This is a genomic window from Exiguobacterium abrahamii, assembly GCF_015645365.1.
GTDB classification, from domain to species: Bacteria; Bacillota; Bacilli; order Exiguobacteriales; family Exiguobacteriaceae; genus Exiguobacterium_A; species Exiguobacterium_A abrahamii.
In genome coordinates, this window is sequence record NZ_JADOYC010000001.1 from 1,311,630 (window position 1) to 1,367,227 (window position 55,598).

Below are 55,598 nucleotides of genomic sequence, written 5' to 3' on the forward strand. Positions count from 1 at the left end.
CCGCCCGGACTTGTGTTGGTACGGTCTCGCCAGAAGCGAGTAAGACGGTCGCTGCGCCGACACCGAGTCCGTGATAGACGATCCGTGTATCGTCTTCGTTTTCAGCAAGCAGGCGCTTCGTCCATTCCAAGACATCCAGTCGATCGAGCCAACCGTAATTCCGGACGCCACCGCTTCGATCCTGTCCACGCCGTTCGATGAGTAAGACATTGAAATCAGCTTCATGGTAATAGCGGGCAAGCGCATAAACACCGGTCTGTGAAAACATCATTTCATCCGGGACGAGGAGGACCGTCTGTTTACTACCGTCAACCGGTAGATAACGCCCGAAGCGGACGATCCCGTCTTTCGACCATTGCTGCGTCTCGCTCGTTTGTTTGAACCATGTCTCGTCTTTCGACACCTGTCCGTCCGTTCTTGTCGTCTTCAGAATCGGAGAAGCATCCGACTGACCAATCAATGTTTCTTGCATCCGGTATCCATCATAGATGATGAACAGTAGCAGACACGTGACGAGCAACACGATGCCGATTCCCCATTTGCGCATGTGCTTCGCTTCCTTTCCGACAGTGAGTCTTTCCTTATTCGTCGTCGGTTTTCACTTCCCCTGCTAACGGGGTCGAAAGGAATGATTGTTTATACCAGCGCTGTAAGGTATCGATATCCGTTCGTTCAAAATAGAGCGCGTTAAAGGCAGTATTGCCCCGTAATTGAATCTCGATCCGGGCAATCTCCTTTGCTTCGAGCCAGCGGGAGACGGACCAGGTCAATTCCTCAATCTTCAGACGTGGTGTATAGACGGTCTCTTTTTGGACCCATTGTTTGCGTAACATCAAGAGATCGTGTCCGGTGCCGAAACGTGTTTTTCGATAGCCGCTGCGTACAGCGAGATAATAGAACGGTAACCAAATGAACAGAAGTAAGATCAAGAAGCGCCAGGAAGAATCAAGGACGATGATGACGACACTGCTTAGTGCCGTAAACAACAGCGCATAACCGAGTAACGGCCAACGAACCCGGTAGCGAAAGCCGATCGGTGCGACTTCATGCTGCGGGTGGAACTGACGAAAGCGCGGCAGATACGTCGCTAGGAACGGATCAATCTCGTTCGTCCGGATGAACGGATGGAGCAACAGTCGTTCTTTCTCACCAGTCGCCGAGATGATGTGCAAGGACAGGCTCGCCCGTCCGATCAACCGCTGAATCCAGCTTTCCTGAATGACGAGGGCTTGAATCTTGTCGGCATGAAACGCGACCTCGGTCCGGTTCAACATTCCGTACCCGATCAACAATCGGTTGTGTTGCAAGACGGCACGGTAGGAACCGTATTTCAAGATATAGACGATGATCGAGCCGATGTAGATGACGAGTAAGACGAGGACACCAAGCCCCGTCAAGACGAACAACGATAAATGCGCGAGCTCCGAGAACAGTCGATCGACATACCGTTCAATGAACTGATCGATGAATTGATAGGCGGTCCCGATCCCGACGAGCGCCAGTCCGACGCGTCCTGACAAGGCACCGGCTAATGCCAAATCACGGACCGGGATCGTATAGGCGACTTCCTCCTGTTGTTCTTCGACGACGAGTTGCCCCTCATTTTTGATCGACGATTTCAGTTCTTTCGCAAAATCAAGACGGATCCCTTTTAGTTCGACTTCTGGTGTTCCGCTCTCGGACGATGTCTCAACGGTCAACGTCGCAAGACGCAACAGTCGTTCGATGACATTTTGCTGGATGCCGATCGACTCGATCCGTTTACGTTGCGTCGTCCGTTCACTTTTTTGGAAAATCCCTTTGCGGACCCGGATCGTCTCGGCATCAATCGTGAACGTATAAAAATACCAGGAGGCGATCCCGTATAAGAGGACGAACACAATCCCAACACTGATCCCGATCCACGTATAGGTGTTGATCTCGCCTTTGCGGATTGCATTAAAAATCAAGGCGGCGAATGGAATCAGGAGCGAGCGGATGATCGAGATACTCGACATCACGATGAACAGCGGGTGAACACGCCGGGTCATAACGATTCCTCCTCCCGCTCCTCGAGTTTCGCGAAGCGTTCGACTTGTGTGCGTAGCGCGTCTCCTTGCGCACGATCGAGTCGTGACAACGTGACGAAGCCGGATGCCGTTCGAATATCCAGTGTGATCAAATCATAGCGACGCAGGATCGGTCCCGTTTGGCTATCGATCAATTGCACCTTGACGAGCGGCACGGTGACTTCGCGGCGGAAAAAGATCCCGTTGCGGACGACGAGAAATTCCTCATCAATGCGATAACGCATATACTTCAAGCGAAGAACGGGTATGTAGACGATACGGGGAATGAAATAGATCAGCCAAAGCAGACCGACGATACCCATCCACCAGGGTGTCAGGTCGAGCCACATGACTTGGGTGATTGTCGTTCCGATTAAAATGACGGCGATCAAGCCGTGTAACGGCAACAATCCGAGCCGTTCTGCTCGAATCGATCGTTCTGGCAATGTATGCCATTGTACAGTAGACATCAAAAAACACTTCCTTTCGTTTCCATTTACGGTTAAAAACGTTGCTTGGTTTCAGACAGCGGTTGACATTTTGTTTGATTTCATCGCATATATAGAAGTGAAGAACTGTAACACCAAGGAGGAACCATGTTAACTTTTGAAGAAAAACTACGAATTATCGAGACCTTCCCACAGCTCGTCCGCAAAGATGTCTCGCTAAAGCGCGTCAATTTCCAATTCCCGGACAGTCAGTATGAGAAGAAGAATCTCGTCTATCATTTGCATCCGAACGGAAATGGCTTCGTCTATGCCGCTGGTCTACCAGGTTATGAAACGGACGAAAAAGGATTCGTCAACATCCGTGAATTCTCAGAGCCTGCTTTAATTCTCTTATTAGAAGATGCAATCAAAGCACTCTCGACGGTCCAATCGGTCGAAACACTCGAAGAAACATGGGTCAACGATAATCAGTTTGAATTGACGTTGCTCAATGAAGATATCGACACGTGGCTCGTCTATGCTGGTGATCTTTTAGACGGTGCATTCAACTCGTATAAGGAAGCAGCGAACTATCTTGAAGAAGAAGGTTTCCGCCGTAAATAAGACAATGAGCGATCCGGTTAATCCGGGTCGCTCATTTTCATGACGAGACGATTCAGTGCCGCTTTGATGACGCGTAAATCTTCTTCGTCAACGTCGAGTGTTTGGACGAGATCAAGCGGAACGGTCTCTGCTTGTTTCCGTAACGCACGACCAGAATCTGTCAAAAAGATCTGAATGTGCCGTTCGTCTTCCGGCTTACGGACGCGTCGCAACAGATCTGCCGCTTCGAGTTTCTTCAGTAACGGCGTCAACGTTCCCGAATCAAGATGGAGCCGTTCACCGATGGCTTTCAGCGATTGTCCCTCCTCCTCCCAGACGACGAGCATGACGAGGTATTGCGGATACGTCAGACCAAGTGGTTCAAGTAACGGACGGTAACGACGCGTGATCTCACGCGAAATCGCATAAAACGGAAAACAGAGTTGTTCATCTAAAGCTAATGGGTTCATAAAAAAATTCCTCCTATCGTGAGCAAACGAGTTGCATTTCGATTTAAATTGTATACAATCTAATTGTAAGCTACTTATTTGAATCTAACAACGAAAGGGAGTTACACACATGAAACCAATGTTCACATCATCTGCAACAGCTGTCGGAGGTCGCGACGGACGCGTCGTATCGGAGGACGGTATTCTTGACGTCGCCCTCGCAATGCCGGTACCAGGATCGAAAAAACAAGCAACGAACCCAGAACAACTCTTTGCTGCAGGATATTCTGCTTGCTTCGACTCTGCATTAAATCTTGTTGCTCGTAAACAAGGCATCAAACATGATGGCAGTGAAGTCACAGCACACGTGACACTAAACGAAGCAGCTGACGGATTCACACTTTCCGTCGAACTCGATGTTCTCGTCCGCGGAATCTCGGAAGAAGCGGCAGCTGAACTTGCGAAAGTCGCACATACGGTCTGCCCTTACTCGCGTGCAACTGCTGGAAACATCCAAGTCGACGTCTATACACGTACGACTGACGCAGAATAAGTGTAGCATTTCTAGCCAGCCTGAGGTTTACTCTCGGCTGGTTTTTATTTTTTATAATTATTTCGGTAGTTGAAATAATTATATTCTAGATGATGAACGGTTGCTCTCACGAAAAGAACAACCGCTCTTTTTTCATAGTTGATGGACCGATAAGATAACGAGTTCCCCGGATACGGTGACATAATAGGCATCCTCGAACCGATAGCGTTCATTGTGTTCTGCGTCATAGACCGTGACCATTGGTTCCGCGTCGTCTCCGATCGCTTCGTGTAGATAAAAGCGTCCACGTAAGACACGTTCGAACGGCTCTTTATCGAGGAATCGGGCACCGTTGCGTAAGTTGATCACTTCATGATGGTGCTCGGACCGGTCATTGACGATGAAGATCGTCGACTCGACGTCATCGTACGTAAAGTCGAGCGGTTCATAGTCACTCCACTGAATCCGGGCAACCTCTTCGACACTCGCTTCCGTATCAATCCGGTAAAAGATTTCTTCGTTTAGACGGTCGGTATAGGCACTGAAGATCAGATGCCCTTCCTGTTCCCCGAGATACTGGACGGTATCCCCTTCCCCTTCTAACTTCAATAAGGTTGCGAACGATAAGTGCTCAACACCACGTTCGATTTCTTCAATCAAGGTCGGCAGTGGAGCGATCAACAGACTTTCTGAGTGATCGATCGGATCTTCCGGTGAGATGACACCACTCTCAAGGGCGTCATAGAACGAGAACTCATCGAGCCGAGCGTTACAGACGATGTACTCCTTGTCTTCGAGCGTGACGAGAAAGAAATAGAGTTCCCGGTAATTCTCCGTCATCCCGTAGAGCCGCGGATCGCGAATCGTCTGCCGCGATTCGTCCTTGACGTCATATAAAAACGCGGACGTCGTATCCGTCGTCTGTAAAAATACGAGATAGTTCTCATTGAGCACCCAGTAGAGCGTCAAATCCCCTTCGACATAAAACGACGCAATCTGCTCCCGTTTACCGGACAAGAGATCGATGACGAGCACTTCCGTCTCCCCGCCCTGCTCTTGCGTATGTTCATTTAAACAATAGACTCTTCCGTGCCGCACGAACGGCCGGGTTGGTCCGTGATCCGTCAAGGCTTCTGGCGTTAGATCGACCTGTTCTTGATCTTCAAGATCATATCGGCTGATGTGGTAACGGGCGTCATCGAGACGACGTCGAAAATAGATCGACGATGGTGTGACATGCAAGACATCCATATGATCGGCGGGTAAAGCACGGGCATCTACTATTTCCATGATTAATCTCCTCCCGGACACGTACTACTTGTCTTTTTCCCACGAATCGTACTGCTTCAAACAGGGTCTTGCTGTGCGTTTAACGAAGCAGAGTGCTACAATATGGCTAGATGACTACAGGATGAGGAAGGTGCGAAACGGTGCAATCACAAGATTTAAATACGATGATGCTCGAATATGTCAACGATAAGGAAGAATATGATGCCTACGCCGACAAGTTGAAGATGCTCTTGTCCGAGTTGCTCGACGCGGCAGGCATCAAATACCACTCGATCGTCGCCCGGACGAAGGACTCCGAGAGTCTGTATCAAAAAGTCTTACGGCAACCGAACAAATACCGTTCACTCAAGGACGTCCATGACTTGACCGGGATCCGGATCGTCACTTATTTCCATGACGACGTCCGGGAAGCGGCACGCATCATCGAGAATGAGTTCGCGATCGATCGTGATCAATCGGTCGATAAGTCGACGTTACTCGATACGACGGAATTCGGTTATCTCTCGGTCCACTTCGTCGCTTCACTGAGCGATCAGCGGCTTGCTCTGAGCGAGTATGGACGTTTTAAGGACTACACGGCTGAGATCCAGATTCGCTCGATCCTGCAACATGCGTGGGCGGAGATCGAACATGATCTCGGATATAAAAATCCGAACAGTGTCCCAGCAGAAGTCCGGCGCAGCTTCAGTCGGGTCGCAGGATTACTCGAGATCGCCGATCAGGAGTTCGTCAACATCAAGAAACAGTTGAAACAATTTGAAGACGAGACCGTCCAACAAATCTTGTCTGACCCCCATCAAGTCCGGATCACGGCAGATAACTTAAACTACTTCATCGATCACTCCCCGGTCATCAACGAGCTCGATAAACGACTTGTTACATCGCAAATGATGCTCGATTCCGATCAACAGTTGATCAACGAACTGATCCGGATGTTCCATTATGTCGATATCCGGACGTACGGAGAATTGATTGAAGCCGTGACGACGCACAGTCCGCTCGCCTTACGCTGTGCGAAGGTCATGCCGAATCCGTTCCTGCCCCGTCAAGGTATCGGCATCGCTTATATCTGTATGGCGCTGACGATCGCTGGCGAAGATACACACCGAATCGACTACTTCTTCCGCCGCTTCTACCCAGAACTGCGCAACGTCGAAGAAATCGTCGCCCAAGTCGCCCGCGTCGTCGAAACAGATGATTCAAGAGAAAAATATTGATTAAACTAAAATTTTTCACTATACTAAATCACGAGTGAAAGAAACTACGGTATAGAAAGAGTGAACGATACATGGCAACTACACTAGAAGTAGCACAACGCGATCAGTTGATCGTTGATACAGAAAAAGGATTACGGATGAACTACCGCGCGATCAAGAAGGACGTGCGTAGCATGTTCACGACGTACTTGACACGCAATGAGTTCTTCATCTTGAAGTCCCTTTGTGCGAACAGTCCGCAAATCGCCTCTGCCCTCTCGCAAGAGTTCCAATTCTCAGCGAGCATGATCACGGCATTAGCAGACGAATTGACGAAAAAAGAGTTGATCTCGCGCGAGCGAAGCGAACTCGATCGTCGTGTCGTCGAACTCCGCGCCACTCCAAAAGGCATCGAGCTCTATGAAAAACTCGAATCGATGAAGATGGATTACCTCGCAGACGTCTTCGAGGATTTCTCGGATCAGGAACTCGAACTGTTCCGGACGCTCTTGACGAAGCTTGAAAAAACAATCTAAACTGTTCAATCGAACGGATCCGGTCAGGACGACCGGGTCCGTTTTTTAATTTATTCAGGAGGAGGAAACACGATGTTTGATTTCGAATCGGTGCAACAGTTGCGACAGACGGGGCAATATGAAGCAGCGAAGGCTGTCGTTCTTCAATATGTCGAGACGGCACCTAACGACCCGACCGTTCTCTATCAGATGGCGTGGTGTCATGATAGTCTCGGTGAGGAGCAGGCTGCAGTTCCTTATTATGAACAAGCACTAGCCCTCGGTCTTACAGGTGAGGACCGCTTGCAGGCATATATCGGACTCGGCAGTACCTACCGCGTCATCGGTCAGTTCGAAGTTGCGTCAGACGTGTTCCATCGTGCGCTCCGTGAATTCCCGGACGCCCATGCCCTGCAAGCCTTCCTCGCGATGACGGAGTACAATCTCGGTCAAGCCGATCAGGCAGTCGGTCGGTTGCTGAAAAGTCTTGCTACGACGTCGTCGGACGCCTCGATCCAGACATTTAACCGAGCAATCCGTTATTATGCCGATCATTTGGACGAGATCGTCAAAGAATGAACGGCAACGGTTGACGAGTGCTCGTTTTGCACAGCATAATGTAACAGCCAAGCGGACTCGCTTTTGGCAGGAAAGGAAGTTAAGGATGTCATCAAAAAAAGTATGGACAGTAGAAGGTTACGAAGAACAAGGGCAAGAAAAACACGGCAAGGCAAACAAGTCAGAGACCTATACGAATGAAGCCGATGCTAAGAAAGCTGCTAAAAAGATGGCGGATCAGAATGATCATCTCGACGTCTACGTCATTTATACGAGTACGGTAAACGGTAAAACAGAAGAACGATTCTTCAATTCGAACGGCAAGTATAGTGAAGAAGGCTTCGAGTGGTAATCTCTATTTTCAGCTTAAGATTCACCGATAAAAACAACGGGTTCGTCTCTTCTTAAAAAGAAACGAACCCGTTGTTTTTTAGTCATCACGTTGCCCTTCATACCAAAGCGGGATATCCCGCTGAAAGCCAGCATGATCCTGAATGATTCGCTGGACACGTCGTTGCATCGCTTGCATTCCATCTGCATCGAACCGCTTCGCCCAGACGAGTGCTGAAAAGACGACCATCGCCATGTAAAGACTATACATTCGCCAAAAGTCGGACGGTACTTCGTTCTCGAAATACCCATCAATCATGTGACGGGCAAATAGCGGACTCGTCTCGACCTGAAACAGACCACATTTGACGAAGTCATGCCACGGATCGCCATAATCATGGTTCCCGTAATCAAGGAAGGCGGAAAGATGCCCATCCTCGACAAGGAGATTATCGAGATGAACGTCATCATGTTGCAACCGGTTGGGACGTGTCTGAAGTAATGGAATCCGCTCGCTAATGAATCGATCAAGACGCTCGATCCACGTCGGATCAAGCAACCCATCAATCGCTGCGCGGTAGCGGTCATGTTTCGCCTGGCAACGTTCGCTCCAAGACGTCATTTCGCTCGGTGCAGTGACGTCATGAATGCGTCTCAACGCTTGCCCTGTCTCCTGACCGAGTCGGGGTGCTAATTCCGGTGACTCCTCGAGTACGCTTCGAACAGTTTGTCCGGGTAGGTACGGATAGATGCCGTAAGCGGTCGTTGCGGTCCGTCCGGTCGCTAGCGGTAAGGCATGAGACAATCCCGCTTGTTTTGGAATCGCTAAAGCGGCTTCTCGTTCAAACTGACGACTAGACGGATCCGTCACGACCTTGACGATGTAGTGCGCTGTTGCCGTCTTGACGGACCAGACGGCTTGGCGCGATCGACCAGATAACTGTCTTTCACTCACAACGTGCGTGAGTAAGGGATGCAAAGGTAGCATGAAGACTCCTTTCTGACATCAAAAAGAGGACGCATCTTGCGTCCTCTTCGTCATGCCTGTGGAATGTAGCCAGCAATGATCTCAAGCAGATCAGCATACGCTGTCTCAAAATCGATGTTTTCAATCATATAATCATAATGATCGCGGTCTTTCCACGCTTCCTCGTAATCGACGAGTCGCGCTTCAAACTCCGGTGTATCCCCGCGCATCAACAGTCGTTCCTTCATCAAGTCGGGTGGAACCGAGACGAAAATCGTGATCACCTGGTCGCCAAACAAACGCTTGAAGTTCGCCGCCCCTTTCGGATCAATGTCCTTAATGACGATTTGATCCTGTTCGAGGACATCGACATACGCTTGACGCGGTGTTCCGTACCACGCCCGGTGGACGTGGGCGTATTCGATGAAGCCGTCGTCTTGGATCAATTGTTGGAACGTCTTGACGTCGACGAAATGATAGCTTGCTCCATCAATCTCCGTCGGTCGTTTCGGTCGGGTCGTCACCGACGGGATGAACCGGACGTGCGCGTATTCCGTCCGCAGACGTTTGATCAGGGAGGACTTTCCGCTGCCCGATCCACCAATCAAGAGAATGATTTTACCTGACATCGTTTTCCCCCTGTTGTTGTGTCGTGAAGTAACCTGTAAAGCGAAGAGCGAACTGTTCGAGTTCACTATCGACGACTGTTCCGTAAATCGGTCGGATGACGATTAAATAGCGTTCGTACGAGATGATCCGGGATGTTTCGTTTCGTGTCATCTGGACTTGTTCTTCCGGATAACTCTCGACATAATACCAATCGACCGCAATTCGTTCATCGGATGGGGTCTCATAAATCCAGGTCACCGTCGTTCCATCCGCAGGAAGGGTGCTTTTCAAGGTGAAGCGCTGAATCTGCTTCAGTTCCCGTTTCGCTGACGCAAGTCCTGCCTGATAATCGGCAGGGCGCATTGGTGTCGTCGTCACTTGCTTCGGTTTTGGTTCCGGCAAGCGGGCAAAGCCAAGCTGAAGTCCGACGAATAAAGCGACGAGCGACAAACTGATGACGAATACGTATTCCTTGCGCATCCCTTCCTCCTCCTCATCCTTCGAGTGTATCGCGCATCCCTTTTGGGTCATTGACGATGACGGCGTCGACGCCGATTGCTTGCATCTGCCGGACATCCTCGACCGTCTTCGGAGTATAGACCCGGACCGTGACGTCTTGCGCGTGAGCGAACGCGACGTCCGCTTCCGTCACCCGTCGGTAATCGGGATGAATCCCGGTCGCACCGATCCGGAGAGCTTGTTCTTCCGGATGATAGATTGGATACGGATAGAGAATCGCCGTCTCGACGCTTGGGTCGAGCTTCCGGATCAAGGCAACCGAATAATGGTTGAACGAACTGAATAACAGCCGGTCAGTCGCGATGCCGTGCGCAGCGCAACGTTCAAGGACATACGCTTCAAGCCCGTCATAGCGGATCGTATCCGTCTTCAGCTCGATGTTGAGCCGGAGCGTCGCTGGTGCGAGGATTGCAAGGACTTCGTCAAGCGTCGGAATCTTCGTCTTGATCGGTTCCCCTTTGAATCGTGCTCCAGCATCCAGCGCCTGCAATTCGGCTACCGTCATGTCGATGACGCGCCCCTTCCCGTTCGTCGTCCGGTTGACGGTCTCATCGTGAATGATGACACCGACGCCGTCCTTTGAGAAATGGACATCGAATTCGACCCCATCGATGTCGTTTTCGATCGCAGCAGCAATCGCTTCAAGCGTATTCTCTGGAAAACGGTCACTGACACCACGGTGTGCGAACCATAACATCAGAGTGCCTCGACGACACGTGTGTATTTCTTCGTCAAGTAGTTGACGAGTGGTGCAACCGAGATCGATTGCCCCGTTGCTGCTTCGATCAGTTCAGCCGGTGTCTTCGATTTCCCGTGACGGTGGATATTTTCTTTCAGCCAGCCTTTGATTGGGGCGAGTGTTCCCGCTGCGATCAGACCATCGACGTTATCGACGTCACGACGAAGCGCTTCGTTCAGCTGTGCCGCATAGACGAGACCGAGCGCGTAACTTGGGAAGTAACCGAACGAGCCACCTGACCAATGGACGTCCTGTAAGACGCCTTTTGCGTCACTCGGCACATCCACACCGAGATACTCTTTATAAAGACGGTTCCATTCTTGCGGGAGATCCTTGACTTCGAGCTCTTTCGTCATCAAGCGTTTTTCGAGCTCATAGCGGATGATGATGTGAAGCGCATACGTCAATTCATCGGCTTCGATCCGAATCAGTGACGGTTTGACTTCATTGACCGCGGCATAGAAACGTTCGAACGGGACGTCAGCCAGTGATGGGATCGCTTGTTGTAAGCCATGATAGCGTGCTTCAAGGAAGCCTTGGTTACGTCCGATGAAGTTCTCAAAGAACAGCGATTGTGATTCGTGAATCCCCATCGAAGCGCCGTCCCCGAGACCGAGTGAATCGAGTTCCGGTTCGATGCCTTGCTCATACGTCGCGTGTCCGGCTTCATGCATCGTGCCGAAGACAGAGTTCCGGTAGTCGTTCTCATCGTATTTCGTCGTGATGCGTGCGTCCTTCCGGTTGATTGTCGTCTGGAACGGATGGACCGTCTCATCCAAGCGTCCAGACGTGAAGTCATAGCCGATATCGCGGAGCCACTCTTGGTTCAAGGCGATCTGTGTCTCGCGGTCCGCTGACCAATCAAGTGTCGGGAAGTCTTTTCCTTCGAGCTGACCGAGCAAACCGATGATCGCTTGACGGAGTTCAGCGAACAACGGATCAAGTGTCGCGACCGTCATCCCCGGCTCATAATCATGGAGCAGTGCGTCATATGGGTGCGCGTCATAGCCCCAATACTCGACGAACTGGCGCTCCATCGCGACGATTTTCTCGAGGTATGGTTCGAACATCGACCAATCGTTTGCGTCCTTCGCCTTTTCCCAGACGCTTTCTGCCTCAGAGATCAACGTGATGAACGTTTGGTACTCGGCTTCAGGAATCTTCGAGTCGCGATCGAATGCTTCTTTTGCTTTTGCGAACGAGATCGCTTCGATACCCGTCAGCGTCTCTTGCTCCATCGCTGCCAGTAATTGTTGGTATGTTTCGCCTGTCCGACGACGGAAGCTCTCCGTCGAGAGGAATCCGATCGACGCAGAACGGTTCGCTGCGCCTTGATCCGGCATGTATGTCCGCATATCCCAGTAAAGTAATGCGACGGCTTCTTCGTATGCGCGAAGACCATCGAAATGGTCGCGCCATTGTTGTGTCGTTGACATGATTAAAAACCCCCTTAAAGTATGTAACAGTGTAGCATTTTTAGCATATCACATAATGTTCAAAACTTTCACACACAAGCGATTTTTGAAACTTTTCCTGTCAGATGAGCGTATAATGGGTATAAGAAATGAAGGAGGAAAGGAAGTGACACCATTGAAAACTGACGCTGAGTTAGCGCAATTGATCCAATTGAAAGAAACAGGCTTCGTTTGTACGATCGAGCATCTTCCGAGTGAACTTGACTTAATCGGGACAGGACGAAGTGCGTTCGTCTTTCGTATCCGCGGCACGGATCGCGTCATCAAGAAATTTTACCCGTCGTTTCGATCGCTCGCTGATCTCGAAGGGAGCATCTACGCACAGCTGACTGATTTTCCGACGTATGCGCAAGTCTATGAATATGGTGCCGATTATATCGTGCTTGAATACATTGAAGGTCAAACGTTATTTGAATGTCTCGTCAGCGGGACGTTCATCCCGGAATCCGTCTTAACGACAGTCGATACGGCTTTAGCACAAGCGCGGTCCGTCGGTTTGAACCCGTCAGACATCCATTTACGCAATATCCTTTTGACCGCTAACGGAACACGGATCATCGACGTCGCTCGGTTCCGTCAAACGGAACCGTGTACACAATGGGATGATTTGAAGAAGGCGTATCATTATGTATATGCAAAACCGTTCTTCCCGAAAAAGTTGAGCGAGACGTTCCTTAATACGATTGCTGACGTTTATAAAGGGCGATTGTTCGAATCGATCCGCAAGACCGGTTAACGTAAAACGCGATGTGCCTCTTCGTGAGGAAACATCGCGTTTTACATTGGTTATTGAACGATCCGTGAGACAGCCTCCGCAAAACGAAACGTATTTTTACCAGCTCCTTTTGCGGCATATAGCGCATGATCTGCCTGTTGAATGATTGTGTTGAGCTCATCGGTTTCATCATCGAACATCACGATCCCGATACTGGTTGAGACAGCATATGGTGTCTGCCATGTTCCAAGTTTTCGAAGGATCTGCTGCGCAATCCCTTCGTACTCCCATCGTGTTATCTGTTGAGTGAAGCGAATCAAGAATTCGTCTCCTCCGATCCGGACAGAAAACGCGTCATCATGAGCGTGTGTACAGTCTTGTAACCGTTTTGCGACATCGAACAAGACTTTGTCGCCGGTCTCATGTCCATAGACGTCATTCACTTGCTTGAATCCATCGAGATCAAGATAAAATAGCGCACCGAAATGTTGCCGTTCTGTATCCCACTGTCTCGTCAAATAACGTCGATTATACAACTGTGTTAGCGTGTCCTTCCAAGCAAACTGTTCGAGCTCTAGGTAATACGAGAACAGTTTTGCGATCCGTTGAAGAAGTTGAATGCTCTTCTCCTCGAATTGACTTGCTTCATCATGGACAGCGCACAACGTACCAAAGGTTTGACCATTCGTTAAGCTGATCGGAATCCCGAGCTAGGACTCGATCTGTAACACTTTTAATGTGTCCTGCATATCTTCTAAGCGTTCGTCATCGCTGACGGACTCATACCAGATGGGCTCGTTCTGTTCAAAATTGATGTGACGACATAGTGTCTGTTCCATCTCGAACACCTGTCCTGCCCGAATCTCGATTCGTCGATGATTGTTCGAGAGCCGTAAAATCATTAGTTGGTCTTCTTCGATTGTCGTTAAATACAACAATTGATCAGGTAGAATCCCTTTTGCTAATTCCAATACATCATCTGCCAGTTCGTCAAAATTTCGATACAATGTCATTTCTTGCAACGTATCACACCTCATTTGTTATGTAAGTCATATGTTTCACGAAGCAACCCATAGATCGCACAATCCTTATACTCTCCTGCCGCGTTGCGAATCATCGCTCGTACCGTTCCTTCTTGTATCATGCCAACCTTCTGCATGATCCGTCCGGAAGCTGGATTGTCGATATTATGGGCGGCAGAAATCTTATGGATCTGCATCTCTTGAAAACCGAAGGCAAGGACAGCAGCTAACGCCTCACTACCGTATCCGTTGTTCCACCAGTCGAATCCGATGCAATAGCCGACCTCACAGTGATCCGTTGCCGCATCGAAAGCGAATAGATCGATGACACCGATCAACGTTCCACTGCGCTTCTCTTCCATTCCCCAGTAGCAAAAGGTGTCCTCTTCGTAAGAAGCGAGGATTTCCGTTACGCGTGCCTTCGTTTGCGCCATCGTCTCGTGTGGTCCCTTGATTAAATGGCGCATGACACGATCGTCCGATAACCAGTTCTGAAACATAGCTTCCGTGTCAGCCAGTTGGATCTTCCGTAATCGTAGTCGTTCAGTATGTAATACTGGACTTCCTTGAAATTGAATCATAATAGCTCCTTTTTGAATTAGGTATTTGAAATAAAATCATTTCGAATAAACAAGTCGAAAGACGATCATACTGGCGACGGCTAAGAGACGTTCATTCGTGTCACAGTCAAAGACGAGTTGTGCCCCGTGCCGTGACCCCGTCGCGATGCAGTCCCCATTTTGATAGACGTTAATCGTTCTCTTGACCGTCGAGGACCGAATCTGATACTCCTGATCGGCATACGAGACGAGTAACACTTCTTGCAGTCGTAATTGTTGTCGCAGTGCCGCATCGGTGCGAATCGTTCCGACATCGCGTCCATCTTTGCGAATCACAAAATGTGTCGTATTGCGAAGCCACTCCGTCTTCGTCTCTTTAATTTGTAGTTGTTCCCCGTCTCCTTCGAACGTCACGTCGAGAAAAAATGATTCGAACTTTTCGAAGCGCACAAGGATTGCCTGCCACCATGTGGCGTAACGACGTGAGAACGTTAGCCATCGTTCATGCGCGAGAAAGACCGTATTCGTCTTTCGGCTCGCCCGGTCCGCTAAGCGAACGGACACTCCTTCATCCAGTCCGCGATAGTGTAAATCACGCCGGATTTGCCACCATTCGACTCCACCAATCACGAAAGCGACGCCCGTTAAACCGAGTAATCCGTACAACTCACGTGGAGCGAGTTCACCTGTCATCAAATAATGTCCAATCAATGCGAAAAAACATAAAACAATCAGTAGTAGACTCTGAACCATAAACCATTCACACCTCCACTTTCATTTTTCCATAAAACGACAAAAAAATCCTCCTTTCCCGTAGAAAGGAGGGATCACTTATAAGGTTGCTGCGACTTCTTGTAAGTCATCCGCCGTCTCAGCAATCGCTTCTGCAATCTTACGCATGCCTTCGATCGTTCCGGCGACATCCTTCGTATCGGTCGATAGTTCATGAATTTGCCGCGAGACCGCATCCGTCTGTTCCGAAATCCGTGAGAAGGCACGGACGACTTGTTGCATCTCCGTCGTCGTTCGGACAACCGCCGTCTCCGTCGTTCCCATCCGCTCTGAGACGACGAGCATCTTTTGTGTGATTTCTTGGGCAATCCGTGACGTCTCGGCTGCCGACTGTTTACTCTCTTCAGCGAGTTTCCGAATTTCTTGCGCCACGACGGTAAACCCGCGGCCCATCTCCCCGGCACGCGCCGCTTCGATCGAGGCGTTCAAACTGAGCAGGTTCGTCTGATCAGAAATCGTCGTCACCATCCCGGCGATTCGCTCGATTTCCTGCGACAGACGAGACAGTTCAGCGACTTGTTCGGTCGTTCGTGATAAATCTGCGACAACCTCCTGGAAGCGTCGTGTCTCCTCTTCGACAAGGACGACACCTGCTTCTGCTTCACCGACCGCTTCTGTCAACTGAATTGAAATCGCGTCTGTCGTCGTCGAGACATGTTTGGCGTGCCGTTCGATTTCTTGAAAGTTCGCTGACGACTCCTCACTCATCGCAGCAAGTTCTTCCGTTGATTTTTGAACGCCATCTCCGACGTGACGTTTGGCTGTCGCAATCGCTTGACGCTCCTCATCGATTTGATCCTCATACATCGTCATGACGATCTGTTGCTCGAGGTTGAAGAGTTTCCCCGCTGCCCGCATGATCCGGACACGTTCGACTCCCGGCCAGTCACTGCCGTCAATCTGTTCACTGAGGACGTTCCAGACTTTTTGGAAGGCGGCGATATACCATTTATTATGCAGCCCGATTTGAACATGTCGTTCGGCGATCCGGCGCCGGGCTTCGATGTAGTCCATCGTCACCTGACCATCGAACATTTGTAAGATGTGCCGAGCGAGAGTGCCTTTCAATCGTTCGAGCGTCGAATGCTGTTCAATCAAATGTCGGAGAGATGGAACACGAACCAGCTCCTCGTAGAACGCGTCGACCATGCTCGGCATCCAACGGGATACATCTTCGCGGATGACCCGGACAATCTGTAAATCGACTGCTTCTAGACCGATTAAACGTAATTGTTCATGTAAGGATGTCGGAACATTCAACACGACATGAGCGCGTTCGCCTTCGATGCGCGCATCGAAGGACGGTGATGTTGATTTCGCGAACCATTTCATATGCTTCTCTCCCTCATTCATAGATGGACTTCATTCTCTTTATCGTCATCTATAAATGACATTTGAATGGCTATCATTCGAAAATCCAACAATTTCATGTGGAACATCCCGTCATGATTGGTACTTTAAATGTGCGACACTCGCCCATTTCCTCAAGCATTCTAGGTAAGCACCCTTCAAAAAATGGAAAATTTGACCGATACCTATATAACACTTCTCGCTTTTTAACTTAAGGAGGTCCGTTCAACTCATGTGGCGTTACTTCTCTTTCATCGTCTTTCCTGTATTCCTCGTTTTCTATGGTTGGATTCGTTTTGGACCTGCTGAAGAATGGGCACACCTGATCGGAATCAACGTCTTTCATATGATGGCGGGTCTGATTGCCGCCTATTGGATGATTCGCGCACGCATTGAACAGCGCAATCCACACCTCCGTTTTCTAAGTTTTTTGTTCGCGGGTCTTTTATTACACGTTCTCGGGAGTGGTCTATGGCTGTTCCTTCAATTGACAGACGGACGGGTCGATGCACCGATTGCCTCGACCATTCTTTGGTGTTTGTCTTATTTCAGCTATGTCTTAGCGCTAATCACAAAGATGCGTAGCATCGGATTGAACTTTTCGAATAAGAACTACATCTTCAATTTAGTCGTGTTCATGACGACGGCTTTCGTCATGAGCGACTATTATTTATTGCAACCCTATTTTGAGATCCTGAATCCCTCGCTCGAGCGAACGATCTCCACCTTCGGATTTCTCATTGCTGATGTGTTACTCCTCTTTTTCAGTGCGATTTTGTATTACCATGTTCGTCATAATCAAGGAAAACCGCATCACCGTTTTCTCGTCGTTGGTTTTTTGTTTCAAGTGTGCGGCGATATCATACTTACCGTCTTTACGTTTAACAATAGTCCGTTTCTTGAACATCTCGTCGATGTTTTCTGGATCATTGCGCTTCTGTCCATCGGGTGGAGTGGTCATCTAGAAGGAAGACAGCATCCGCAACAAGAACGACTCTTTCGTTCTCAACGAACGGTAACGGAACGCGATTTCATCTTGCCTTATGTCAGCATCGGTTTACTGACAGGGTTCGTCTTATCGACTTATGACTGGTACCTCAATATTCTATCGAGCGGTTGGCTGCTCTTGTTCTCTCTTGTTCTTGGTCGGCAAATCTTTACATTAAGGAACAACAACCGCTTGCTAAACGAAGTCTCATTCATCGCTTACCATGATTCACTGACACAGCTTCCGAATCGGCAACTCTTCATCGAACGGCTAACGAACGACTTACCGCGTTCTTTTGCGGCCGTCTCGCTGGATTTACATCGTTTGACGATCGTCAATGATACGATGGGGCATGCGACGGGTGACCGTGTCTTGATTGAGACGGCGAATCGACTTCGGCTGTTGCGTCACGATGACCTGGAGATCTACCGGATCGGTGGGGATGAGTTCGCGCTCATCCTTCCATACGCGACAAATGATTCGTTGACCGCTCTTGAAAAGGCTGTATTACACCAGTTCGAGCGTCCATTCCGAATTCGTGGTTATTCGATTCCAGTCACCATCCATGCTGGTAGTTGTCTCGTCGAAGACACTTCCTTGCACCAGAACATTCTTCCTTGTCTTGATACGGCACTTCTTCAAGCGAAACAACAAGGACCGATGCACTGCGTCCGGTATGATGAACGACTCCATCAATGGTTCAATCGGAAGATCCAGCTAGAAATGGATTTGCCCGCAGCGATCGAGAACGATCAATTCCAACTAGTCTATCAGCCAAAAGTCGATCTGATGACAAACCGTCCGATCGGTATGGAAGCACTCGTTCGCTGGCATCATCCAGTCTTTGGTTTGATTTCTCCCGTCGAATTCATCTCGATCGCTGAAGAGAGCGGTCACATCATCGCTCTTGGACGCTGGATTCTAAAGACGGCATGCCGCAGGACATTTGCCTGGCATGAGCAAGGCTATCCGCTCATCGTCGCCGTCAACATTTCCGTTCCCCAGTTCAAGGATCAACATTTCCTGAACATGATTGAAGAGACCTTGTCTGAGACGAACTTATCTCCAGCTTATCTGGAACTCGAAATTACCGAGAGCATCTTACAAGACGTCACAGATAGCAGCAAGATGTTACATTCGTTGCGCGATCAGGGAATTCACTGTGCCATCGATGACTTCGGAACCGGTTTTTCTTCTTTATCCATCCTGCATCAACTGCCAGTTCATGCACTGAAGATTGATAAATCATTCGTCGACGATTGTCCGGAAACAACGGGTGGAGCTGCTTTACTCCCACATATCATCGCAATGGGACAAACGATTGGTCTGACGATGATTGCAGAAGGTGTCGAAAACGAGGCGCAGCACTCGTATCTTAAATCCGTCGGCTGTCACATCGGTCAGGGGTATTACTATGCGCGTCCTTTATCGGAAGAAGCTTTTTCTCTGTATTTGAAGGAACGGTTACCGTTAACCGAATCCAATCTCCCTTCCGCGCAATAAAGAAGACCCGTCTGCTTAGTAGATTGAACTACTAAGCAAAACGGGTCTTTCTGTTAGCTTGACGGCAAGGTCAACTTGACATCCTGAATCTGATATTGGGCAGAACGCAAGATTTCAAGCGTAAACGCCTCATCTGTGACGATCGTTCCCTCTTCAAAAGCAGCCGTCCGTGATTGGATATACCCACCGATCGTGTCGACCGCCTCTGCTTCAGTGAACCGAAGACCAAATCGTTCTTCGATCTCAACTAATAGGACAGTACCCGCTAAGCGGTACGAGCCGTCCGGTAACTGTTCGATTTCGGCTTGCTCCGCTTCATCGAATTCATCGCGGATATCACCGACGATTTCCTCCAAAATATCCTCCATCGTGATCAAACCGGACGTCCCACCATACTCGTCGATGACGAGAGCGATGTGTGACCGTGTCTGCTTCATCTTCAAGAGTGTTTCTTGCAGCGGTGTCAATTCCGAGACGACCGGTAACGGTTTAAGGAACGATGCAAGTTCTTGTTCGTCTTGTACCGCGTGATGGGCGAGCACTTCCTTGACGTTGATATAACCACTAATCCGGTCCTTATCCGTTCCTTCACTGACCGGGTAACGCGTATACGGATTGTCAGACATCGTCTGTAAAAGATTTTCCCAACTCATCTCGTCCGAAATGACCATCATATTCATCCGTGGCACCATGATGTCGCGCGTGACACGCTCATCAAACGCAAAGACGTTTTGCATCAAGGCGAGTTCCGATTGATTGATCTCACCACTTTGAAAACTTTGTGCCATGATGATCTTCAACTCTTCTTCGGAATGGGCTTGTTCGTGACCGGCTGGTTTCACACCGAACGTCCGTAAGAGGACACGGGCCGAACCGTTCATGATCCAGATGAACGGATACATGATTTTTCCGAATATATAGAGTGAAGGAGCTAGCAGTAACGTCATCCGTTCCGCATACTGGATCGCAAGCGTCTTCGGTGCGAGCTCTCCGATGACGACGTGGAGAAACGTCACGAAGATGAAAGCGATACTGTATGAGAGAATTGTTGACAGCGCAACGGCGACACCGAGTTCATCAAAGACTGGTGTCAACAATTTCTCGACGGTCGGTTTCCCGAGTGCACCCAGACCAAGTGCAGTGATCGTGATACCGAGCTGACAGGCCGACAAATAATAATCGAGATCTCCTGCGACCTTCTTCGCAAGTACTGCTCCCTTTTTTCCTTCTTGCACCATCTGGTCGAGACGTGACATCCGGACTTTGACGACAGCAAATTCCGAACCGACGAAAAACGCGGTCAAACCAATCAATACGACGAGCAACAACAAATTTAGTGTTAAGACGATGTCCAACTTGTATCCCCCTAAAAGCGGGGGATCACCTCCTTTTGATTTTAAACTGTACAGTATAACGTGACACTTGATAAGAGTGTACGATTCTTTTTCTTCAAACGCAACCAATATCACTTCGTTGAAGTTCAGACGACCATTAATCATGTACCTGTAATACTAGGTTTCTCTTATTTAGTTACCGGTTATATAAGAGCTATGCGCGTAAGAAACTTGAGATGAAGCTTTTACATTCATGAACATCTCGAACTTGAAAGACCAATTCGGGGAGAGGTAGTGCTTATTATGGAAAAGACAAACAGAGGCTTTTCGTCGCATTTCCGAGCGGAAGCGGACGGAGCAGGTCGTAACATCTCATGGAGCTCGATTTTTGCAGGTATGGTATCATTTCTATCTTTATTGATCTTATTTAGTTTAATCGGTTCAGCGATCGGACTCGGCGTCACGGACGTCACGTCGAATAACCCATTCGATGGTGTTGGAACGGGCTTAATCATCTGGGCAATCCTTTCATTGCTCATCTCGCTGTTCGTTGCCGGATTCGTCTCCGGTGTGACGTCGGCACGTGCCGGTCTCGTCCACGGTTTCTTGACATGGTCGACGAGCGTCATCTTACTGTTCGCTCTCTTGACGTTCACGACGGTCAATACGTTACAATCGGTCGGCTCACTACTCGGTACGGTCGGTGGTGCGGCTGGTAACGGTATCGGATCTGTTGCTTCGACGGCGCAAGACGCTGCGACGAAAGGATTCGATTCGATTACGAAAAACGTGTCCCAAGTTGATACGAAAGAACTTGAAGGGAACGTCGACGAAATCTTAAAAGATACGGACATCAAAGAGTTGCAACCAGGTTACTTGCAGAACGAACTTGACGCTGTTCAAGAAGACGTCACGGCTGCTGGTAAGGAAGCAATCACGAAACCAGAGAACTTCGATACGATCGTCCAGGATCTTGGTGATTCGTTGACAGCACGAGCTGAAAAAATCGAGAAATCAGTCGATGAAGATAAAATCGCTGATGCTGTTGCGAAAAACACCGATTTGACAGGTGCTGAAGCGGAAGAAGCGACGCAAAACATCGTTGATGGTCTTAACACGGCAACAAAAGAAACGACGCAACAAATTGAGACTGCTAAACAAACGCTTGATGAGACATCCGCTGACCTCAAGAAAACAGTCCAAGATGTCCGCGAGCAAACAGAACAAGCGACACAAACGGCGTCAAAAGTTTCAATCTGGGCGTTCGTCGGACTGCTTCTGACTCTTATCTTTACGTCATTCGCAGGAATCGTCGGCTCACGCGTTGCAACACGCGGTCGTGTCATGAATAAATAATGATTCTTCCTTAACTGATTCCGCCATCACGGAGTCAGTTTTTTTGTGCGGTAAGACAATCTGATTGACTACATTTGAAATTTGCTGTTACAGTGTTACCTAACGACCGTTAGGAAGGTGATTTATCTGAAAGCCCAACAATTGTTACAGACGAGCATCCATCATTTTGCTGCGCACGGCTATGAAGGGGCATCGTTGCAAGAGATCGCGACAGAGGTTGGCATAAAAAAGCCATCGATCTATGCGCACTATAAAGGGAAGGACGACCTGTTCCTGCAAGCGACGACGTACGCCTTGCAAGAACAAAAGCGCCGCTTTGCGACGTATTTCACGAGTACGCGGCAGCAGCCGCTCGAGCAATCGCTGCACGGCTTCTTCGATTGGTTCATTTCGGAACAGCAAGACGATATCCTGATGCGATTCATCCTTCGGGCTGCCTATTTTCCACCGGAGAAGCTCGAACAAGAAATGACGGACCGCTTCAATCCGTTTTTCGATTCACTGCACGATCTATTGACGCGATTACTACGCGAACGAGACCGAACGGAACAGATTCTCTATTCGACGGATTACAAAAGTGCCGCTCTCGCCTATCTGACAGTTGCTGAAGGCACGTTAACAGAACTCGTCTACAACGGTGTCAACGCGTTTCATGCTCGACAGCAAGCCGTCTGGCCGATCGTTTGGCGTGGTATGTCAAAAACGATTTAATTCTATTGAGGTGAACTATGCAAAACAATACATTGATTTTAAGTACACTCCTGCTCAACTTATTCATCGCCTTTTTAGGCATCGGACTCGTCATTCCCGTCACACCGACGATCATGAACGAGTTGAACATCTCCGGGGCTACAGTCGGATACATGGTTTCCACCTTCGCCTTTGCACAATTGATTCTTTCACCACTCGCGGGACGTGCCGTCGACAAGTACGGACGTAAACCGATGATCATCATTGGTTTGTTCATCTTCAGTATGTCCGAGCTCTTATTCGGTCTCGGTCAAAGCGTCGAAGTCCTGTTCGCGTCACGGATTCTCGGTGGTGTCAGTGCGGCTTTCATCATGCCAGCCGTCACGGCATTCATCGCTGACATCACGACGAACGAGACTCGTCCGAAAGCGCTCGGATATATGTCTGCTGCCATCTCGACCGGTTTCATCATCGGACCGGGTATCGGTGGGTTCCTCGCTGACCTCGGCTCGCGGACGCCGTTCTTCTTTGCTGCTGCGTTCGGTTTGACAGCGATGGTGTTATCCGTCTTTACACTTAAGGAACCGGAACGTCACTACGAGACAACGACGGTCAAACAACAGACCGGTTTCCGGAAAGTCTTCAGTCCGCTCTATTTCATCGCTTTTCTTGTCCTGTTGATTTCGTCGTTCGGTCTCGCCTCGTTCGAGTCGTTATTCGCCTTGTTCGTCGACCGGAAGTTCGGCTTCACAGCGAAGGACATTGCGCTTGCAATTTCTCTCGGTGCGATCGTCGGCGTCATCGTCCAAGTCGGACTGTTCGATCGTTTGACACGCTGGTTCGGCGAGATTCGCTTGATTCGGTACAGCTTGATCGGTTCGACACTGCTCGTCGTCTTGATGACGTTCGTGACGAACTATCTCTCGATCATTCTCGTGACGATGGTCGTCTTCGTCGGGTTCGACTTGATGCGACCTGCTGTCACGACTTATCTTTCGAAGATTGCCGGAGATGAACAGGGGTTCGTCGGCGGAATGAACTCGATGTTTACGAGCATCGGCAACATCCTTGGACCGATCGTTGGTGGACTACTCTTTGACGTCAATTTGAACTATCCGTTCTATTTCGCGACAGTCATGCTCGCAGTCGGCATTTTACTGACGTATTTCTGGCGTGCACCACGCGCTCAAGCCACCGAAGCAGATCGATTGTCTTCTTAAAAAACAGCCCCGTTTCCATCACTGGAAGCGGGGCTGTTTTTATGTCAGTAACAATTCCTTTAATCGACCGGGCGACGTTACGGTATACGTCGCAACGGTCTGACTCGTATGTTCGCTTATCAAACACGTCTTGATACCGGCACGATGTCCGGCTAAGACATCGAGTTCCCGGTCTCCAATCATGATCGTCTCGTCTCGTGCCATCTGGTGCCGATTGATCAAGTACGTGACAGCTTCCGGATCCGGTTTTCGGGCGAATCCATCCGGTGCCGTCAACACGTCTTGAAAATGATGCGTCAACCCATGTTTTGCAAGCAACGCATGAATCGATGTTCCGCGATGGGTGACGATATGATGCGTCGCACCTCTCGTCGATAACGCCTCTAGCAGTTCACGGATTCCGAGAAACGGTTCAGACTGTTCTTGTTCGATGATCATCTTTTGTTGCTTGTAGTTCAGGATGAACGCTTCGGACACACCAAACGCCTCATACGTCGTTTTTGCCGAGATCGCCATCAGTTCTGCTACTTGCTCGCGTTCAACCGTTCGCCCCTCACGCTCGAGTAATTCCACGAACACATCGACTAACACCGGATATGTATCAAACAAGGTGCCATCAAAATCCCAAATGAAGTGTTTCAACATCTGTCTCTTCCTCTCCCGCTCTCTTGACGCCGACAAAGACGGCTTGCCCGTCCATCTCGACTTTCCATTTGCTGTGATCAAGACCTTCGCCAGAAATACGGATTCCGACCTGACCGGGTCGACCCATCTCGTGTCCTTGTTCGACGATGATCGCAGTTTCCGTTTCAAGTGGCTGGATGAATTTTCGGTAATAGACGCCCATCACACCACTCGCCGTTCCCGTAACCGGATCTTCGATGCTTCCTGCTCCCGTTGCTGAGAAGTGACGTCCGTGCATCGTCGCTTGTCGGTCATATGTATCGAAACAAATCGGATGAATCGAGGCTTGTGGGAAGTCGGTCAACACGGTGGCAAAGCGTTGGTTATCCGGCACCATCCGGTGAAAGTCCTCAAGTCGACGAATCGGGAGGAGCAGTGTCAAGTTCCCAGTACTGCCATATACGATTGGCCATCGGTCATCGAGATGTGTCAATTCGAGACCGATCGCGGCTAGAACGTGCTTTATGTCACCGTCAAACTGATGTAATTGTGGTTGTCCTTGTTGCAAGCGAAACATGCCGTTCGCTAAACGCATCACAGGCAAGATGCCTGACTTTGTCTCGATTTGAGATGTTGGAGATAAACGGATCTTTGAATCGAGTGCTGTCAATGCGGCAATCGTGCCATGGCCGCATAAATCCATTTCCCGTTCCGGTGCAAAGTAGCGCATGCGGTAGTCCGCTTGCTCGGATGACAAGACAAACGTCGTCTCGGTAAAGCCGTTCAACCGAGCGATTCGTTGCATTTCCGGCTCAGTCAATTGATTGGCGTCTAAGACGACCCCAGCTGGATTACCGCTTCCTGGCGTCGATGTAAACACATCATAATGTAGCGTCTCGATCATTTTTCTCTTCCTCTCTTTTCTAAATAACGTTCAACGGATCGTAATGCGCCTTCTAAGTGTCCACCATGACTCGGATCGGTCTCTGTCCCAATCAGTGAAATCGCTGCATGCTCCACTCCGAGATTGATGGTATGATACGCCGGGAAATCCACGAGAGGTGCTGCATCAGCTCGTGTTGCTGTCCAACTATCCGTCGACCAGTCTTTATACGCCCAACCAATCGACTGACGCGCTTGTTCACCGAACAGACGAACCAGCTGCGCGAGTACCGTTTCCTTGATTTCCGCCTCGGTCAATAACTGTCGTTCACGTGCCGGCGTCCGGAAAAAACCGAACAGCGCTCCCGGTCCATCTTGTGGGGAAGCGTCATGAATCTCCTGCACCATCCCAGTCCAGCTGATTGCCTGACCGGACCAGCCCGAATCACGCCAAAACGGTCTCTCGTAAAGAACAAGACATTTTGCTTGCTGCGCCATCCAAGTCGGTAATGCTTCAAGTTCATCCAGGACTGCTTCAGGTAAAGCTGGCACATACGATAATGTTGCCGCTAGACGTGGTGGTAGTGCGAGAACGATCTCATCGAACGGTTGACTTTTCCTTCCTGAACTGACGAGAATCCGGTTCGTGACATCAATCTGACTGATCGGAGACTTGAGTCGAATCGTTCCCGGTGTGAGTCGTGCAGCAAGTGCCGTAGCAACAGAGCGGATTCCGTCACGAAGGCGAAGCGCCGTCGGTTGATTCGCAACCAAATGCGACTCGACTCCGTCAGCTCGTTCGAGTCGAAGCGCTCCCGTCGCATATTGTTCGAGTGTCGGTAAGTCTAATCGATGGATCAAATCGACCATCAGTGGTTCGCTGTCCGGCCAAAACCAAGTCGGTCCAAGATCAAACGCATATGATTGTCCTGCTAGGTTGAAATCGATCGTCTCGATTCTCCCGCCGATTCGGTCACGTGCTTCATAGATCGTCACGTCGTGTCCAAGCTTCTGCATACGCGTCGCGAGATACAAACCACTGATTCCTGCTCCAATGATGGCAACGTTCATTTCACTTCATCCTCTCGATTTGAGATGCTTGTTTTAGTATACCGGAACACGCAAAAAAACAAGGACGTGACGTCCTTGCCTTAGGATGATTGCATTTGCTGCCAGTCGTCTTCTTCACCAATTGATTGAACCCATTCGATCGGAACATACAAGGATCGGGCAATCGCTTCGTCCGTCTTACCCAGTTTTCGCAACAGATGTACGATCCGAATCCTTCGTTCGAGCTCCCGGTCATCCGGTATCAGTTCAGGCATCATCTTCTCTTCTCCTCTCCACTGAATCGGCGATGGCGTTTTCAACAGAATACCCGATAATTATCTGAATATTCCGATTGATGTGCAGAAGCAAGGATTTTTGATAAAGTTCAGGGATAGATAACAGAAAGGAATCCCTCGCTTTTTGTAGAAACATATTGAATAGGCGCAACAGTAGGATTTCTTGCGTCAACCAAACAGAATAGGAGTATGCATATGATTAAACGTCAAGCACTATTTCGTCTGTCGATCGGCTTGCTGCTGATGGGTGTCTTTGGCGGTATCCTGTTAGATGCCATCGGCTTATTTCCGCACGCGACAGCTTACTTATTAAGCATCCCGATTGCTTCGAATAGCACGGAGTTTTGGCTAGGATGGATCTTATCCGGTATGACGATCACTGGGCTGATCACGCTTTTCTTATCCTTACGTCATCATCAGAGATTGGCGACATTCGCTTGTCTCACGGCTGTCATTTTGACACCTTACGTATTTTAATGTTCACGTGGGCTTCAGATGACTGATCCCAAAAAATGACGAGTCTTTTCACGCCCTTTCCTCAGGCGAGACACAAGCCAGTTTTCCCGCTCCGTTCGAGCAGGAAAACGGGTCTTGTTTGTCTCTGACAGCGCAAAATCGCGCTTTTTCCTGTAGGAGTGGCGTGTAATGCGTCATTTTTTTATATCCGGAAGAAGGATCAGAGAAGCGTTTTGTTCACTCCATATCGCTTCCTAGGGAAAAACAAGCAAGAGCGAACCTGCAGCGACGCGATGCTTGCCCTAGTAAAACGATTCGAGATGAACAAAAAAGCGCTATCCTTTTCGTTAATAAAAATTTACGCTTTGTCTTCAGTCTGAGGAGTTGACTTTTGAGTCAGCTCCATTTTTTACATACATGACGTAAAGTCTACTTTACAAAATGTAAAACCGGCTTTACAATGTAAACAACTGGAAAGGAGGTCGTCAGATGAAACTGACGAACCATGTCCGCCTCTATCGTCAACAGCACAAGTGGACACAAGAGCAGTTCGCGGAACGAATTGGTGTGACACGACAAACTGTCATCTCACTTGAAAAAGGGAGCTATACGCCGTCGCTCTTACTCGCGATGCAGATTGCCCGCGTCTTTGATTGCCCGATCGAGGAACTATTTCAATTAGAGGAGGAATCCTGATGAAACGTGTCGTCACTCAATCTTTACTTAATTGTTGTCTCTACTTTTTAGCTGCTTATCTCATTAGTGCCATTCATGCGAATCTGCAGTTATTTCAAGATGATCCTGTATCCGGTACGGGATTGTCGCTGAAATTAGATGTAATGGGTGTCCTTCCAGTGCTAGTGATTGCGATTGTCCTGTCGATCGTCAGCTATTTCTTACGAGAAGACCGTTCGCGTTCGTTTGCGACAGCAGAATTTTCCGACTCCGACGAACGTGAGGCACTGATCACCGGTAAAGCGACTCGAGCAGCGTACGTTGCTTTTATGATCAGCCTTCCCGTTCTAATGATTGCCTTTTTGTTTGAGCAACCATTACTCCAACTGTATCCAGCGTTTCCGTTTTATGCGATTGCCCTTGTCTTATCGATCGGAACACTGACGTACATGTCGGCTTGGATCGTGCACGTCCGGCGTTAACATCATTTGTTAAACACATCATGAAGGGTGATTCATAAATTATTCTCTACAAAGATAAGGGTGGCAGAATAATCATCTGTCACTCTTATCTTTGTAAAAAATGGCGCGTCACACGAAACTTCGATAGAAAAAATGCAAAAAGACGAATCATTCTTTTTTGAGTTATTCCTTCGTATTGTTCTGACCCTAATTGATTTCATTTCTTCTCTCCTTAAATTTACAAATGATACCATTCCTGCCATAATGATAGCATATTCCATCTAGAACGGAGGATTACATATGCAGACGATGCACCACTCGTTCGATACACAACGGTACCAGATTCGACCGGCTCGACTCAGTGACGCTGAAGCCCTCGCTGAACTCCGCCAAACACTTGATTCGGAAACGGAATACTTCGACCGGATGCCTGGTGAGGACGTGATGACCGCGACGGATTTCGCAGATCAGTTACACGATTCCTCGGTTCCGGATCGTATCCTCGTCGTCGAGCGCGAGGGACGCCTCATCGCCTACGCCCGATGTCGTGGTTTTCATTTAAAACGTTTCGCGCACAAGGCATCATTTGGACTCGGTGTACTTCAATCCGACTGGGGGCAAGGAATCGGTACCCAACTGCTGGAACGAATGATTGCTTGGGCAAAAGCGCAATCCCTGCAAAAAATTCAGCTAGAAGTCGTCGAGACGAACCTCGGCGCCATTCGCCTCTATCAGCGACATGGATTTCAAGAAGAAGGACGACTGCGTCATGACCGGTTACTATCGGACGGTTGCTTTTACGATACGGTGTTGATGGGCTTACAGCTATGAGTCTTTCATTGTCAATTGCGACATATAACATCTGGCATCACCCGCACAAACGACAAGAACGGTTCGAGGCGTTATGCGCGGAGATCAAGCAACACCAACCGGACATTCTCCTCCTGCAAGAAGTCATGTCGACGTTTCATCCGGATGAACCTTTCATTTCGATCGCCGAGCACCTCGCAGAGGCGACCGGTTATCCGTATATGATGATGGATCCTTATATGGATTCACCAGATGAAGGACTTGCCATTCTGACGAAATTGCCGTTTGAACGAACGGATTCGAGTGCCGCTGCGACAGCAAACATCAACCACCACTGTGCAATTCGGATCCCGTTTTCGATTGACGGTATTCGTTTTGCCGTGACGAACATTCATTTCAATTGGCGTGCTTCAGACATTCGACTCGATCAACTTCGATTCGTCAACGAATGGATTGCCTCACAGACGGATGACACGACGATTGAGTTCTTAGGCGGCGACTTTAATGATGGTCCACACTCTGCGTTGCATCACGCTGCGCTTAAGGAGTGGGTCGATCTTGCTGGCAGTTTTGCCGCTCGTACAGGACAAATCGCCGCCGCGACGCTTGATTCCGTGACGAATCCGTACGCAAGGAAGAATGACGGCATTACAAGCCCCGTTCGATATGATTGGTTACTCTGTCAGCGTTCGCTTTCGCAGGTGACCTTACAGCACGTCCAACTGATCGGAAATCATCGACTGCCGCATCACCTTGTACCGAGCGATCATTACGGTGTCCTCGCTCATGTAACGCTACACTAAGACAACAGGTCTACACCTCATACGGGCGCAGACCTGTTGTTTATTTTTTATATTCTTTTTCGGTTCCGTCTGAGAATTCGATTTCAACCTCTAAGCGGGAAGCATCTTGAATCGCAAACACACGCTCAACCTCACTGATGACCTCTTTTTCAGATGTATCCGCATCAATCTTTAAGTTCTTGAACTTCGCGTCGAGTTCCGTCATCGCGTCGTCTCCTTGCTTTTGCTCCCCTTTATAGCGATATTCCGCTTCCGTTCCGTCATTATCCCGATCATAACTAATATCAATGGCATCGTTATCCCCTTCAACGTCCGCTTCAATCGACAGACTGTTGAAGCCATAATCCGTGTCGGCATTTTTCGTTACCGTATCCTTGTCTTGCATCGTATCGTCGGTCGTGTTCGAATTCGTTGATCCTTCTTCGACCTTGTCCGTCGACGCTTCGTCATTTCCGCAACCCGCAAGCATTAAACTCATCGCGAACAACGTTGCGACACCGTATCCTGTTAAACGTTGTTTTTTCATTCCATCACATTCCCTTCTGCTGGAATCGGATGCTCCTTTAACATCTTGGCAAAATGATATAGGTTGGCAGCTAAAAACTGTGCGTGTCGCTTCGTAAAGTCGTTGTTCCGTCCTGCTTCGATGTACGATGGTCCTGGTCCCGCTTCACCGACCCAGTAAGCATCGACGTTCGGCGGAATCGTAAAGCCGATATGCGACAGACCGTACAAGATGGAGGCAGACGCATGTTTAGCTCCATCTTCATTCCCCGTGACGATGACGCCACCGACTTTGTTGTAGTAGATCGCTTGTCCAAGATCGTTCGTCAGGCCGCTCCCTCCGTACAATCGTTCAATGACTTGCGTCGCAACACTACTTTTTTCACCCAGCCAGAGCGGTGTTCCGATGACAACGATGTCCGCCCGTTTCACCTTTTCGAAAATCACGGGCCATTCATCCCCGTTGCCTTCGTCTTCCGTGACGCCGAACGCCACTTGGTGATCGACGATGCGGACAATTTCTGAAGTGACGTCCTCTTGTTTCCAATATGCGATCACGTCACGGATTAGCGCCTCCGTATTCGATGGTTCACGTGATGCTTTTAAGGTGCAGTTCAAGAATAAGGCGTGCAACATCCATCCATCCTCCTCCGTCATTTTAAGTAACATCATTCGTCTTTAGTACTTTCCTTCTTCCATCGACGGATAAACTAAAAAAACCTCGCTTCAGCGAAGGCAGGTCATGACGGAATGTCTGAATTTATTTAGTTAAGCCCTATGACATTGAAGCTGATAGTGTGTCATCGATTGTTCCTCTCCAAGTGTGTCGAAATGTTGTCAAACCGTTGATAGACCGCACATCAAGAGCGTTTCGACGTGGTGTCTGAAGACTGTATCGTCAGTAAAATAAAAGTATGAAAGGTCGTGTCCACTTACGAAAAGGAGTCGAAATAACATGGAAGACGTCAACCTTCTCGTTCTTGCGACCCAGTATATGTTCTGGGTCGGATTCGTCGGAATGGCCGCCGGTACGCTCTATTTTCTCGTCGAACGAAATTCCCTCGCCCCGGAATACCGCTCGACCGCAACAGTCGCTGCACTCGTCACGTTCGTCGCTGCGATTCATTATTATTTCATGAAGCAAGCTGTCGGGGAATCCGGTTTGTTGTCAGAGATCGATGGCTTTCCGACCGAAATCCGCTACATCGACTGGCTTGTGACGACGCCTCTCTTACTGATCAAGTTTCCGCTGTTGCTCGGTTTAAAAGGTGGGAAAGGACGTTCCCTTCTAACGAAACTCGTCATCGCCGACATCATCATGATCATCGGTGGATACATCGGCGAGTCGTCCATCAATCTGGCGGGTGGCTTCACACAACTCGGTCTTTGGGCATACGTCGTCGGTTGTATCGCATGGTTTTATATCATTTATCTCTTGTTCACGAACGTCACGAAAGCTGCTGAAGATAAGCCTGCACCGATTCGTAAAGCCTTGTTGCAAATGCGCTTGTTCATCTTGATTGGATGGGCGATCTATCCGGTCGGTTACGCCGTCACCTTGTTCGCACCCGGCATCGAGGTGCAACTCGTCCGCGAATTGATCTATAACTTTGCGGACCTGATCAACAAGGTCGGATTCGGTCTGATTGCCTTCTTCGCTGTCAAGACGATGTCCGCAACACAAAAATTGAAATCCACTTAATCAAAAGACCGGATGTTTTGAGCATCCGGTCTTTATTTGAACTGATGTTGTTGTTCATAGGAGATATCTTCATTTTTAATGACATAACCCGCTAACTCAATATCATTTTCACGGAATTTCAACATATAGATCATGTTTGGTTCATTCGCGAATTCGACTTCAATCATATACGGATTTGCTGACGATTCGTATGAAAACTTCTGTGGTCTTATCGTGTATGCTTCTCCTGGAAACTGGCGTGCTAGCTCTACTTTAGCGAGCTTAGTATTCTCAGCAATCTGTTGATTGACGAGCGTCGGTCGGATGTACCAAAAGGAACTGCACCCGATTGCCACCAAACCAAGTAAAATCAAGCCATACCGCTTCCATCGCTGCGGCAGGAATATCACGCCGCAACCGATTACGAGTAGTGTAAAAACGATCGTCATCCCTTCGATTATGAAATTTGGTACCATCTCATTCACTCCTTTCGTTCTATCCTCGACTAGAAAACCGTGGTATGATCAATTCCTATGACAAAAAATAGGAGGTAGTGTATGCGAAAGATCATCTTGATTGGTTCCGGTGGGTCCGGTAAATCGACGCTTGCCCGCGAGATGGGCAAAAAACTCAGCTATCCTGTTGATCACCTCGACAGCTTATTATGGCGTCCGAACTGGGAAGCGGTTTCGCGTGAGGAACAACGTCAGATTCAACAAACACTCATATCGCGTGACACATGGATCATCGACGGCAACTACGGTGGAACGCTTGACTTACGAATCAATGCCGCCGATACGATCATCTTCCTTGATCTACCGCGGACACTCTGTCTGTACCGGGCATTAAAACGGACGTGGCGCTACCGCAAGACCGGTCGACCGGATATGGCGGCAGGCTGTCCCGAGAAACTATCGTTCGATTTTTTGAAATGGATTTGGCGTTTCCCAATCGATAAACGACCGAATATCCTCTCAACGCTTACAGCGACGTCCGATAAACAAGTCATCCATCTGACGTCCCGTCGTGCTGTCAAACAATTTCTTCAATCACTTTCATAACATCTATCTGCTGCTTTATATCATTCTTACTTAACCTGTACATACGACGCCACACGCTTACTCCCCTGCTTGTTTTCCATTCATTACCACAAATAAAAAAACGACCATGATGAATTACCTCATGGTCGTCGTTCAATATCTTACACGGTGAATCTGCCTGTGACTTGTTTTAAATCATCCGCCATCGTCGCGAGTGATTGGGACGCGGATGAGATTTCTTCCATCGACGCCATCTGCTCCTCGGTCGACGCGGAGATGTTTTGTGTTCCGGCAGCAGTCCCTTCCGTCACTGCTTGAATCGTTCGCATGACGGAGGCAATCTGCTCACTCGCTGCCGCCATTTCCTGTACGGCACCGGACACTTCTTCGACGTGCCCTGTCACGTCGGTGATCGCTGTCTCGATTTCTGAGAAGGAGGCACCTGCTTGATCGACGACGGCAATCCCGTTCGTCATCTCGGTCGAAACCTTCTCCATCGAGGCGACCGATGCTTCCGTCTCTTGTTGAATGACCCGAATCAACGACTCAATCTGTTTTGCCGAGACCGCCGACTGCTCCGCGAGCGTCTTGACTTCCGCAGCGACGACGGCGAATCCGCGCCCTTGTTCACCGGCGCGAGCTGCCTCGATTGCTGCGTTTAATGCGAGCAAGTTCGTCTGTGCCGCGACACCTTTGATCGAATCCGTGATTTGTCCAATTTCCTGCGATCGGTTACCAAGACCGTCAATGACGTGGCTCAGTCGAGAAACGTCTTCTTGAATCCGTCCCATTTGGGTACCGAGTGTTCCGACGACTTGACCACCGAGAGCGACTTTTTCCATCGCATCCGCAGTGCGTTCCGTCATTTGTTGGGCATTACCGGCGACGTAACGGACCGACGTCGTCAATTCTTCGATCGTCCGTGAGGCATCCGATACTTGATGCAACTGTTGACTAGCACCACTTGCCATCTCTTCCATCGTCACGGCGACCATTTCCGTCGCTTTCGTCGTCGATTCCGCATTGACGCTAAGTTCATCCGACGCAACAGCGACGCGGTCAGCTGTACCGGTTAGTTCAAGCACGACTTGTTGCTGTGACGCAATCATTTCATTGAAGGACGTCGTCAACTGTCCAAGCTCGTCTTTTGAGTCGTATGTTCCACGGACGGTCAAGTCCCCGTTCCCTGATTGATCCATCCATCCCTGCAATTGACGAATCGGACGCGTGATGAGACGTGTAATGTACATGGCAAGTCCTGCAAACAAGAGAACCGCGAGTAAAAAGATGCCGAGCATTAAGTAAAAGGCCGTTTGTTTTTCTGCTTGATTCTGAGCGTCTAGCGTCTTTGCTTGTTTTGTCATCGAAGCCATCAACGACTTCGCAGAATCCGCAACATTATCCCGGACTTGTTCCAGGCCTTGCGTGTATGCCGTATAGGCTTCTTCGGTTTCGTTGCGCGTCGCCGCATCCTGGACGATCGTCATCGAATTATCATAGGCGAGGACATTATCCTTTAATTCTTCGAGCTGTTTCTTCTCTTGCGCATTAAAGTGTCCTGCTTTTTCGATTTTCGTGACTGATGCGCGAATCTGTTCCTGACGCGTATCGATGTCAGCTTGCAGTTCCGTGACCCGTGCCTCGTCCTTCGTTAACATCATCTCGACTAAAAAAGAATCAAGCGCGCGTGTATCAATCCGGATTTGAGCCACTTCCTGGATCGGTATTAAGTTTTCTTGATACATCGCTCGGGAAGCATTCGACATCTGATTCAAGAAATAGAGTCCTGCTCCCGCAATCAAAAGCATCGCAACGACGGCTGTTGCGATCAAAGCTTGTATCTTCCGTCTAACTGACATGTGTTTCATTCCATCCCCTCCCGTTTTGTTATCGGTTTAAGAATGAAAAAGTTGACTATTTTTTCAATATTCCCATACTTTAGATATGCTTAAGTAAAGACTTGCCATACGACATTCTCCCTCGCGTTCGATATAATCAGCATACAGCAGTTGAAGAAAGGATGAATCGTATGCAACGTGTAGCCAATGAGATCACACAATTCCGCGGCAGTCATTATGAGTTCGGTCGCGAACAAGGGCGTTACGTCAAACGAAACCAGTTGCTCCATAACCGGGAGGACAACTGGAAGATCCGTGTTCCGCGCTTTCAAGTCGATCCGGTCGAGACGAAGGAGATGTTTCTCCGCTACGCCCCGCATATTTGGGACGAGCTACTCGGACTTCAGGACGAACTTGAACTTTCACTGCCGGATACGTTACTGCATTTTGGGCACTACCGGGTCGAAGGACCGAAAAGTGGTTGTTCGATCATGACCGGTAATAATTTCCTCGTCCGCAATTACGACTATCATCCGATGACATACGATGGTCGATTTTCCGTCTTTCAACCGAATGATGGCGGATCAGCAATTATCGGCCCCGCTTCACGGGTAACAGGTCGGATGGACGGGATGAATGAACATGGGCTTGCGATGGGCTATAACTTCATCAACCGTCGCCGTCCGGGCGACGGGTTCGTCAGTTTCATGATCGGGCGGATCATCCTCGAGATGTGTACGTCGGTCGACGATGCGATCTCACTCGTCAAGGAGATTCCGCATCGCGGATCGTTCACGTACGTCGTCCATGATAAATCGGCGCGTTCGTTCGTCATCGAGGCGACGGCACGCGACGTCCAAGTGCGGGAATCGAACATGTGCACCAATCACTTCGATTTGTTGCAACACGAAAACCGCTATCATCTGGACGACTCGAAACGTCGGATGATGGAGCTAAAGACGCATCAACACATGATTCAAGATGCGGAATCCGCTTTCCGACTACTGAACGATACCGATAAAGGTGTCTTTGCAGATTTATACGCCCAGTGGGCGGGAACGATCCATACGTCTGCCTACTTCCCGGAAGAATTGAAGGTCTGGTTCGCGCTCGGTGGTGATCAGGAACCGGTCACGTTCGACTTTGCCGACTGGCTCGCTGGCAATGACTTCACAGCAAGCGAGATCACAGGAGAACTGGAGACAAACATTCAGTTCGCGAATACCTTACAGACGTGGCGTTAAACGAAAAAGCTTCCTCCTGCTTGCGCAAGAGGAAGTTTTTTAATGGCTGTCATCGAGACGTTTCGACATATGATAATCCGTCTTCTCGTACCCAAGCGATTCATACACATGAATCGCTCGTTCGTTATGCGCGAAGACGTGTAAGGAAATCTTCTTGACGTTCATCCGCTTCAACATCACTTCCAGTAATCGGAGCGCTTCCTTGCCGTATCCTTGGTTTTGCTTTTCAGACGTAATCTTGACGTCGAAGATGAAAGCGCAACGTCCGCGTGATTCTTCTGTCACATGGACCCAGACCATTCCAAGATCGTTCCCTGTCTCGTCACGAAACGTAAATAAGTAGTGATCCTTCGTCTTCAGACCTTCTGGCAACAATGTTGCGAACTCTGCTGTTGCCTTCTCGAGCGACTCGTTCTCCGACCACGTACCGGCGCGACACTTCTCTGCCGCATACTCCTCGATTGCGACCGGTAAGTAAGCGTCATACGTCGCTTGACTCATTTGCTCGATGCGCATGCTGCCACCTCCTGCGTTTTCGTCCAGTCCCGTCGTAACATCGCATAGACCTGCAGGTCGTGATACGTCCCGTACAATTTTTCAGCGTCCCGTAAGACGCCTTCTTCCGTGAAGCCGAGTCGTTCCGGAATTCGTCTGCTTCGGACGTTTTCAGTCGCACACTCGATGACGACCCGGTTCATGCCGAGCGTCTCGAAACAATAGTTCGTGACGAACCGGACGACGTCCGTCATGATGCCTTTTCGAAGGCCCTTTTCTCCTAGATAATAGCCGATCGACGTTTGCCCGAGATGCCGATTAATCTCATGTAAACTGATCGTTCCGACGAGCTCGTCCTGAAGATAGATGCCACACGTAAAGCCGTTGCCATCGGCGAACTGTTGCAGCCATGCTGGAATGACGATCTCCTGATATGTACTTGCCTCTGTTGCACCATCGACCCAACCAAGCCATTCGCGAAGATGGTTGCGATTGGCATCGACGAGGGCGAATAATTCTTCCGCATGGTGCCGTTCAAACAATTGAAGCGCTACGTGATCGGATACTTGTAACCTGAACATGACCTCTCCCCTTTCTAGTATCTGTTGTTTGACGTTACGTCGTCGTTTCCCTGCTTGACGTCACGTTCCATTCCATTCGTCTCGAGCGGACAGCCATTCCAAGTGTCTCGTAAAAGGCAATCGCTTCCTGGTTGGCGTCATCGACACCGAGTTCGATTTTGTCACAACCAATCGTTTCCGCGTGCGCGTAAGCGGCTTGCATCAATCGTCTCCCGACGCCTTGTTTTTGATACGTATCCGCAACGACGAGACTGATGACGCGTAAGTAATGCTTATCGAAGACGAAGCCGCTTCCTTCGACGATGTCTTCCTTTAGGACGATCACACCGGCAAGTCCGTCGTGTTCTGCAACGAGTAATGCATAATCCGGATTTTCGAGTTGCGACAAAAATAAGTCTTCCGGAACCGGCATCTCGTGCGGACGGTAATGATCAGGTCGTAAGGCGACGTGTTGATCGTGGATTTGCTGGAACAATGGAATCAATGCCTGAAAATCGTCAGGACGGGCAGTACGGATATTCATTAGAAGTTCGCTCCCTATTCGTTTTGTAGTATATTAACATATTATTCCACTTATCATAATCTTTTTTTCATCCTAACTAAAAAGTCGAACCCTCTCATTAAGAAGTTTCGACTTTGATATGTGCGATTAAATGATTTTCGTGAATTCGTGTGCCGTTTCTGTCAAATGGGTCGCTGATCCTTGAACACCATGGAAACGTTCGACCGTCTCAGAGACGATATTCATACTCGCTTGAGTATCTGTATTCGCCTGTGTCATCGCGCTTGCGATACGATCCAACTCATCGTTCATTCGCAGTGTCGTTTGACGCACATCAACTACTGCCTTTTCAACAAGCTTCGAAAGATTTCTCACTTCGGTTGCTACGACATCAAAACCTTTCCCATGTTCACCAGCTCGTGCTGCTTCAATTGATGCGTTCAACGATAACATATTCGTTTGTGACGCGATAGCTTTGATCGTTTCTGTGATCCGTGAAATATTGGCTGCTTGTTGTTGTAAACGTTCGACTGTTTGATGATTTTCATGCGTCGTCATTGCCAAATGAGTAATCGTTTCGCGTAAGCTTTCGCTTCCCTGCTCCCCTTGTTTTGAACGTTCCCCTAGCTCGTGAGCGATTACATCAAATGATGTTGCATATTCTTGAATCATTAGCTGCCGACTTGTAATATCCGCTGCAATTTTTAAGACCCCGACGACTTCTTGTCCGTCGTAAATCGGCATATATGTCGCCTCTAGCCAGATGGACTGTCCGTGAGCATCAATCCGTTCGATTTTATCTGCCGCACTGAATCCACTGAACAGCTTTTGCCAAAATGCCTGATATCGATCACTCATCGCAAATTCTGTCGTACAAAACAAATGATGTTGCATCCCGATCATCTCTTCTTTCTTGTACTTCATCGTCTTCGCGAACAGATCATTGACATCGACAACACGACGTTGCCGATCAAATCGAATCATCGCAACGTTGTTACGCAAAGCAGATAATACACCATCGGAGCCAAGATCGACATTCACAGGGGTTGTCATGGTAGTTACTCCTTTCGCCACTCACATCTGCCTTACACCATGTGCAACATCTCTAGTTCAGACTGTATGAAATCAAGATTCTTGATAATTCTTTTATTATGGTTAGATAGCCATTCGTATGGAAATCGAAACCTAAAATTCTTAAATATTCCAAGTATAGACCTCTTTTTCAAACTTGTTTTCTTCCCTGAATCTGCTATACTCGAATCGATACTTATTAAAATGATTTAATAAGTGGTATGAATAGGAGGCGCTTCCTTGACTGAACTCACTTCACGTACACGTCACGCTTTTTTAGTCGAGCAATTGGATACGATCCCTGCGATTCGTCACGTTTTGGATGTCAGTTTTCCGACTGCGAGCAAACAGATCGATCAGATGATCGCTGCACAGGAAATTGAAGAGACACCACTTGAATTGGTTCGCGGAGGGCGTCCGGCAAAACGGTATCGCTATCGCACGGATCACTTCCACGGACTTGCTCTTTATCTCGAACGCACGTATCTGCAGTATCGCATCCACGACGTCGGTGGACATCTGATCGCAACGGGTCGCCTGAACTTCGATTCGTCGGATCATGGATCTATTTTATTGAAAACGCTGACAACATTACTCGACGATCATCCATCTATTCAAACGCTTGCGATTGGTGTTGCTGGTGCCGTTGATACAACCGGCACAATCCTGTTCGCCCCGGATTATCCGACGCTAGACGATCGCCCTTTGCAACAAGAACTGACGGAACGGTTCGGGCGACCCGTCATCGTCGAAAATGATATGAACGCGGCGGTTCGTGCCCAAGCTTCTGATAACGAGACGACCGTCTACGTGTATCTCGGGACGAACGGACCGGGCGCCGGCGTCGCCGTTTCCGGTCATGTCATCCGCGGAGCACATCACTTCGCTGGAGAGATCTCGTTCATCCCGTTTGACGACAAGCGAAATGTCGGTCAAGTCCTCGCAACGACTGCATCACACTCTGACGACTGGTATGAAGCGTTATGTCGAATCATTCTCTCGTTTAGCGTCACTTTGAATCCAGATGTCATCTTGTTTACAGCGTCCGATGTCTCGGATGACGGATTAGCACGGTTGACAGAACGATGCGCCAAGCGCTTTCCGCTCGACAAATTACCTCAATTGAGGCAAGGCGACTGGGAAACTGATTATTTAGATGGTCTGATGCAACTGAGCATCCAGTCATTCATTGAACAAATTCCGTTAGGAGGTCTCGCCTGATGACCCGTTTACTATTACCTTTGATTTATCTCGCTTTCATCAGTCTTGGTCTGCCGGATGCATTACTCGGTACAGCGTGGCCTGTGATGCGGCTCGATCTCGACGCACCGCTCGACATGGCAGGTTGGCTCTTCATGACGATCGCTGCCGGAACGATCGTTTCGAGTCTGTTTAGCGGTCGCTTGATCGAACGTTATTCAACGGGTCCGATCACGGCAGCTTCTGCTGGTTTGACGGCACTGGCATTGATCGGTTTTTTCGTTGCTCCGTCCTTGATTTGGCTCTTCGTCCTTGCAATCCCGCTTGGACTCGGTGCTGGAGTCGTCGACGCGGCGTTAAACCACTTCGTTGCCACCCATTATCAAGCACATCATATGAACTGGCTCCATTGCTTCTGGGGCATCGGTGCGACGGCTGGTCCGCTCATCATGGCTGGTGTATTGCTCGATTCCGGCTGGCGTTTAGGTTACCTCGTCGTCGGCGCATTGCAACTCGTCTTGATGATTGTCTTAATCGTCAGCTTACCCCTCTGGAAGCGGGCTCCGAAACAGGTGTCTGAACAGGTTCAGACCGTGAATACGTCTTCTGGAAAACCACGCGGATTGGTCGCCGCTCTCGCAGCGTTTTGCTTTTATTGCGGCGCCGAGGCGGTCGTCGGGCTGTGGGGCAGTAGTTATCTTGTCCAAGTCCGGTCCTTTTCCGTAACATCAGCAGCGACGTGGATTTCCGTCTACTATGGAAGCATCACTGCGGGGCGCTTCATCAGTGGTTTTCTATCGCTACGCTGGTCGAATCGTCGTTTGATTCGTGTCGGTCAATGGACGGCATTCGTCGGAGCCGCCTGTTTCATCCTCGCACCCGCTGCCTGGATGCCGCTTGGTTTCGTACTTGTCGGGCTTGGTCTCGCACCGATTTACCCGGCAATGCTCCATGAGACGCCGGTTCGCTTCGGAGAAGCTGCGGCGCAACGGCTGATGGGGGTACAAATGGCATTCGCTTATACCGGTAGTACCTTCATGCCGCCATTATTCGGCTGGCTGGCGACGTCCTACTCCTTATCATTGTTCCATTGGTTTACGATCAGTCTCATCTTCTTGATGCTGGTCGCTACGGAAGGGTTGAACCGGATGTTATTCAGACAGCGATTGGCAAAAGCGTCTTGAAAAAAGGAGGAGTGGAGATGAAGATTGAACATATCGCCCTCTGGGTGGCAGACTTGGAAGGAATGCGTCAATTCTACGAAACACATTTTGATGCTACGGCAGGCGAGCGGTATCATAATCCGACGAAAGGGTTCACGTCGTATTTCCTGACGTTCTCGAGTGGTGCGCGTCTTGAGTTGATGCAACGGACGGATATCACGGAACGGACGATGAATGCGCTCGGGTATGCCCACTTCGCCTTTTCGCTCGGCAGCAAACAAGCGGTCGACGAATGGACAGCTCGGTTACAAGACGCAGGTGTACAACATCTTGATGGTCCCCGGACGACGGGTGACGGGTATTATGAAAGTACGATCGCGGACCCGGAAGGTAATGTGATCGAGTTGACAATCTAAGGATGAAACGAAACAATCCCTCATTCTGATTAGAGTGAGGGATTGTTTGTCGGTCGATGACTGTTCAATTGTTTTCTGCTTGTTGGTATGTCTCTTGACGAGCAGACTTTCGACGATTGATCAATCGTTCAAATACGAGAAGAGACCCTACTGGGTAGAACAATAAGAAGATTACTTTCAATAGAATCTCCGTATCCATCCACGCTGAAAATGGTGGCAAGATGCCAAATAGAAGAAGAATTACTAACGTCAGAACTCCTCCTAACAGCAGATGGAGAACGATTGACCATCTACGCTTATGTTTTTGCTGACTCACGATATATTCAATCCCTAATGATAACGGTGTCCCGATCCCTAAAAAAATCAAACTCGTAAAAAAGACCGTTACGACATAGACCTCGATCAGAACGAAGATCGTCATGAACAGATTTTCTTCAACACTCCCAAGGTTTACTGGATTCATCAGTAAATAGATGAACCCAAAATGAAGACTCATCAACAGAATTGCCTTCATTTTCTGCAATACTCGCTTTTTCATAGGTGTTTACCCCTTTCGAAAAATAGTAAAAGACAGTAAACGCCTCTATGAACTGAGGTTTCTACTGTCTTTATCGTTCGATTCACCTATCTTAACATAACGTATAGTTCTGTAAAACATTGACACCACTTCAATTAACAGATCATATAATGCACCAGTTGATTTGAAATAAAGGGGTATTTCGTTAAACCTCTGCATGATAAGAATTTAATGTGTCCTATATTCAAGCGTCTATTGAAAACTCTTTATATCCCAACATTTGTAATGATATGATTAAAACAATCCAAATTATGGCTATATATTCTGCTTATCAAAGGAGACTCATACATGCGAAAGCACCTGGGATGGATTTCGATCGGCATCGTCGTTTTCATCTTCCTTACTGTCAAGCTCTTACCGTTCAATGGTTTTTGGGGTACGAATTATATGATAGCTGGACTATTGCTTGCGCTAGTGTGCGCCATCATAAGTCTTAGAAATACAGGAAAAATCCTCGCGTTAACATTGCTCACCTCTCTATTGGTACTTTTTATTTTTTCAGTGATTGGTTTCTTGGCACTAGCTTGAGTATTTCTAAATGCGATTAAATTCGATTAGCTGATATCATGACGATATTTCTTCTTGAACATGTCATACGTTGCTAAATCACCGAACAAAAGGAAACAACCGCGATCATCATAGATATTCAAAACGATATTTCGATCCACGTTCACGAAAAAGACTTCCGGATAGTATGTATACGTTTGACGAAATCTTGGTTGCAGCGTCGGGAAATCCTGATGGCAGATTGCTTTGATTAAACGCTTATAATCTAATGCGTTTTTGTTCGGTAATAACACGGCATATTCAGATATCTGCTCTTCTTCATCTATCATTTTCTCTACGAACTTTATGTTGTATTGATCTTCTCTTCTTTTTAAGTGACGGAATACTTTCGTCGCTGACTTTTGATATTTACCGCGCTCCCTTCTCACATGCACGACGAAATAAAGAGGCTCCTCTTCTCGGAATAGATCCTCAAACAATTCGTTTGATTTTTGGTATGCCTGTTTGAAGTATTCCTCGTTGATTTCATCTGAATCTTTCTTTAACTGATACAGGTCCTTCACTAAGTCTACGTGAATTACGAAATCCTTCTCGACAAAGGAACGATCAAATAAGTTCACCTTCCCAAAATGTTGTTGCAAGTATTGTTCGAAGTTCATTCCAAAGCTCCTTTATTCTGATGAGGACAGATGTATTGTTTTGAGTAACTATTGCAGGACGGATTAATTTAATGATCGATACAACAATTGTAGAAAGGAGGATGAGAAGATGATCATTGATACATTATCGAATCATCCTGAACAATTAAAAGTGGTTACCACAATGATTCATACCGAATTCGTTCAAAAGAAAAAAGGGGCGACACGCTATGAACAAATAAAAGCCTTTTTAGACAAAAAGCCAAGTGTACCGTATCCTGTGACATTCGTTGCCTTAGATGATGTCACGTGTATCGGAACCGTCTCCCTCTTTGAAAATGACTTGAACGAACGACCAGCCTATACGCCTTGGCTCGCTTCTTTATTCGTTGAAAAAGTCTATCGGAATCAAGGAATCGCGCAACAACTCATCAATCAATTAATCGTCTACGCCAAATCACGGCAGATCACAACAATCTATTTAAAAACAGAAAACGCTTCAGCATATTATAAAAAATTAGGATGGACATTGGTCGAGACGATCGAGACGACGGAGTTACCCATACACATTTTTTCATACACGATTGATGAGGGTTGATATCTTCATATAAACGACGAAAGTCATTTGATGTTAATCGTCTTAAAGGATTTCTCATTATGGTTTAAATGATGGAGGTCTTGTTGACGTGAACAAAATTATCTCTTTTTCTTGAATCGGTCATTCGTGTTCGAATAGACGACTGCGAATACAATAAGAATGAATAGTAACATGACGCCTAAACTAAACAAAGATTGATATTCAAACAGCTCGCTCCCAGCAATCAACAGGATGCTAAAACAAACGCCGTACATGATCTTACCCATGAATTGACATAGGGCGACTTCGTCATAATCTTGTTTCTTACTTTCAGACAACGTATTATATCCTGCAAGCAATGATGCGCCTTTTCCTTTCGATAGAACGATAGCAAACACCAGCAGAGGGATAAGAATTACAAAATAAACAATGGATTCGCTCACGACCATCCGCTTTTTTCTCCCGTTTTAAAGTATGACGTGTGTTAATTCATTAACGCTTTTACATTCCTTCAAGTTTCATAATTTTTTTGAATTACCCTCTTGATAATATGTTTGTCCCTTTTACTATCATTCTTAAGTTGAATGATTGACTCATTTTTCTGATTTTTCTGTTTTTTGTAGCTCACTTTCTTAATCTTCAATTATAATTAGGTAATGATTGGATTTTTTACTTACATATAGAATAAAAAATGTTCTTTCAAAGGAGGATTCATCCATGACTGAATCGGTACACATCCATAGCTACACGTCACCTCAATTGATAGTTAATGCAAGGTCCATCATAAGACAGTACATCTTACTCCAGGAGGGGTTTGCCGATGCTTAAGTTCATCTGGAATTCCTGGTGGCGCAACAAAGAGCGATTCATCCTGCTACTTGTCGGTGTTCTGATCGTCAGTACTGGACTGAGCTATTTGATCGGAACGACGCAAGCCAATAACGGAACCGTCGTCGATGAGCTACAAAAACGTTGGGGCTCCTCTTACGATATCGTCGTCCGACCAGAAGGCAGCCGGAGCGTGACGGAAGACTTGAAGTTACTCGAGCCAAACTACATGAGCGGTCTCGATGGCGGCATCACGCGCAAACAATACGAGACGATCAAAAATATGACTGACGTCGAGGTCGCTGCCCCCATCGCGATGATTGGGTATAATCAAACAGTTTCAAGTATCGGTACGCATACGATCGATCAAGAAGGGATTTATAAACTGACGATCAAAGACACGCAAGATACCGGGTTACAGAACGAATCCTCGAGTGGCGTCACCTTCTTAGCAGCAGGATGGGAACCTACAGGAGATGCCAAAAAATCAGGTGTGTCGCCCCTCCCACTTGGAAAGCAGCCTCTTTTTGAGTATGGGAGTCAAGTCATGATTGCGGGGGTTGATCCCGAAGCAGAAGCTGCACTCGTCGGCTTGGATCAAGCGACGACCAAAGGAACCTATAGTAACTACTTTTCAAAAGATGATCAAGTCACCTCGTTTGGTGAAGACGGTGTCCAAATTCCGATCCTGTTGAACAATCGTGAATACGTGGACGCGTCACGCATCTACACGTACGAAAAAGTCGAGCTGCCGTCGAAAGAAACATCCATTAACGATCTGGTACAACAGGTCGAACAAAAAGGCGGAAAAAAATACTTAGACTCCTTACCGACAAGTGGTGCGAAACGTTATACGATCACGACACAAGATGTCCAGAAAAAACTCGTCAATGATATTTTGAAACATACGTTACCGACTGCTGAAGAGACGAACAGCAATTCCTTTACGTGGATTGCCTTAAAACCGTCTCCGATCGACTACCGCTCAATCAAAAGTCCGTACGCATCACGTTGGCCGTTCACCTATCAAGTCCAACCGAAACAAGTCGAGCAAGATTCCTTACTCGCTAAACGCAGCATGTACCGGGAAGCGCGCATGTTTGGAAAAGATAGCGTGGATTGGCCCAAAGTCAACTTGAACTATATCGGGGTCTTCGATCCGAAGAAATTGAATATCTCGAAAGACCCGCTGACGGAACTGCCGATGGAGACGTACTTCCCGTCAAAAGCCCAGTGGGTGATGGATAAGAATGAACGTCCGGTCAATCCGGTTCGAGACGTTAAACCAACAAATGATCCATATGATTTCCTGACGAAACCACCTTCGATGCTGACGACGCTCGATGCTGCGTTTAAAATTCGTGGTGCCAAAGCGATTTCTGCCATCCGCGTCAACGTTAAAGGTGTCGAGACGATGAATGCTGCTAGCGAGAAAAAGCTCCAACAGGTGGCAACAGAAATCGAACAGAAGACAGGTCTAATCACGGACGTGACCCTCGGCTCGTCACCGCAACTCGCCTTGACCTATTTACCGGGTCTAAAAGACGAATCAGCGCTCGGCTGGGTTCAACAACCGTGGATCAAGCTCGGCTCGTCGATTGCGATCTTCCAGGAAGCAAAAGTCGGGATGAGCGGCATCATCGCAAGTGTCATCGCTGTTGCGCTCGTCTATGTCTTCAGCTCGAACATCATCCTGCTGTATGCACGAAAGAAAGAATTCGCGATTTTACTATCACTCGGTTGGCGCCCGCGTCAGCTGTCAAAACTACTGTTCCTCGAAGCCACGCTGCTTGGAACACTCGTCGTCTTGATTGCCTGGACGATTCTTGGTTCGTTCTGGGTCACGACGGACAACCCGATTGCAATCAGTCGAATTTTATTGATTGGTCTTGCTGGTTTACTCATTTACTGGGGTGGAACGCTCGTGCCGATGACGCTCATCCGTCAGATCAAACCATACGAAAGCATGCGTTCCGGTGAAGTCTCAAAAGGTCGCCGTTTCGTTCGTGCGCGTAGCGTGCTTGGGATGAGCATCAATCAGCTCGTCACGTACTGGCAACGGACATTGCTTTCGGTCGTCGCGATCGCTTTACCGACGAGTCTGTTCATCTTCTTCCTCTTCATCACGTTCCGACTGAAAGGCGTCTTGTACGCAACGTGGCTCGGCGAATATGTCGCGCTTGAAGTCGGGACGATGCATTACGTCGCGATGGGTGTCGCTTTACTGATTGCCATCCTGACGACGACAGAAATCATGTGGCAAAACGTCAATGAACGCAAAAGTCAGCTTGCTGTCCTTAAAGCAACAGGCTGGCAAGACGGTCAAGTTCGTTTACTCGTACTAAGTGAAGGCATGATGACAGGACTCTGCGCTGGCGTGATTGGTCTTTTGACAGCACTTGGGATGATCGGCTTCGTTTACGGACAATTCCCGGTCCAAGAGCTTGGTTTCCTCAGCATTATGCTCTTGATTCCGGTGATCACCGGCGTGTTAGGTGCCTTGCTCCCTGCCGAGCGTGCCGTCCGGATTACACCGAATGCTGCACTTGGAAGTATAGTAGAGAACACACAGGCGACAGAACGGCGTTTCAAATGGGCACTTGGATCCATCGCCGCTTCCTTGTGTATCGGAGTGGCAAGCCTATTCTTGTTCGCCTCAACGGAATCCTCAACGACTACAACACAGAGTGCACCTCAGCAACAAACAAGCGGACAAAAAATAAAAAACTTGGCTTCTGAAACGAAAGCGTCAACCGACAGGAAAACTGACAATCAGAAAGCACTTAAAAAACTAATGAATAAAGGAGTCATCCAAACGTACCCAGGTGATCCAGAAGCAACTTCTGAACTGTTCTATGCTAAATCACTCATTCCAACACCGAAAGAACTCAATCTAAAGGAAAAGAGCGGTTATCGGTTCGTTACGGTTCCTGTTGTCATGTACGATCCCGACAATAGAGTAAAAGGCGCTTATGCTATTTACCGACCAGGCACCTTTACATTGACGTCGCTCGACGGAAAAGAATATGAAACCGTTGATTACGTCAATCATAATAAGAAAGCATTCAGAAACAGTTATCAGTATCTCCCACCATATAAGTCAACCATTGATTTAGTCTATCAAGTTCCTGATGATCAGAAGGTATTCGTTCTCTTTGCTGCGGATGATGCGTTTCCAAAGGATACGACAGTGAAGATTGAACTCGATTAATATGCCGTAATATGAATCTAGCCCGGATCACATAAATGAGAGTCACCTCGGTTTCATCATCGAAACCGAGGCGACTCTCATTTTTCTCTAAAAAACGCTATGTATCTTTGTAACTCACAATGTATCGTGAACGCGCATCCGTTCTAGTTCTTTTTCTTGATTCTCTTTAAGCTTCTTTCGACCACGCGACCATTGTTCCCACAGTGAAATCATGCCGACTCCTAAAATCAATACATAGGCTAAAAAACTATTGTATCTACCATCAAAGTAACGCCATGTCAGGAAAATCACTAAAATGATTGGCATGATGATACCGAGATACGGATTATGACGACTCGATAAAAAATATTGTATTCCTAAACAGATACTGATAATTAGAGCAGAAATGAAAAAGTTCATTGATTGTTACCCCTCTCAAGTCGATATTTTTCGATGATTTTTTTGGCATCTTCAATCGTGATCCGGTCTTCGATGGCCATTTGTTTAATGTATGCGATGAACGGTTCATTCTCGATTTTCTCATTCACTTCGATTTTCTGAATGATCCGATCGACGCGAATCCGGACTGTGGGATAGGAGACATCATAATGTTTCGCCAGTTCTTTCAAAGAACCCGAGCTTATGATGAATTTTTTAACGAATTCCATCTCTTCCAATTCTAGAGATAAAACCCAATCTGGAACATCATCTTTTTTCATTTACCATTTCCCTCCCATGTCACCATAATAGCATCCAATTAAATAAAGTTAAAGTATTTTTGATATTAATTAAATATTTAACCAATAAATAATTAAAATATATTCATTATTTCGCTTGTCATAGTGATTCGAGTCATGGTAGTTTAGGATTGTCAAATCGGAAAAATAAGGAAAAGGAGTGTTTTACTTGAAAAGAACAACGGAATACATATTTGCTGTCATCGGTATCGTCTTGTTTGGATCATTATGTTTAGGTGGGTTTCTATTGTCTGGATCGATTGCGGATCACGCTGGCATGAAGGAGTTGGTCGATCAATTCATCCAGGATGAGAACATTACGGATGTCACGTCTACCCAAATCCTCACATCCTTCCAACAATTCTTCTTGTACCTTGGTGCCGTCTCTCTTTTATGTACGATAGGCGGAATCGTCTCGATCGTCCGGATTCGCAAAAACGGTTCAGCAGGAAAGATGTTGATCATTACTGCAATTCTCGGTGGGATCTTCACATTACTCGCCGGTGTCTTTGGTTCAATCGCTTATTTGATCGCCGGTATCACTAACGTCACGAAGAATAAAAAGATAGCACGGCAATACTAAACTCAAACAGAAAGGTGTGTCGATATGTTCGCGATTACACTTCGAGAATTTAAATCGCTTTTCCAAAGTATTCGAGCCATCCTGATCATCGTCGTCTTGTTCGGTGTGACGATTGGTTCTGCTAAACTCGTCAGCCAGTTCAAAGGACAACTCAGTGATCTCGGTCTGGGTGACAACGCCTATATCATCGGTTTGATGCTGCTTTTGTTCTTAGCATCTCCTTTATTCGTGACGAGTATTTCTCATAGTAGCGTCAATAAAGAGATTGAATCGAAGACGATTCGTTTTCTCGCGACGAAAACATCTCGTGAAAACATCATTTTCGGAAAGTTTTTAGGCAACGTCTCGTTTTGGGTCCTCTGTCTGACAGTTGCCCTCTTGTTGATCGTTCCATTTTCAAAATCGTTCCCGATCGTCGATTTGATCCAAAGCATCATCTTCGTCTCTTACTTCATCGGTCTGTCGCTGTTTCTTTCAACAGTCGTCAACAGCTCTGCAATGACGATGTTCGTCGGTATCTTCATCTCGATCGCGCTTCCGGTCATTGGGATGTGGAGTCTTATTTCGAAGAATGTCATCGTTGATACGTTGTCTTACTTGACGCCCTATTATTACTACACGCAAGAAAACACTGCATACACGTATCTTGTCTTGATCCATATCGCCGTCTTCGTCATCGCGAGCTTGATGATCTTTAAAAGGAGAGATTTATGATGCTAGCCCTTCGCGCAACCAATCTAACGAAACAGTACGGCAATAAGACCGTCGTCAACCAGTTGAATCTCGAAATCAAACAAGGGGCCATCTTCGGCTTCCTTGGTCAAAATGGCGCCGGTAAATCAACATTCATCAACATGATCACGGGTCTTGTCCGTCCGACATCCGGAACGTTCGAGTTACTCGGAGCACCGAACGATTCCTTGAAGGACGTCCGAACTCGAATCGGCGTCCTGCCGGATTACTCGACCTTTTACGAAAACTTCACGGCGCTCGATCACTTGAAGTATTTCAGCAAAGTCCTCGGTCTGAAGACGACGACGGACGAGTTAAAACAACTCCTCCGTGATGTCCAACTTGAAGACGCCATCGATGTAAAAACGAAGAACTTCTCGTTCGGGATGAAAAAAAAGCTCGGGATCGCCCAAGCCCTGATTAATCGACCGGAAATCCTGTTTTTAGATGAACCGACGTCTGGCGTTGATGCCAACTCGATTCTCGGGATTCATACGTTGATCCGCAAGATCGCAGCAGACGGAACAACGATTTTCTTAACGTCTCATAACTTGGACGAGGTCGAAAAACTGTGTACGGAGATTGCGATCATGCAGGACGGAACGATTCAGACGCAAGGCACGATGGAGGAGTTACGGGAACAACATGAAAAGAACATCACCGTTCACGTAAAACATGCGTTGCTCGACAATGATACACAACAACATCTGCAGACCAAGTTGTCGACACTTGCGAAAGACGTCAACGTCTCCTCTACTCACTCGACGTTCATCGTCCAAAGTGAACACGATATTGCTACGATCAACAGCTACCTCGTCTCGCAACACGTTAACGTGTATCGACTCGAAGTCGAGGAAGCGTCGTTGGAAGAGATCTTCTTGAATTTAGGTATGGAAAAACGTACCGCTTGATACTCTCACTAAATAACCTTTTCAATCCATTACCCCCTCATTTCACAACGAAATGAAGGGGTGTTTCATTTTCTTAGCGTCCTCTTACTCATCGAAGAACAGGTGAAAAACGTTATCTATTTTTTAATAATTGTCAATATATGATAAAATTAAATTCCAATTATCATAATGAAGGAGTATTCGATGAAACATTCTTTATTTCGACGAAGAGACTACGTGGAGCTGAGTCTCCTCTACATCATTTGTTTTTCTATCAATACAGCATTGTCAATCGCACAAACGTTAAACTTGGAACGTTATCCGGTATTTAAATCCTTCATTGAAAATATCTTAGATGTCAAACTGATCGTGATTGTGTTCTCGACATTACTCGTATTGATTTTTCAGTATCAATTTGTAAGACAACGAAAAATTGAAATCTTGTGTCGTATTCTTGTTGGAGACACTAAACAACAAATCGCATTCCGCTATATGCTCCACCATTTACTCATTTTATGCTGTTGCTTCATGTTTTCACTCGTTCTTCATATGTCTTTGCAGGTACACATCGCGAGTAGCCTGTTACTCGTTTTTATCTTTGTCTTCTACATCATTCTATTCACAAGTTGGGTGAATCAAAAATGAAACTTTTCCGTTATTTCTTCAGGAATATCTTCTTAAAAAGATGGCTTCTCGTATTCGGTATGGTTATTTTGCTTTTTGCAGCGAACTACCTGACATTCTCTACCGTTCGTTCAATCATCAGTACATATCAGGGATATCAAGAAATGACCGCCTTACATGATCGAAACGCTTTCGTAGCGAACTTAGATCCTGATAGTAATCCCGACTTTGACAGCATCGACATCGAAGATACTCAAAAAATTTATCAATACTTAGATCAAAATTTCGACTACGTTCTCCATTCGGATGGGTTCGTCGTTCCATTAAAGAATAAGCAGGACATGGAAGTTCAATTCAACTACATAAACGAAGCCGCTTATCAGTTAAGAGATTTTCCATTATCTAAAGGAAAACCTCTCCAATTTGAGGAGACAAGGAAACAAGATCACTTATCTGTCTTGATTGGTCCCGGTCTAGCGGAATCGTATTCTCTCGGTTCTACGATCCAAACGATCAATCCCGTTACGAACAAACCTGTCCTGTTACATGTACAAGGCATATTAAAGAAAAATATCTATCGGTCTAGCTTCTATGCTCCGAATTCGAAGCATTACTATAACTTTGCAGTGTTTGTTCCCGTTGATTCAGTGTTTATTCAAAATGCCGGTCTTGACCTCCACGTCAATGCTTTGATGGATCTCGTACTGCTCGATTCATCCGAGAAAAAAATGAACCAGCTAAAAATACTTATTCAACAAAATACAGGTATGACATTCAACTTCTACACACAAAAAGAAAATGACGCATTTTTTAAGGAACACTACAGCAGCTCGCTGATGCTCATGAGTCTGCTATCTGTCGCGTTGCTATTTCTTGTTCTCCTGTCAAGCATTTGGATCAGCTTCGTCAGTGTTCGCCTGATGATCAAGGATATCACGATCCATCTACTCGTCGGACTAAGTTACGCCACTCTCCGAAAAATATTCTATCGTTACTTCGCAATTCTATTTTTCGTCAACCTAGTCGTCTTAATGTCTTCAGTTGCTTATAGCCGTCATCTATTTTGGACGACCAAAGAGTCCGCTTTCGTCACGTATGGATTCCTCGGTTTAATCGATATCGATTGGGTTGCTTTAGCAGCAGTTCTTGTGATCGATATCATCATCGGTACGATCATCGTCGAACTGACGATGAAAAAAATAAAGCAGATTCCAATCTCAATAGGAGTGTTAGAATGAGTAATTGCATTCATCTTGAAATTCAACAGAAGACGTTTCCGAAATCGAACTTTTCAATACTGAAAAACTTCACCTTGACGGTTCAATCCGGTGAAAAACTGGCGATCGTCGGTCCGTCCGGCGTGGGCAAAACATCTTTACTGAATATACTCGGACTACTTGATACGCACTATGAAGGCACCTATACACTTTTCGATTCATCTACGGCTGACTTGACCACAAAACAGTTGGCCACATGGCGAAATCAAAAAATCGGATTCGTCCTCCAAGAATCCGCTTTGATCCCTTCGTTGACTATTGAAGATAATATTAAGTTACCTCTCTTATATGCTAATTTAGAGAAAGACCCAACGACGCTTGCGTACGTAAAGGAAGTCGTGCATCGCATTGGGATCGCTTCAATCTTAAAGAAGAAACCACATGAATGTTCGGGTGGTCAACGCTCACGAGCCGTCTTCGCAAGAGCCGTGATCATGAAACCTGATATCATCTTAGCAGACGAACCTACTGCTTCTTTAGATACCGAGAATAAAGAAAAGATCATGAATCTACTCTTTGACTTGAATCAAACAGTCCAGACGACAATCATCACAGTTACGCATGACCTAGATGTCGCGAATCGACATGATCGAATGATTACGCTTCAAGAACTCGGCTAACACAAAAAAAGACTCTCTGACCAAAAGACAGATGCTGCACATTTGTCCTTGGTTTCCGAGAGTCTTTTTTTATTTAATCTATTCAAGCTGCCTTCTCTCTCCGTAAGAGATACAGGAAGTACGGTACACCGATGATCGCCGTGATCAATCCGGCTGGCACTTCAAGCGGCGGATGAATCCCGCGACCGAGCGCATCAGCGACGACGAGTAATCCGCCGCCGAGTAACAGCGCCATCGGTAAGACGGCGAGATGTTTATGTCCGACGAGACGCCGTGCCATATGTGGAGCAATCAGACCGATGAAGCCGATCGCACCGACCGTTGCGACGGCAACACCGGCTAGGATGACGGCGAGCGCCAAGAAGACGTGCCGCGTCCGCTGAATTGGTAAGCCGAGACCGATGCTGACTTCCTCACTAAGTGATAAAACATCGAGTTGACGGTGTCGATAGAAGAGGATCGCACCGATCACGACGAGCACAGGCGCTAAGATCAACACTTCCTGCCACCCTTTCCCGAACAGACTTCCAGCAAGCCAGACGAGTGAATCGTTCGTCTGAAGTGGAAATTTAATCAACAGGTATTCTGTTCCCGAGGCACAGATCGCACTAACGGCGATACCAAGTAACGCAAACGAACTGCGGGAGACGTTTCCCCCTCGCTCAAGCATCATCAACGCCAGCATGACGAGTGCTGCTCCGATGAAGGCGGCGATCGGTGTCAACAAGAGCGGACCATCCGGCACGAGGGCGATCGTCAAAACAGCGAACAGAGACGCTCCGTTCGTCACTCCGATTACGTCCGGTGAGATCAATGGATTACGGATGACGCTTTGTAAGATGACCCCGGCAAGAGCGAAACTCGCTCCTGCTAAAAAGGCGAGGACCGTTCGCGGCAGCCGGTAATTTTGGACGATGAAGGCATCCTTTCCACTAAAGAACGACTGCCAGAGTTCCGTTAACGACAATTGAATCGAACCGACCGACAGTAAGGCGAAGCTTGTGACAAGGACGATTACTGCGACAAGTAGAATCCGACGCATCTCTCTCATCGTAATCCACCTTTCATTTGGCGGCGTGCCAGGATAAGGAAGAAAGGTGCCCCGAGCAATGATGTCACGATGCCGACTGGTGATTCATACGGATAGGCAATGAAGCGCGCCAGGACATCGGCGTACGTCAACAACAGACCACCGATGACGGCAGAGACGGGTAAGACGATTCGGTAGTCCTCGCCAACGAGTCGACGTGTGATATGCGGCACCATCAGACCGATGAAGCCAATTGCTCCGGCAACGGCAACCGTTACCCCTGCGAGTAACACGACACTGATGCCGGCAAGCAGACGGATCCGCGTCACTTTTTGTCCGAGTCCGACCGCGACGTCTTGCCCGAGTTGGAAAACGGCGAGCGACTTCGCGAGACTTGCCGCAAGAATCAAACCGGCGAGCGACCACGGGAGGACGATCCGGAGCTCGAGCCAGCTTGCATCACTGAGCGAACCAGACAACCAGTACAAGACGTTCGTGATTCGATCATTGAATAAAATCAAGCCTTTCGTTAGCGACGTCAACAAGAGATGAATCGCCATCCCGACGAGGGCAAGTTTTAACGCCGTCATCCCGCGAATCGAAGCGAACGAAAAGACGAGCACGCCACCGAGTAAGGCACCGGCAAAAGCGAAGTAAAGCAAGTTCGCCGTTCCGAGTGACGGAAAGATGAGCAGGCTTAAGACGACGAGAAACGACGCACCCGCATTGACCCCAAAGACTTGTGGTGAAGCGAGCGGGTTCCGCGTCACAGCTTGCATGATCGCTCCAGCGACGGCAAGGTTTGCTCCGAGCAACAATCCGAGTAAGAGACGCGGCAAGCGCAGATTCGTCAGGACGAGTCCCGCTTTAGAGGTCGTGCCACTGATCCACTCCTGCACTAAGTGGACCGGATTCATCTGTGTGATACCAAAGAACAAGCTACTATAAACGGCCAAGCAACTGAGTAAGATAAGTACGAAAATCAGACGTTTCCGCTGCACCGGATCTTTCCCCTTTCATCAAGACGAAAAGCCAGATTGCTCCGGCTTTTTGTCGTTCGTTATTTCTGTTTGAGCAATTGAATTGCTTCGTCAACGATTTGTTCAGCAGCGTCCAGACCACGGTAACGCGTCCAGAGGTCTCGATTGACTTCGTAGACTTCTCCGTTTTTGACCGCTGTGATCTGATTCCAGAGCGGATTATCCTTC

The 55,598-nt window shown here is 47.8% G+C and carries 65 protein-coding genes (2 of these 65 cut by a window edge); 29 read left to right on the top strand and 36 right to left on the bottom strand.

All coding sequences use genetic code 11. The features are described 5' to 3' along the window. The 3 genes in view from ITJ88_RS06725 to ITJ88_RS06735 are tightly spaced (at most 34 nt apart) and all read right to left on the bottom strand, a layout consistent with a single transcriptional unit that may run on beyond the window. Positions 1-547: the 5' portion of an alpha/beta hydrolase gene (locus ITJ88_RS06725; protein WP_195865067.1), read on the bottom strand. The gene continues 374 nt to the left of window position 1, outside the view; the window shows 547 of its 921 coding nt (coding positions 1-547); its start codon is at positions 545-547; the stop codon falls past the left edge of the window. Between the two features lie 34 nt (positions 548-581). Then, positions 582-2,030 carry a PH domain-containing protein gene (locus ITJ88_RS06730; protein WP_195865068.1) on the bottom strand — a complete coding sequence of 483 codons (1,449 nt, stop codon included), beginning with the start codon at positions 2,028-2,030 and terminating at the stop codon, positions 582-584. After that, positions 2,027-2,518, bottom strand: coding sequence for a PH domain-containing protein (locus ITJ88_RS06735; protein ID WP_035408021.1), 492 nt, complete (start codon positions 2,516-2,518; stop codon positions 2,027-2,029). Before ITJ88_RS06735 ends, ITJ88_RS06730 begins: the two co-directional genes overlap by 4 nt. Positions 2,519-2,644: 126 nt before the next feature. Between ITJ88_RS06735 and ITJ88_RS06740 the strand changes: the two genes are divergently transcribed. Beyond that, positions 2,645-3,100 carry a hypothetical protein gene (locus tag ITJ88_RS06740; RefSeq protein WP_023468294.1) on the top strand — a complete coding sequence of 152 codons (456 nt, stop codon included), beginning with the start codon at positions 2,645-2,647 and terminating at the stop codon, positions 3,098-3,100. Between the two features lie 17 nt (positions 3,101-3,117). Here ITJ88_RS06740 and ITJ88_RS06745 read toward each other — a convergent pair whose 3' ends face one another. Beyond that, positions 3,118-3,549, bottom strand: coding sequence for a MarR family winged helix-turn-helix transcriptional regulator (locus ITJ88_RS06745; protein WP_195865069.1), 432 nt, complete (start codon positions 3,547-3,549; stop codon positions 3,118-3,120). A gap of 109 nt (positions 3,550-3,658) precedes the next feature. Here ITJ88_RS06745 and ITJ88_RS06750 point away from each other — a divergent pair, with 109 nt between their 5' ends. Next, positions 3,659-4,081, top strand: a complete 423-nt coding sequence (locus tag ITJ88_RS06750) for an organic hydroperoxide resistance protein (protein ID WP_195865070.1) — start codon at positions 3,659-3,661, stop codon at positions 4,079-4,081. A gap of 132 nt (positions 4,082-4,213) precedes the next feature. On the opposite strand, the gene ITJ88_RS06755 is transcribed toward ITJ88_RS06750, so the two are convergent. Continuing rightward, positions 4,214-5,350 (bottom strand): hypothetical protein, encoded by a 1,137-nt coding sequence (locus tag ITJ88_RS06755; RefSeq protein WP_050677919.1) that lies wholly within the window; start codon positions 5,348-5,350, stop codon positions 4,214-4,216. A 140-nt stretch (positions 5,351-5,490) separates the two neighbouring features. On the opposite strand from ITJ88_RS06755, the gene ITJ88_RS06760 reads away from it, so the two are divergent. From ITJ88_RS06760 to ITJ88_RS06775, 4 genes are all read left to right on the top strand, one after another. Further along, the gene (locus tag ITJ88_RS06760; protein WP_231681756.1) at positions 5,491-6,567 is read left to right on the top strand and encodes a GTP pyrophosphokinase; all 1,077 of its coding nucleotides are present in this window, start codon (positions 5,491-5,493) and stop codon (positions 6,565-6,567) included. A 71-nt stretch (positions 6,568-6,638) separates the two neighbouring features. Then, entirely contained in the window at positions 6,639-7,082 is a 444-nt protein-coding gene (locus ITJ88_RS06765) for a MarR family winged helix-turn-helix transcriptional regulator (protein WP_023468290.1), read from the top strand. A 72-nt stretch (positions 7,083-7,154) separates the two neighbouring features. Continuing rightward, entirely contained in the window at positions 7,155-7,640 is a 486-nt protein-coding gene (locus ITJ88_RS06770) for a tetratricopeptide repeat protein (RefSeq protein ID WP_195865071.1), read from the top strand. A gap of 85 nt (positions 7,641-7,725) precedes the next feature. After that, positions 7,726-7,971 (top strand): hypothetical protein, encoded by a 246-nt coding sequence (locus ITJ88_RS06775; protein ID WP_195865072.1) that lies wholly within the window; start codon positions 7,726-7,728, stop codon positions 7,969-7,971. Positions 7,972-8,049: 78 nt separating this feature from the next. Here the strand turns inward: ITJ88_RS06775 and ITJ88_RS06780 are convergent, their stop codons facing one another. Genes ITJ88_RS06780 through ITJ88_RS06800 form a run of 5 tightly spaced genes read right to left on the bottom strand, consistent with a single transcriptional unit; the run spans position 8,050 to position 12,219 of the window. Continuing rightward, positions 8,050-8,937: a phosphotransferase family protein gene (locus ITJ88_RS06780; RefSeq protein ID WP_195865073.1), complete on the bottom strand. Its 888-nt coding sequence runs from the start codon at positions 8,935-8,937 to the stop codon at positions 8,050-8,052. Positions 8,938-8,987: 50 nt separating this feature from the next. Then, positions 8,988-9,545: a guanylate kinase gene (locus ITJ88_RS06785; protein ID WP_029341679.1), complete on the bottom strand. Its 558-nt coding sequence runs from the start codon at positions 9,543-9,545 to the stop codon at positions 8,988-8,990. Further along, positions 9,535-10,005 carry a hypothetical protein gene (locus ITJ88_RS06790; protein WP_023468285.1) on the bottom strand — a complete coding sequence of 157 codons (471 nt, stop codon included), beginning with the start codon at positions 10,003-10,005 and terminating at the stop codon, positions 9,535-9,537. Before ITJ88_RS06790 ends, ITJ88_RS06785 begins: the two co-directional genes overlap by 11 nt. A gap of 13 nt (positions 10,006-10,018) precedes the next feature. Next, entirely contained in the window at positions 10,019-10,741 is a 723-nt protein-coding gene (locus ITJ88_RS06795) for a glycerophosphodiester phosphodiesterase (protein ID WP_230088545.1), read from the bottom strand. Then, the gene (locus tag ITJ88_RS06800; RefSeq protein ID WP_195865074.1) at positions 10,741-12,219 is read right to left on the bottom strand and encodes a carboxypeptidase M32; all 1,479 of its coding nucleotides are present in this window, start codon (positions 12,217-12,219) and stop codon (positions 10,741-10,743) included. The genes ITJ88_RS06795 and ITJ88_RS06800 overlap by 1 nt, the downstream gene beginning before the upstream one ends. A gap of 145 nt (positions 12,220-12,364) precedes the next feature. On the opposite strand from ITJ88_RS06800, the gene ITJ88_RS06805 reads away from it, so the two are divergent. After that, entirely contained in the window at positions 12,365-12,994 is a 630-nt protein-coding gene (locus ITJ88_RS06805; protein WP_244290135.1) for a serine/threonine protein kinase, read from the top strand. 50 nt (positions 12,995-13,044) lie between these two features. Here the strand turns inward: ITJ88_RS06805 and ITJ88_RS06810 are convergent, their stop codons facing one another. The 5 genes from ITJ88_RS06810 to ITJ88_RS06830 form a co-directional block, all read right to left on the bottom strand. Continuing rightward, positions 13,045-13,638, bottom strand: a complete 594-nt coding sequence (locus ITJ88_RS06810) for a GGDEF domain-containing protein (RefSeq protein WP_195865075.1) — start codon at positions 13,636-13,638, stop codon at positions 13,045-13,047. 45 nt (positions 13,639-13,683) lie between these two features. Continuing rightward, entirely contained in the window at positions 13,684-13,995 is a 312-nt protein-coding gene (locus ITJ88_RS06815; RefSeq protein ID WP_195865076.1) for a hypothetical protein, read from the bottom strand. An 11-nt stretch (positions 13,996-14,006) separates the two neighbouring features. Then, a complete protein-coding gene (locus tag ITJ88_RS06820) occupies positions 14,007-14,576 on the bottom strand; it encodes a GNAT family N-acetyltransferase (RefSeq protein ID WP_195865077.1) in 570 nt (189 codons plus the stop codon). A 36-nt stretch (positions 14,577-14,612) separates the two neighbouring features. Beyond that, on the bottom strand, positions 14,613-15,308 hold the full coding sequence (locus ITJ88_RS06825; protein WP_195865078.1) for a hypothetical protein: 696 nt from the start codon (positions 15,306-15,308) through the stop codon (positions 14,613-14,615). 78 nt (positions 15,309-15,386) lie between these two features. Beyond that, positions 15,387-16,679, bottom strand: a complete 1,293-nt coding sequence (locus ITJ88_RS06830) for a globin-coupled sensor protein (RefSeq protein WP_195865079.1) — start codon at positions 16,677-16,679, stop codon at positions 15,387-15,389. Positions 16,680-16,929: 250 nt separating this feature from the next. Here ITJ88_RS06830 and ITJ88_RS06835 point away from each other — a divergent pair, with 250 nt between their 5' ends. After that, entirely contained in the window at positions 16,930-19,188 is a 2,259-nt protein-coding gene (locus ITJ88_RS06835; RefSeq protein ID WP_195865080.1) for a putative bifunctional diguanylate cyclase/phosphodiesterase, read from the top strand. 53 nt (positions 19,189-19,241) lie between these two features. Here the strand turns inward: ITJ88_RS06835 and ITJ88_RS06840 are convergent, their stop codons facing one another. Continuing rightward, positions 19,242-20,543 carry a hemolysin family protein gene (locus tag ITJ88_RS06840; RefSeq protein ID WP_195865081.1) on the bottom strand — a complete coding sequence of 434 codons (1,302 nt, stop codon included), beginning with the start codon at positions 20,541-20,543 and terminating at the stop codon, positions 19,242-19,244. A 282-nt stretch (positions 20,544-20,825) separates the two neighbouring features. Between ITJ88_RS06840 and ITJ88_RS06845 the strand changes: the two genes are divergently transcribed. From ITJ88_RS06845 to ITJ88_RS06855, 3 genes are all read left to right on the top strand, one after another. Continuing rightward, the gene (locus ITJ88_RS06845) at positions 20,826-21,878 is read left to right on the top strand and encodes a YrzE family protein (RefSeq protein ID WP_230088547.1); all 1,053 of its coding nucleotides are present in this window, start codon (positions 20,826-20,828) and stop codon (positions 21,876-21,878) included. 117 nt (positions 21,879-21,995) lie between these two features. Beyond that, entirely contained in the window at positions 21,996-22,589 is a 594-nt protein-coding gene (locus ITJ88_RS06850) for a TetR/AcrR family transcriptional regulator (RefSeq protein ID WP_370567769.1), read from the top strand. Positions 22,590-22,606: 17 nt separating this feature from the next. Further along, a complete protein-coding gene (locus tag ITJ88_RS06855; RefSeq protein WP_195865082.1) occupies positions 22,607-23,788 on the top strand; it encodes an MFS transporter in 1,182 nt (393 codons plus the stop codon). A gap of 39 nt (positions 23,789-23,827) precedes the next feature. Here ITJ88_RS06855 and ITJ88_RS06860 read toward each other — a convergent pair whose 3' ends face one another. The 4 genes from ITJ88_RS06860 to ITJ88_RS06875 form a co-directional block, all read right to left on the bottom strand. Then, positions 23,828-24,433: an HAD-IA family hydrolase gene (locus ITJ88_RS06860; protein WP_195865083.1), complete on the bottom strand. Its 606-nt coding sequence runs from the start codon at positions 24,431-24,433 to the stop codon at positions 23,828-23,830. After that, on the bottom strand, positions 24,405-25,316 hold the full coding sequence (locus ITJ88_RS06865) for a PhzF family phenazine biosynthesis protein (protein WP_195865084.1): 912 nt from the start codon (positions 25,314-25,316) through the stop codon (positions 24,405-24,407). Before ITJ88_RS06865 ends, ITJ88_RS06860 begins: the two co-directional genes overlap by 29 nt. Continuing rightward, positions 25,313-26,365, bottom strand: a complete 1,053-nt coding sequence (locus ITJ88_RS06870; protein WP_195865085.1) for a flavin monoamine oxidase family protein — start codon at positions 26,363-26,365, stop codon at positions 25,313-25,315. The genes ITJ88_RS06865 and ITJ88_RS06870 overlap by 4 nt, the downstream gene beginning before the upstream one ends. An 80-nt stretch (positions 26,366-26,445) precedes the next feature. Next, complete coding sequence (locus ITJ88_RS06875) at positions 26,446-26,622, bottom strand: hypothetical protein (RefSeq protein ID WP_023468272.1); 177 nt, start codon at positions 26,620-26,622, stop codon at positions 26,446-26,448. A gap of 213 nt (positions 26,623-26,835) precedes the next feature. Between ITJ88_RS06875 and ITJ88_RS06880 the strand changes: the two genes are divergently transcribed. The 5 genes from ITJ88_RS06880 to ITJ88_RS06900 all read left to right on the top strand — a co-directional run bounded on the left by ITJ88_RS06880 (position 26,836) and on the right by ITJ88_RS06900 (position 29,845). Then, positions 26,836-27,117, top strand: coding sequence for a hypothetical protein (locus tag ITJ88_RS06880; protein WP_195865086.1), 282 nt, complete (start codon positions 26,836-26,838; stop codon positions 27,115-27,117). 468 nt (positions 27,118-27,585) lie between these two features. Further along, a complete protein-coding gene (locus tag ITJ88_RS06885) occupies positions 27,586-27,792 on the top strand; it encodes a helix-turn-helix transcriptional regulator (protein WP_023468270.1) in 207 nt (68 codons plus the stop codon). Continuing rightward, positions 27,792-28,253 carry a DUF2178 domain-containing protein gene (locus ITJ88_RS06890; RefSeq protein WP_149427342.1) on the top strand — a complete coding sequence of 154 codons (462 nt, stop codon included), beginning with the start codon at positions 27,792-27,794 and terminating at the stop codon, positions 28,251-28,253. The genes ITJ88_RS06885 and ITJ88_RS06890 overlap by 1 nt, the downstream gene beginning before the upstream one ends. 279 nt (positions 28,254-28,532) lie before the next feature. Continuing rightward, positions 28,533-29,063, top strand: a complete 531-nt coding sequence (locus ITJ88_RS06895) for a GNAT family N-acetyltransferase (RefSeq protein ID WP_195865087.1) — start codon at positions 28,533-28,535, stop codon at positions 29,061-29,063. Further along, positions 29,060-29,845 carry an endonuclease/exonuclease/phosphatase family protein gene (locus ITJ88_RS06900; protein ID WP_195865088.1) on the top strand — a complete coding sequence of 262 codons (786 nt, stop codon included), beginning with the start codon at positions 29,060-29,062 and terminating at the stop codon, positions 29,843-29,845. Before ITJ88_RS06895 ends, ITJ88_RS06900 begins: the two co-directional genes overlap by 4 nt. 40 nt (positions 29,846-29,885) lie before the next feature. Here ITJ88_RS06900 and ITJ88_RS06905 read toward each other — a convergent pair whose 3' ends face one another. Together ITJ88_RS06905 and ITJ88_RS06910 are read right to left on the bottom strand one after the other, a co-directional pair. Then, entirely contained in the window at positions 29,886-30,371 is a 486-nt protein-coding gene (locus ITJ88_RS06905) for a YusW family protein (RefSeq protein WP_230088549.1), read from the bottom strand. Further along, positions 30,368-31,021, bottom strand: coding sequence for a flavodoxin family protein (locus tag ITJ88_RS06910; RefSeq protein WP_285800975.1), 654 nt, complete (start codon positions 31,019-31,021; stop codon positions 30,368-30,370). Before ITJ88_RS06910 ends, ITJ88_RS06905 begins: the two co-directional genes overlap by 4 nt. A 283-nt stretch (positions 31,022-31,304) precedes the next feature. Here ITJ88_RS06910 and ITJ88_RS06915 point away from each other — a divergent pair, with 283 nt between their 5' ends. Continuing rightward, positions 31,305-32,051 (top strand): bacteriorhodopsin, encoded by a 747-nt coding sequence (locus tag ITJ88_RS06915; RefSeq protein WP_133208586.1) that lies wholly within the window; start codon positions 31,305-31,307, stop codon positions 32,049-32,051. 32 nt (positions 32,052-32,083) lie between these two features. Here ITJ88_RS06915 and ITJ88_RS06920 read toward each other — a convergent pair whose 3' ends face one another. Continuing rightward, positions 32,084-32,506 (bottom strand): hypothetical protein, encoded by a 423-nt coding sequence (locus ITJ88_RS06920; protein ID WP_195865089.1) that lies wholly within the window; start codon positions 32,504-32,506, stop codon positions 32,084-32,086. An 81-nt stretch (positions 32,507-32,587) separates the two neighbouring features. Here ITJ88_RS06920 and ITJ88_RS06925 point away from each other — a divergent pair, with 81 nt between their 5' ends. After that, entirely contained in the window at positions 32,588-33,091 is a 504-nt protein-coding gene (locus tag ITJ88_RS06925) for a DNA topology modulation protein (RefSeq protein ID WP_195865090.1), read from the top strand. Between the two features lie 140 nt (positions 33,092-33,231). On the opposite strand, the gene ITJ88_RS06930 is transcribed toward ITJ88_RS06925, so the two are convergent. Continuing rightward, entirely contained in the window at positions 33,232-34,938 is a 1,707-nt protein-coding gene (locus ITJ88_RS06930) for a methyl-accepting chemotaxis protein (RefSeq protein WP_195865091.1), read from the bottom strand. Between the two features lie 161 nt (positions 34,939-35,099). On the opposite strand from ITJ88_RS06930, the gene ITJ88_RS06935 reads away from it, so the two are divergent. Continuing rightward, positions 35,100-36,152 carry a C45 family autoproteolytic acyltransferase/hydrolase gene (locus ITJ88_RS06935; RefSeq protein ID WP_195865092.1) on the top strand — a complete coding sequence of 351 codons (1,053 nt, stop codon included), beginning with the start codon at positions 35,100-35,102 and terminating at the stop codon, positions 36,150-36,152. Between the two features lie 39 nt (positions 36,153-36,191). Here ITJ88_RS06935 and ITJ88_RS06940 read toward each other — a convergent pair whose 3' ends face one another. The 4 genes from ITJ88_RS06940 to ITJ88_RS06955 all read right to left on the bottom strand — a co-directional run bounded on the left by ITJ88_RS06940 (position 36,192) and on the right by ITJ88_RS06955 (position 38,783). Continuing rightward, entirely contained in the window at positions 36,192-36,668 is a 477-nt protein-coding gene (locus ITJ88_RS06940; RefSeq protein WP_195865093.1) for a GNAT family N-acetyltransferase, read from the bottom strand. Next, on the bottom strand, positions 36,650-37,228 hold the full coding sequence (locus tag ITJ88_RS06945) for a GNAT family N-acetyltransferase (protein WP_195865094.1): 579 nt from the start codon (positions 37,226-37,228) through the stop codon (positions 36,650-36,652). Before ITJ88_RS06945 ends, ITJ88_RS06940 begins: the two co-directional genes overlap by 19 nt. Before the next feature lie 34 nt (positions 37,229-37,262). Continuing rightward, the gene (locus ITJ88_RS06950; protein ID WP_195865095.1) at positions 37,263-37,751 is read right to left on the bottom strand and encodes a GNAT family N-acetyltransferase; all 489 of its coding nucleotides are present in this window, start codon (positions 37,749-37,751) and stop codon (positions 37,263-37,265) included. 126 nt (positions 37,752-37,877) lie between these two features. Beyond that, entirely contained in the window at positions 37,878-38,783 is a 906-nt protein-coding gene (locus tag ITJ88_RS06955; RefSeq protein WP_195865096.1) for a methyl-accepting chemotaxis protein, read from the bottom strand. 258 nt (positions 38,784-39,041) lie between these two features. Here ITJ88_RS06955 and ITJ88_RS06960 point away from each other — a divergent pair, with 258 nt between their 5' ends. The 3 genes from ITJ88_RS06960 to ITJ88_RS06970 are packed head-to-tail and all read left to right on the top strand — an operon-like array spanning position 39,042 to position 41,580. Beyond that, positions 39,042-40,022 (top strand): ROK family protein, encoded by a 981-nt coding sequence (locus ITJ88_RS06960; RefSeq protein WP_195865097.1) that lies wholly within the window; start codon positions 39,042-39,044, stop codon positions 40,020-40,022. Further along, entirely contained in the window at positions 40,022-41,185 is a 1,164-nt protein-coding gene (locus ITJ88_RS06965) for an MFS transporter (RefSeq protein WP_195865098.1), read from the top strand. The genes ITJ88_RS06960 and ITJ88_RS06965 overlap by 1 nt, the downstream gene beginning before the upstream one ends. A gap of 17 nt (positions 41,186-41,202) precedes the next feature. Then, positions 41,203-41,580, top strand: coding sequence for a VOC family protein (locus ITJ88_RS06970; RefSeq protein WP_195865099.1), 378 nt, complete (start codon positions 41,203-41,205; stop codon positions 41,578-41,580). 64 nt (positions 41,581-41,644) lie between these two features. Here the strand turns inward: ITJ88_RS06970 and ITJ88_RS06975 are convergent, their stop codons facing one another. Together ITJ88_RS06975 and ITJ88_RS06980 are read right to left on the bottom strand one after the other, a co-directional pair. Further along, positions 41,645-42,118 (bottom strand): hypothetical protein, encoded by a 474-nt coding sequence (locus ITJ88_RS06975; RefSeq protein ID WP_195865100.1) that lies wholly within the window; start codon positions 42,116-42,118, stop codon positions 41,645-41,647. A gap of 593 nt (positions 42,119-42,711) precedes the next feature. Next, a complete protein-coding gene (locus ITJ88_RS06980; RefSeq protein ID WP_195865101.1) occupies positions 42,712-43,323 on the bottom strand; it encodes a DUF3885 domain-containing protein in 612 nt (203 codons plus the stop codon). A 109-nt stretch (positions 43,324-43,432) separates the two neighbouring features. Between ITJ88_RS06980 and ITJ88_RS06985 the strand changes: the two genes are divergently transcribed. Further along, on the top strand, positions 43,433-43,900 hold the full coding sequence (locus ITJ88_RS06985; RefSeq protein ID WP_195865102.1) for a GNAT family N-acetyltransferase: 468 nt from the start codon (positions 43,433-43,435) through the stop codon (positions 43,898-43,900). Positions 43,901-43,998: 98 nt separating this feature from the next. Here ITJ88_RS06985 and ITJ88_RS06990 read toward each other — a convergent pair whose 3' ends face one another. Continuing rightward, positions 43,999-44,328 (bottom strand): DUF3784 domain-containing protein, encoded by a 330-nt coding sequence (locus tag ITJ88_RS06990; protein ID WP_195865103.1) that lies wholly within the window; start codon positions 44,326-44,328, stop codon positions 43,999-44,001. 371 nt (positions 44,329-44,699) lie between these two features. On the opposite strand from ITJ88_RS06990, the gene ITJ88_RS06995 reads away from it, so the two are divergent. Then, on the top strand, positions 44,700-47,918 hold the full coding sequence (locus ITJ88_RS06995) for an ABC transporter permease (protein WP_195865104.1): 3,219 nt from the start codon (positions 44,700-44,702) through the stop codon (positions 47,916-47,918). Between the two features lie 114 nt (positions 47,919-48,032). On the opposite strand, the gene ITJ88_RS07000 is transcribed toward ITJ88_RS06995, so the two are convergent. Beyond that, entirely contained in the window at positions 48,033-48,317 is a 285-nt protein-coding gene (locus tag ITJ88_RS07000; RefSeq protein ID WP_195865105.1) for a hypothetical protein, read from the bottom strand. Further along, entirely contained in the window at positions 48,314-48,616 is a 303-nt protein-coding gene (locus tag ITJ88_RS07005) for a DUF2089 family protein (protein WP_064300933.1), read from the bottom strand. The genes ITJ88_RS07000 and ITJ88_RS07005 overlap by 4 nt, the downstream gene beginning before the upstream one ends. A gap of 187 nt (positions 48,617-48,803) precedes the next feature. Here ITJ88_RS07005 and ITJ88_RS07010 point away from each other — a divergent pair, with 187 nt between their 5' ends. From ITJ88_RS07010 to ITJ88_RS07030, 5 genes are all read left to right on the top strand, one after another. Next, positions 48,804-49,217 carry a DUF4064 domain-containing protein gene (locus tag ITJ88_RS07010; protein ID WP_058265893.1) on the top strand — a complete coding sequence of 138 codons (414 nt, stop codon included), beginning with the start codon at positions 48,804-48,806 and terminating at the stop codon, positions 49,215-49,217. A gap of 24 nt (positions 49,218-49,241) precedes the next feature. Beyond that, positions 49,242-49,931 (top strand): ABC transporter permease, encoded by a 690-nt coding sequence (locus tag ITJ88_RS07015; protein WP_149427320.1) that lies wholly within the window; start codon positions 49,242-49,244, stop codon positions 49,929-49,931. Then, on the top strand, positions 49,931-50,860 hold the full coding sequence (locus ITJ88_RS07020; protein ID WP_195865106.1) for an ABC transporter ATP-binding protein: 930 nt from the start codon (positions 49,931-49,933) through the stop codon (positions 50,858-50,860). The genes ITJ88_RS07015 and ITJ88_RS07020 overlap by 1 nt, the downstream gene beginning before the upstream one ends. A 683-nt stretch (positions 50,861-51,543) precedes the next feature. Continuing rightward, positions 51,544-52,701, top strand: a complete 1,158-nt coding sequence (locus tag ITJ88_RS07025) for an ABC transporter permease (RefSeq protein WP_230088555.1) — start codon at positions 51,544-51,546, stop codon at positions 52,699-52,701. Next, on the top strand, positions 52,698-53,360 hold the full coding sequence (locus tag ITJ88_RS07030) for an ABC transporter ATP-binding protein (protein WP_195865108.1): 663 nt from the start codon (positions 52,698-52,700) through the stop codon (positions 53,358-53,360). Before ITJ88_RS07025 ends, ITJ88_RS07030 begins: the two co-directional genes overlap by 4 nt. An 82-nt stretch (positions 53,361-53,442) precedes the next feature. On the opposite strand, the gene ITJ88_RS07035 is transcribed toward ITJ88_RS07030, so the two are convergent. The 3 genes in view from ITJ88_RS07035 to ITJ88_RS07045 are tightly spaced (at most 59 nt apart) and all read right to left on the bottom strand, a layout consistent with a single transcriptional unit that may run on beyond the window. Next, positions 53,443-54,411, bottom strand: a complete 969-nt coding sequence (locus tag ITJ88_RS07035; protein ID WP_370567770.1) for a FecCD family ABC transporter permease — start codon at positions 54,409-54,411, stop codon at positions 53,443-53,445. Next, positions 54,408-55,391, bottom strand: a complete 984-nt coding sequence (locus ITJ88_RS07040) for a FecCD family ABC transporter permease (RefSeq protein WP_064300928.1) — start codon at positions 55,389-55,391, stop codon at positions 54,408-54,410. Before ITJ88_RS07040 ends, ITJ88_RS07035 begins: the two co-directional genes overlap by 4 nt. Before the next feature lie 59 nt (positions 55,392-55,450). After that, a protein-coding gene (locus tag ITJ88_RS07045; protein WP_195865109.1) for an ABC transporter substrate-binding protein crosses the window boundary here: on the bottom strand, positions 55,451-55,598 show its 3' end. Its footprint extends 773 nt past the window's final position; 148 of the gene's 921 nt are visible here — the last part of the coding sequence; its start codon lies beyond the right edge, outside the window; its stop codon occupies positions 55,451-55,453.

Coding starts and splice junctions, on each gene's coding strand:
- ITJ88_RS06905 (WP_230088549.1), bottom strand. CDS start 30,371: ATGAAAAAACAACGTTTAACAGGATACGGTGTCGCAACGTTGTTCGCG.
- ITJ88_RS06870 (WP_195865085.1), bottom strand. CDS start 26,365: ATGAACGTTGCCATCATTGGAGCAGGAATCAGTGGTTTGTATCTCGCG.
- ITJ88_RS07020 (WP_195865106.1), top strand. CDS start 49,931: ATGCTAGCCCTTCGCGCAACCAATCTAACGAAACAGTACGGCAATAAG.
- ITJ88_RS06835 (WP_195865080.1), top strand. CDS start 16,930: ATGTGGCGTTACTTCTCTTTCATCGTCTTTCCTGTATTCCTCGTTTTC.
- ITJ88_RS06825 (WP_195865078.1), bottom strand. CDS start 15,308: ATGGTTCAGAGTCTACTACTGATTGTTTTATGTTTTTTCGCATTGATT.
- ITJ88_RS06785 (WP_029341679.1), bottom strand. CDS start 9,545: ATGTCAGGTAAAATCATTCTCTTGATTGGTGGATCGGGCAGCGGAAAG.
- ITJ88_RS06910 (WP_285800975.1), bottom strand. CDS start 31,021: ATGATGTTACTTAAAATGACGGAGGAGGATGGATGGATGTTGCACGCC.
- ITJ88_RS07035 (WP_370567770.1), bottom strand. CDS start 54,411: ATGAGAGAGATGCGTCGGATTCTACTTGTCGCAGTAATCGTCCTTGTC.
- ITJ88_RS06740 (WP_023468294.1), top strand. CDS start 2,645: ATGTTAACTTTTGAAGAAAAACTACGAATTATCGAGACCTTCCCACAG.
- ITJ88_RS06990 (WP_195865103.1), bottom strand. CDS start 44,328: ATGGTCGTGAGCGAATCCATTGTTTATTTTGTAATTCTTATCCCTCTG.
- ITJ88_RS06900 (WP_195865088.1), top strand. CDS start 29,060: ATGAGTCTTTCATTGTCAATTGCGACATATAACATCTGGCATCACCCG.
- ITJ88_RS07030 (WP_195865108.1), top strand. CDS start 52,698: ATGAGTAATTGCATTCATCTTGAAATTCAACAGAAGACGTTTCCGAAA.
- ITJ88_RS06985 (WP_195865102.1), top strand. CDS start 43,433: ATGATCATTGATACATTATCGAATCATCCTGAACAATTAAAAGTGGTT.
- ITJ88_RS06920 (WP_195865089.1), bottom strand. CDS start 32,506: ATGGTACCAAATTTCATAATCGAAGGGATGACGATCGTTTTTACACTA.
- ITJ88_RS06860 (WP_195865083.1), bottom strand. CDS start 24,433: ATGTTGAAACACTTCATTTGGGATTTTGATGGCACCTTGTTTGATACA.
- ITJ88_RS06880 (WP_195865086.1), top strand. CDS start 26,836: ATGATTAAACGTCAAGCACTATTTCGTCTGTCGATCGGCTTGCTGCTG.
- ITJ88_RS06800 (WP_195865074.1), bottom strand. CDS start 12,219: ATGTCAACGACACAACAATGGCGCGACCATTTCGATGGTCTTCGCGCA.
- ITJ88_RS06755 (WP_050677919.1), bottom strand. CDS start 5,350: ATGGAAATAGTAGATGCCCGTGCTTTACCCGCCGATCATATGGATGTC.
- ITJ88_RS06875 (WP_023468272.1), bottom strand. CDS start 26,622: ATGATGCCTGAACTGATACCGGATGACCGGGAGCTCGAACGAAGGATT.
- ITJ88_RS06775 (WP_195865072.1), top strand. CDS start 7,726: ATGTCATCAAAAAAAGTATGGACAGTAGAAGGTTACGAAGAACAAGGG.
- ITJ88_RS06995 (WP_195865104.1), top strand. CDS start 44,700: ATGCTTAAGTTCATCTGGAATTCCTGGTGGCGCAACAAAGAGCGATTC.
- ITJ88_RS06965 (WP_195865098.1), top strand. CDS start 40,022: ATGACCCGTTTACTATTACCTTTGATTTATCTCGCTTTCATCAGTCTT.
- ITJ88_RS06735 (WP_035408021.1), bottom strand. CDS start 2,518: ATGTCTACTGTACAATGGCATACATTGCCAGAACGATCGATTCGAGCA.
- ITJ88_RS06970 (WP_195865099.1), top strand. CDS start 41,203: ATGAAGATTGAACATATCGCCCTCTGGGTGGCAGACTTGGAAGGAATG.
- ITJ88_RS07025 (WP_230088555.1), top strand. CDS start 51,544: ATGGTTATTTTGCTTTTTGCAGCGAACTACCTGACATTCTCTACCGTT.
- ITJ88_RS06930 (WP_195865091.1), bottom strand. CDS start 34,938: ATGAAACACATGTCAGTTAGACGGAAGATACAAGCTTTGATCGCAACA.
- ITJ88_RS06975 (WP_195865100.1), bottom strand. CDS start 42,118: ATGAAAAAGCGAGTATTGCAGAAAATGAAGGCAATTCTGTTGATGAGT.
- ITJ88_RS06895 (WP_195865087.1), top strand. CDS start 28,533: ATGCAGACGATGCACCACTCGTTCGATACACAACGGTACCAGATTCGA.
- ITJ88_RS06745 (WP_195865069.1), bottom strand. CDS start 3,549: ATGAACCCATTAGCTTTAGATGAACAACTCTGTTTTCCGTTTTATGCG.
- ITJ88_RS06950 (WP_195865095.1), bottom strand. CDS start 37,751: ATGAATATCCGTACTGCCCGTCCTGACGATTTTCAGGCATTGATTCCA.
- ITJ88_RS06730 (WP_195865068.1), bottom strand. CDS start 2,030: ATGACCCGGCGTGTTCACCCGCTGTTCATCGTGATGTCGAGTATCTCG.
- ITJ88_RS06945 (WP_195865094.1), bottom strand. CDS start 37,228: ATGTTCAGGTTACAAGTATCCGATCACGTAGCGCTTCAATTGTTTGAA.
- ITJ88_RS06780 (WP_195865073.1), bottom strand. CDS start 8,937: ATGCTACCTTTGCATCCCTTACTCACGCACGTTGTGAGTGAAAGACAG.
- ITJ88_RS06790 (WP_023468285.1), bottom strand. CDS start 10,005: ATGCGCAAGGAATACGTATTCGTCATCAGTTTGTCGCTCGTCGCTTTA.
- ITJ88_RS06750 (WP_195865070.1), top strand. CDS start 3,659: ATGAAACCAATGTTCACATCATCTGCAACAGCTGTCGGAGGTCGCGAC.
- ITJ88_RS07015 (WP_149427320.1), top strand. CDS start 49,242: ATGTTCGCGATTACACTTCGAGAATTTAAATCGCTTTTCCAAAGTATT.
- ITJ88_RS06915 (WP_133208586.1), top strand. CDS start 31,305: ATGGAAGACGTCAACCTTCTCGTTCTTGCGACCCAGTATATGTTCTGG.
- ITJ88_RS06955 (WP_195865096.1), bottom strand. CDS start 38,783: ATGACAACCCCTGTGAATGTCGATCTTGGCTCCGATGGTGTATTATCT.
- ITJ88_RS06890 (WP_149427342.1), top strand. CDS start 27,792: ATGAAACGTGTCGTCACTCAATCTTTACTTAATTGTTGTCTCTACTTT.
- ITJ88_RS06830 (WP_195865079.1), bottom strand. CDS start 16,679: ATGAAATGGTTCGCGAAATCAACATCACCGTCCTTCGATGCGCGCATC.
- ITJ88_RS06885 (WP_023468270.1), top strand. CDS start 27,586: ATGAAACTGACGAACCATGTCCGCCTCTATCGTCAACAGCACAAGTGG.
- ITJ88_RS06865 (WP_195865084.1), bottom strand. CDS start 25,316: ATGATCGAGACGCTACATTATGATGTGTTTACATCGACGCCAGGAAGC.
- ITJ88_RS07005 (WP_064300933.1), bottom strand. CDS start 48,616: ATGAAAAAAGATGATGTTCCAGATTGGGTTTTATCTCTAGAATTGGAA.
- ITJ88_RS06935 (WP_195865092.1), top strand. CDS start 35,100: ATGCAACGTGTAGCCAATGAGATCACACAATTCCGCGGCAGTCATTAT.
- ITJ88_RS06795 (WP_230088545.1), bottom strand. CDS start 10,741: ATGTTATGGTTCGCACACCGTGGTGTCAGTGACCGTTTTCCAGAGAAT.
- ITJ88_RS06770 (WP_195865071.1), top strand. CDS start 7,155: ATGTTTGATTTCGAATCGGTGCAACAGTTGCGACAGACGGGGCAATAT.
- ITJ88_RS06845 (WP_230088547.1), top strand. CDS start 20,826: ATGGAAAAGACAAACAGAGGCTTTTCGTCGCATTTCCGAGCGGAAGCG.
- ITJ88_RS06925 (WP_195865090.1), top strand. CDS start 32,588: ATGCGAAAGATCATCTTGATTGGTTCCGGTGGGTCCGGTAAATCGACG.
- ITJ88_RS06855 (WP_195865082.1), top strand. CDS start 22,607: ATGCAAAACAATACATTGATTTTAAGTACACTCCTGCTCAACTTATTC.
- ITJ88_RS06820 (WP_195865077.1), bottom strand. CDS start 14,576: ATGATTCAATTTCAAGGAAGTCCAGTATTACATACTGAACGACTACGA.
- ITJ88_RS06765 (WP_023468290.1), top strand. CDS start 6,639: ATGGCAACTACACTAGAAGTAGCACAACGCGATCAGTTGATCGTTGAT.
- ITJ88_RS06980 (WP_195865101.1), bottom strand. CDS start 43,323: ATGAACTTCGAACAATACTTGCAACAACATTTTGGGAAGGTGAACTTA.
- ITJ88_RS07000 (WP_195865105.1), bottom strand. CDS start 48,317: ATGAACTTTTTCATTTCTGCTCTAATTATCAGTATCTGTTTAGGAATA.
- ITJ88_RS06940 (WP_195865093.1), bottom strand. CDS start 36,668: ATGCGCATCGAGCAAATGAGTCAAGCGACGTATGACGCTTACTTACCG.